The organism is Oceanobacillus timonensis, from assembly GCF_900166635.1.
GTDB classification, from domain to species: Bacteria; Bacillota; Bacilli; order Bacillales; family Amphibacillaceae; genus Oceanobacillus; species Oceanobacillus timonensis.
This window is the reverse complement of sequence record NZ_LT800497.1, coordinates 4,021,184-4,078,854: the sequence shown is the minus strand read 5'-3', so window position 1 is coordinate 4,078,854 and position 57,671 is coordinate 4,021,184. Positions and strand designations below refer to the sequence as shown.

Below are 57,671 nucleotides of genomic sequence, written 5' to 3'. Positions count from 1 at the left end.
GAAAGTGAATTTACGGAGTGTATGGAAGAAGATGAATTAGCAGTTTATGACATTATGAAAATGCCGGTGAAGCTGCGTAAATTTGAATTGAAGAAAAAGCTGGCATTTGTCTTGAAAAAAGAGAAGAAAAATATGCAGCGGTTAGAAAATCTCTTATTTGACATGTATCCCGACTTGACCGCAAGAAAAATTTTATTTATTGATGATGAAGCAGATTTCGCTTCCGTTGCCTATGACAATGTGAAGGATAAGAATATCATCGATTTAAAAGTCATCGCGGGGCAAATTGACCAGATTCGATCAAGGTTAGATGATGCCGCTTATCTGCAGGTAACCGCGACACCATATTCTTTATACCTCCAACCAGATGATATGACCATTCATGCGCATAAAGCTTTTCAGCCGAAGCGGCCTGCTTTTACAGAATTAGTGCCGATTCATGATCAATACGTCGGCGGGGAAATGTATTTTGAAAAGTCCAAAGAAGAGGGACACATGGCGAGTTATCTTTACCATGAAATCCAGGAGGAAGAGCTAGAAATTTTAAGAAAAAGTGATAAACGTAAGGTGAAAGTGGACCATCTACTTACAGGTGAGCGTTATGAAGGCATCCGTAGCGCACTGATTCATTTTATGGTGGGCAGTAAAATCCGCAATATCCAACAGCAAAAAGAGGGGCAGCGCCTTGAAAAGTATGCTTTTATCATGCATACCATCACCACGAAGTCTGCACACCAGTGGCAAGAAGAGGTCATGCTGCAGATAGAGGAACAACTACGTGTGGCAATGAAGAAAGAAGACCCTATCGTTGACCAGTTAATACGTACGGCTTATCAGGATTTTGTGCGTTCACAAAGGAAGGATATGTATTTTCCTGCGTTTGATGAAGTGCTTTCTAACGTACGTGATGCTTTGACAGAGGAAGAGCTGTTAATTGAAATTGTAAACTCCGAACAGGATGTCGATCATTTATTAGATAAATCAGGTGAACTGAAATTACGAACACCGCTGAATTTCTTTATAGGTGGACAAATCCTTGATCGCGGGATTACGATTAAAAATTTAATTGGTTTCTACTATGGAAGGAATCCGCAAAAATTTCAGCAGGATACCGTCTTACAGCATTCACGAATGTACGGAGCACGTCCACTTGCTGACATTGCGGTTACCCGTTTTTATACAACCAGACGAATCTATGATGTCATGGAGCAGATGCATGAATTTGATACAGAACTGCGTCAGGCATTTGAATCTGGAGCAAATAGTGGCGAAGTGACCTTTATTCAAAAGGACTATGATAATACGATTTTGCCATGCAATCCAAATAAAATATTATTATCCAGTGTGCAGATGCTAAAGCCGGGAAAACGGATGCTGCCGACAGGTTTTCAAACGATTGCGAAGAGCTATCTGGAGCGGGAAATGAAGAAAATAGATAAGTATGTAGAAATGATGAAGCAGACAGCAAAAGCAGTACATCCCAAAGATGCCCGCTGTTTCCTGGTTAAAAAGGAGAAAGTTCAAGAACTGCTGGCGATGATTTATCAAACCTATGCGTTTGAAGAGGGCTACGATTGGGATTTAGAAACGTATCGTGCTGTGATGCATTATTTATCGGAGGAAACAGACACGAATCGAAAGGGGCTTGTCTGGATCGTTTTACGTCAAAATCGTAACATGACCCGTATCCGTCAAAGCACTGGTCGTTTTGAGGATGCTCCGGACACGAAGCAGGATGAATTAAAAATAGCACGGAACCTAGCTCGAGTTGTTCCGTCGTTGATTTTGATACGACAGAATGGATCGGAAGAGCAAGGCTGGCGCGGTGGAGCTTTCTATTGGCCGGTGCTGGTTGCGCCTGAAGAGACGAAAACGACAGTGTTTGCCGGGAAAGGGATTAAGGAAAGATAGGGTTAATGTTTTTTAAACAATCGTTCATCATAAATTTGGCTTCTCACCGCTATTTTCAATCTTTTCTTTGATAGTGATAAATTTTTATATATATAAATTTACTATCATCAGGAAATCTCTATCAATTAATTTTCCAATATGGTCAAAGAATCCTTCAAATGGATGTCTAACCTATAAATCATTTGTGTATCGATTAGCTATATCAACAAAAGCTTAAAAAGATAATGAAAGAATATTCTTGGTCCAAGGGCATTGTGTATAGCAGAAGCTGTGTTTTAACGAATTAATTCATTAAAAATGTTTTTATAAAATTACTTAGAGTTTACTTCAAGTTAGATTGGTCTCTAAGTAATTTTACTTTATTATCAAAACTGAAAACACTAACCACTTTAAATTAATGATTTGGTAATTTTTAAATCAATGATATTTAAGCTCTTCTTTAAATCATCGATTTGCCGAGCGACTTCTTTACGATGGGCCTTCATCATTTCCTCTCTTGTATGAAAGGTTTCTTCGCCCTCTCTGTACAAATTAACATATTGTTTAATCTCTTTGATTGGCATACCCGTATTTTTTAAACAGCAAATCATTTTTACAAATTCCAAATCAGTTTCGGAGAATTGTCTATTTCCATTCTTATTTCTTGAAATAAAAGGGAGAAGACCTTCTTTATCATAAAAGCGTATCGTGTGTGTTGAAAGATCACAAATCTCTGCGACCTCGTTAATAGTATACATTGGTAAATGCTCCTTTAAAAATTTTTTCGGAATGTCTTGACTTCGATTTAACTCTAACTATTAGTATGAGTATAAACCATGGTTGACCAATTTCAAAGAGGGAGTGGATTTCCTGTCCTTTTTCTATTTATTGCAGCAATCTATTTTAAAAGCTTATATACAAATTATTATTGAAACATTTATTAATATTTAAGCTAATAAGGAGCTGTCGCAAGATATGCATTTTGCGGCAGCTCCTTTTAAAATCTATTTCTTTATTAACACGCTATCTTTATAAATGCGTGCTGCAAGTGTAGCAAAGAAAGTAATTCTAATATTTCCGTACGACCAAAAGATACTTGCTATTCACGATCAACAGTATCACTGCCATGAGAATAACGGAAAATACTTGAGAGCTTTCCAAGATTATCGAATATGCTGTAGATAGTGTGATGGCAAGAATAAGTGTTGCATTTAATAGTGTATGTGCTTGGAATAATCCCTTGAGAGCAACATGTTTTTCTCCATCATCATACAAATCTAGTAGTTCTTCTGTAGAAGCGGACTTAGAAGTTGTACTGAAATCACGATCTGGATTTAAGTATCTCACTAATTTTCGTGTTTTCGTGTTTGTTAAGTAGCTAGCAATTAATAAAATAATCGACAAAACTGTTAAAATAACATATTGCATGAGCATAAGGTTTAAACTTAATGCAAGAATGGAAAGAGCAAAACTGGCAAAAGTGAATAACGTGTAATCTGTAAACATTTTGGATTTTTTCTCTTCCATCACATCTTCCTCATTTCCACTAAAGTGTTGCTTGCTGAATGATTTAATCTTATGGAAGCGAATAAAGCTTATGCCAATAAAAATAATAGAAATAACCAATAAGCCAATAACGATGAATTCCCCAGCAAAAGACCAATCAGAAAAATGAAGCAATGAATACATGACAGTGAAACCAATAATCCCCGAAAAAATGGTAGATAAAATAGCTTTCATTTACAATTCCTCCTCCTCAAACTGAAATACATTTTCAACAGACTCATTAAAAATACGGGCAATACGAACAGCAATTAAAAGGGAAGGCATATATTCTCCACGTTCAATTAAGCTGATCGTTTGTCTGGAAATCTTTGCTTTTTTTGCAAGCTGTGTCTGGTTATAACCATCTCGTGCCCGCAGCTCTTTTAAGCGGCTTTTCATAGGTATCACCTTCAATTTCTTGTCTGAATAATGATATTGTAACTTATTATTTTCAAAATGACAATGATATTAGTCAAAAAATAATATTATTGTCATATAGATGCTCCTTTTTTTGCTTTAGCTGGAGTCATATCAATAAAACCATTTGTATCTCCATGATGATATATACAAAAAACCTGTGCTGTTCAATAGAGGAACAACACAGGTTTTATTTCTATCCTGCTACCTTTAGATCCGTTTCAATTTGATCTGCTTTATTTTGTTTTGCTTTCCAAAAGAACCATACGGTAAAGGCTGTGGTTAGAATAATTCCTCCAATATGAGATACATTCATTGGAAGCCTGAATCCAATTTGTGCATTTAGAATATAGACAAGCACCATATCGGTAATGAAAAGTGCCGGGATAAGAGAAATCCAGTATTGCTTGCCCTTAACAAGCAAATACATCGTTCCTATCCAAAGTGCTAAAGCTGCAGTTGTCTGGTTTGCCCAAGAGAAATAGCGCCACAAAATATTAAAATCAATTTGGGTTAAAATGATAGAAATAACAAACAAAGGAATGGCAATAGCTAAACGATTTGTCCATTTCTTCTGGCTGAAATGAATATAATCGGCAATGACGGAACGTGCTGCACGGAACGCTGTATCTCCAGATGTAATAGGTAAAACGATAACGGCTAATACCGCAATGGTCCCGCCGATTGCACCAAGCAGTCGTATCGATACATCATTGACAACAGCAGAAGGCGTACCTGCATTAATCATATTGTTCAGCGTATTCCCATCAAAGAGACTCATGGAAGCAGCAGCCCAAATCATGGCAATAACAGCCTCAGCTATCATCATTCCGTAAAAAATGTAACGGCCTTGTGATTCATTTTTCACGGTTCGAGAAATAATAGGTGATTGTGTTGCATGAAATCCGGATAAAGCACCACATGTAATCGTTAAAAATAATATAGGAAAGATAGCAACTTTATCTGGGTGCATATTTTTCAATGACAGTTCGGGTATAGACGAACCATAACCGGAAGTAAACATCATAATGCCAACACCTATAGTACCGACGATAAGAATAAAACCTAGGATAGGATATATTCTGCCAATAATCTTATCAATAGGAAGGATGGTAGATAAAAAGAAATAAAGAAAAATAATACCAATGATAATCCACAGTGCAATCTTGCCATCAACTAGAACGTGGAGTAATGACCCGGACGTCGTAGCAAAAACGGTTCCTACTAATAGAAGCAACAGCAATGCGAAAGCGTTTACAACATGTTTGGAAAATTTCCCTAGAAATCTGCCCGCGAGTTCTGGTATATGTGCTCCCTTGTTTCGAATAGAAATCATACCAGTTAAATAATCATGCACGCCACCTGCAAAAATAGCGCCTACAACAATCCAAATAAATGCAACCGGACCAAAAAGCGCGCCCATAATCGGTCCGAAAATAGGCCCGGTTCCAGCGATATTAAGCAGTTGAATCATTGCATTATTTTGCTTTTTCATTGGAACAAAATCCACACCATCCTGGTTGGCGTACGCCGGTGTTTGACGGGAATTATCTTTTCCGAATACTTTTTCGACAAATTTACCATAAGTGAAGTACCCAATAACTAATAGAATAATAGATATGAAAAAGGTAATCATGTTGTATTCCTCCTACGATGTAATTACATAATTTGAAAACGTTTCCAAAAGTATTTTATCATAAATTATAACATTTGTCACATTTTGTATATATTTTGTCGAAATAGCTAAGTACGTTATAATTAAAAAAGAGGTGGTACATATGAATTTTGTTTTTGACATAGATGGAACGATTTGTTTTGATGGAAAAACAATTGATTCATCCATTGTACAAGCATTGGAAGAAATAAAAAGGGAAGGTCACGAAGTAATTTTTGCATCCGCAAGACCCATTCGCGATTTATTGCCGGTTTTGCCGAAGCCTCTTCAACAAGAGAAATTGGTTGGGGGAAACGGGGCATATACGTCAAATTATGGAAAGATTGACGTCATCCATTTTCAAGATAGTTTGCTTACAAAACTTATAACGCTGGTAGAGGATAATCAGTTAACTTATTTGGCAGACAGTGATTGGGATTATGCGTTTACAGGAGAAATGACACATCCGATTTATAAGAATATTGATCAAACGTCAGCGCAAAATCGCGAGCTAAGAAGTCTGCATAAGCTATGTAAGCTTGTTCTATTTCAACCCCCGCAGCGTGTTATAGATGAACTTTCCACCCTGCCTGTAAATATAACCCATTACAAAGGGGAAAATGCGATCGATATCAGTCCGGTTGGAATTAATAAAGTAAGAGGATTGCATCATTTACAAATACAGGAATTTATTGCGTTTGGTAATGACAGTAATGATCAGTGTTTGTTTGAAAATGCCTTGCACAGCGTCTGCGTCGGTGAACATGAAGTGGAACAATACGCATCTACATCCGTAAGGAAAGAAAATGTTTCAACGATGATCAGCAGCTTATTGCGAAAATATGAAAATCAGGAAAATACATTTAACGTGTGAAGTAATGGGTAAGAATTAATCGATGGAGTAGAATATATTTTGAAGGGAGCGATAATGGGCTTCTTGCTCTTATATATTGCTGTCCCTTTCATAATTAATTCTTCTTGTACATATGCTGAAGCAAGGAGGATGATAGGGTGAGTAAAACAGATGAACCAATCAAAAGAATGGCTAATTTGCGATCACCACATGCGGGATTTGCTGCGTATTATAAGGGGTTATTAAGCAGAAACCATCATTTAATCAAGGAAAGCCGCAAAAATAAATCTTATAAGCATTTCTTTCAAAAGGTTCAGAAGGATAACTCTTACCACGCTACATAGAATGTGCTTTATGTAAAATAAAATCAATGCTTTGCTGTCCGTTTGGTATGCTTATATCAAGCGGTTTTTTCATTGATTCAGAAGCTATTTTACACCTTTATTAGAATCTGGATTCCATTTTTTGTGTGTTTCAAAGGAAAATATGTAGCAAGAAGGACGTATTCCCTTTTTAACCTGCTCTAAACAATGCTACAATAATAAAATGTAGTTTATTCTGGGAGAACAGAATGTAATCATAAATATAAAGAAACAGCAATGGGTATAAACGATGCGTCAAAGCTGTCTTTGGTAAAAAGATATAAAGATATAGATATGTTTCAGATAGAGAAGCAGGAGGAAGTTGGAATGGTACGGACAAAACAAGATGTGGAACGGTTGGAAGCAGAACTGAACCGGATTCACAGAAGTATTGATATGAACTCAGAGGAGTTATTTAATGATCGTATTAAAGGAATTTGGCAGAGGCTGAAAACAAGCTCAGGAAAGGCGCAATTAAAAAAGATGCCTTTAGATACCATCTTAACAGTGCAAAATGAGCTTCCTGTAAACAGCTTGATAGATAATGGTTTGAAAACGATGAATGATATAGCAGATCTAACAGCACAAGATCTGGTGCAGTTGGATGGAATAAATGGAGACACAGCGCAGCAAATTTATCAGGCAACCTCCAGGATAAAAGCATCTGTGTATGAACAGGCAATCCCTCGTGTGAATCCGGATGATATTTCAGATGAAGATTTTTATTTGTTGGAGTCTATCTATAAGAAATGGCATCTGTTGAAGATTCTTGAAGAAATGCAGGATAAGTTTCAGGAGTACTATAATGAAACGAAACCTGATATTGAAATGGCTAAGAAACAAAAAGGATTTTTCGCAAGCTTATTTCAAACGAAAGAAGAGAAGGAAAAAATCCGGTCCGCTTTTACCAATTTAAATAAAAATAAACACCAGAAGGAATTAGATACGATTAAGCAAAAATTAGACTATATGCTTGATTTTGAAGTAAGTAAAGAAGAACTCAAGCGACATTTCGAAACAGAAAATGCCTTTTATTATACAGAAATTGAAAAAGCAACCGATTTTGATACGGAGAATGTTTCAGAAAGTTTACCGTCAGAAGTTGTGGAAGCGGTCAATAACCATTCGCTTGATACGTCTGGACTGCATATTACATTGAGAAATTATCAAATTTTTGGTGCGAAGTATGCCTTGCTTTATAAAAAGACGCTGCTGGGCGATGAGATGGGCTTAGGAAAGACCGTTCAAGCGCTTGCTATACTCAATCATCTCAGGCAAAACCACCAGGGACATGCTGTTATTATTTGTCCACTCAGCGTGATTGCGCACTGGAAAAGAGAGATGGAACAGCGATCTGATTTACAGGCATTTATCTTTCATGGCAACAATCGGGAGGAACAGTTCCAAGCTTGGCAAGAAGATACTGGTATTTTAATAACTACTTTTGAATTGGCTGGAAGCCTGCCGTTGCAAGACAGTCATCATTTTGATGCATTGATTGTGGATGAGGCGCATTATGTGAAGAATCCGAATACAAAACGTTCGCAAAATGTTTATCATTTGGCAGACGAAGCGGAGTATGTCTTATTTATGAGTGGAACACCACTTGAGAATACAGTAGAAGAAATGATGCAGTTGGTTTCTGTCTTGCAGCCGGGAATTGCGGAGAATTTATCAGAAGAGATGCTGTTGCGTAAACCACAAGCATTCCGTGAAGCAATTGCTCCGGTTTATTTAAGACGAAATCGGAAGGACGTATTACATGAGCTTCCGGATTTGGAGATTATTCCAGAATGGGTTCAATTTGGCGAAGAAGAAGAGGAGTTTTACCAACAGGCAGTGAAAGAGGAGCAAGTGATGGCAATGCGTCGTGCAGGCTGGCAAGGCGGGACGCCGGATAAATCACCAAAGCTTAAGAAGTTGCTGGAAATCTGTCAGAATGCCAAGGAAAATGGGCATAAGGTGCTGGTATACTCTTATTTTAAAGATGTGATTCAGACGGTCAGTGAAAATTTAGAAGAGGGAACTTATCGAACGATGACAGGGGATGTTCCGCATCATAAAAGACAGGAGATGATTGATGCCTTTACAGCGGATGAAGCAGGTTCTGTTTTGGTCAGTCAGATTACAGCCGGCGGTGTCGGGGTAAATATCCAGGCAGCGAATGTTGTCATTTTATGTGAACCACAGTGGAAACCGACAATGGAGGAACAGGCTATCAGCCGTGCTTATCGAATGGGGCAGTCCCGGAATGTGGTTGTGTATCGTCTGCTGACAGAGGGCAGCATTGATGTGGCAATGCTGGAAATGTTAGGAGAGAAAGCGAATCTCTTTCATTTGTTTTCCAAAGAATCGGATACAGCCTCCCGTATCTTGGATGAGCAGGAGCAAGAAGAGGAAGAAGCGTCTATTCAGAAAAAAGTATTGGATTTGGAGAAAGAGCGGTTTATGGGTTCGGTTCGTTAAAAGAACTGTTGAGCTGTATGCATGAACGAATTGTTATGTCGTTTATAGTGATGTTTTACGGAGTATGATGTTTCAGCTGCAAGGATGCCGGGAAAACCTTTTGTAATTAGAAAGGGAGGCATTTCATGACGTCATTTAAAGAAAGAGCCAGATACGCCCGTTTTAAAAAGGTTCTGGGATCTATTCTAGTCATGCCTATTATTGCTGTACTTGGATTCTTAGATGTGATACCCGTGTCCAATGCGGTTTCATGGTTAGCGTTAGCGGCTTTTATTGTGAGTCTGATTGTTTTCTTTGTTTCCTTTAAAGGAAAGAAACCGCAAGTTTAGAGAAAAGTCAGGAAAAGTTTCGTGTAGTGGTTCTTGTGAGGGAAAGGAGAGCATGGTCTGGTCTGTGACGATGCTCTTTTTTTATGAGGAAGAGGTGAAAGTTTTTTACAATAGCTAAAAGTACTTGAACTTCTTGATTTCATTCATTTTTTGAAACAAAAGTGGAATCATTATACTGGTTTTATTTTAGAATAATTGCTAAAATATAAATAATTCAACGAAAGGAAGTGTTCTATTGTTTACAGCACCAGTTATATTAGAAGAAAAAGCTGACTACATGAAGCATGATCGGCTGACGAAAAAGCTGATACAAGAATTTTTCGAAGAGTTCATCGAAGGATTTTTCCCCGACCTTCACCCCTACATTGATTTCTCCAACGTCACATTCCTTGAACAGGAAGTCTACCTGGACTACATCGAAGGCTCCAAAAAGGAAATAGACGTGCTTGCCGAAGTGAAGCTGCATCACGAGGACAAAATCCTGCATATTCATACCGAAGCGCAATCTACTCATGAAGCTGATTTCCCCGAAAGAATGTTTCTCTACTTTTCTTACCTCTATGCCATACACCGCAAACCAATTCAACCCATCGCCGTTTTGAGTTATAATAGAACCCAAGAAGAACCGACCCAATTCAAAGTCGATACGCCCACCCAAGAAGTACTTCAATTTAACTTTTTACAATTACAATTAAGAAAGAAAAACTGGAAAGAATATATTCAATCAGACAATCCGGCCGCAGCAGCGTTGCTTAGTCAGATGGGCTATGAAGAACATGAGCGTGTCCAAGTAAAGTTGGAATTTCTGCGTATGATTACCCGTTTGAAAATCAATCCGGCGCAAATGGAGTTTCTTTATGGTTATTTTGAAACTTATTTAAAACTAAGCAAAGAGGAGGAGGAACAAATGATGGAGAAAATGGAAAACTTGCCAGAAGAGGAAAAAGAAATGGTCATGCAGCTGCCGAATTCTTATTTTGAAAGAGGAGTAGAGAGAGGGAAGCAAGAGGGGATAGAAGAGGGGATAGAAGAAGGGATAGAAAAAGGAATAGAAAAGGGGATAAAAAAGCGGAACCAGGAATTAGCTTTGAAACTGATAGCAAGAGGTATGTCAATCAGTGACATTGCAGAGATCACAGACTTAAGCGAAGCAGAAATTAAAAGGCTTGCTAGTGAGTAAACAAATAAAATAGGTTATTTGTTTCCATAAACAAACAAAGTGAGCTGGTTTCATTGTAAATTGGCTCACTTTGTTTATAGGAAGCAAAACACGTAGTATGAATAAATACAGGATATAGCCTCCTAAAAAGAATTTCCAATCATTTGTGATAAATGAAATGACTACGAAGACAATAAGTATACTAGTTGTAATATAAAGGGTTCGTTTTTGATATGCATTTATTTTCATCTCCCTATCCCTCCAAGTTCATCTACTATCCTCTGTTTACTGACTATACAAATAAGCGCAGCAAAAGGTTCATAAAAAATAAAAAAATCATAAAAGCATGTTACGCTAAGCGTATCAATCAAATTTTTCACAGAAAGGATTGTTAATAAAGATGAATAAAACGATTTATATTATCCGACATTGTAAGGCGACTGGCCAAGCTCCTGATGCCCCCTTAACGAAAAAGGGAAAAGAGCAGGCGAAAGAGCTAGCTGCATTCTTGTCTGACAAGAATGTTCATCGTATTATCTCCAGTCCATTTTTACGTGCTGTACAAACGATAGAACCGTTTGCTGCAGAGGCAAATTTGAAACTAGAGACAGATAATCGTTTGCAGGAGAGAGTGCTCAGCTCTGTTTCGATGCCGGATTGGTTAGAGAAATTAGAAGCGACTTATAAAGATTTCAACTTGAAATATGAAGGCGGCGAAAGCAGTAGCGAAGCAACGGAGCGAATTATTGATGCAGTGAATGATTTGTGCGCAAGTGATGCGGAGAATAGCATCATTGTTGGCCATGGAGGTATTATATCTTTGCTTTTACACCATTATAATCAAAATGCTGGAATCGATTCATGGAGGAAGCTTAGTAATCCAGATGTCTATGCGTTACAGATTTCAGGACATGATTATCAGCTTAGACGAATATGGGTAGAAGCGTAAAGTATAAAAACAGCAAGAGCTGATTAGCGTATAATCAGCTCCATGAACGTATTTCTTTTAAATTTTACTCATCCCACCAGCTTGTCTCCATATCAATCAGCCAATGATTCTTTAACATCAAAGCACGCTCAATCGCCGCAATCGTTGAGGCGACCAAGAGTGTTGTATTAAACCAGGCGGGTAGCATGAGCGGCGATTCGAAAGAGCCCCACCTTTCTTCTATAAAAGGAATATGCGAGATGAGAGAAGCAAGCTGCGGAAGTCCTAATATCACAGAAATCAACAGAATAATAATAGCAACTTTGCCAATGATGGAACTGATGGCCGGAAATTTGGCATCAAAGCGCATCCGTAAACCTTCCGCAGAACGGCGATCCGGAGACAGGACAAGCTCCTGTTCATCTTCTGTTACGTAATGAACGCGTTTCATTCCATATGTTGTTGTTGCTGCCTCAATAGCTCCTCCGGGAACCGGGAAAATAGCAGGGTTAGAAGCTTTGGCATGGTGTTTACCATCACGATACAAATGTATTTCCTCATTTTCATCAAAGTAATTTACATGAACCGTATAAACATGCATATCCCCATCCTCTTCCTGAAGCTTGATATAAAAAAGAGAACGGTGAACGATTTCGTAAAAGCGGAAAGGCTTCAATGCGTGGCCGTCGCCGTCTTTAATTTTTTTCATTGCTTTTTGTCTGCGCTTGCTTTTTAAAAACGAAACCATTCTATTCCACCTCCGAGTCATATTCTCTATTTGTTATACGGAATAAATCCAAAAAGGTTTCTGAAGATCAATCAAACAAAGTCGCCCTATTTCTGTATGAAAAAGTGCTTCCTGGCTCATAACTAAAAGATAGGAAAACGGAAAGGGTGCGGATAATGGATTTCATTAATCAGATTGAAGACTTGAAACAAAAAAATAAAGATTTGCAAATGAAGTCTATTGTCATCAATGATGTGCCTTATGATGTGATTGGTTTTGAGAGCTTAGTGGATTTTTCGGCAACATGGGAAGTCGTGGAGGCTGTCGTCGGTCATGAAGATACTAAATCGAAAGAGCCAACGGGGATTGACTCGCAAAATACAGCTTGGAAAAAGATGACGTTCAGCAAACAAATACAAGCATTATATGAAGGAAAAGTAGTTATCTGGAATCGTGCTGATGAAATTTCGTTAATCATGGACCCAGTCTCCCAGCCGCTTTACCGTAATATAGAGGTTCCTGTTAATGAATCGATTATTTACGGAGCCAAGGATGCATTTACGGAGAATAGTCAGCAAAATATAGGTCTCTTGCGGAGTAAGTATCAATCCAAAGATGTAGAAGTATCAACAACACAGCATGGAAAACGAAATCGCCGTTTTTCATTTCTTGTTTTAAAAGGGACGACAGATGAAAAAATGGTGGAAATGATTAAAAAGAAAATTGAGGATTATCCTAATGAAATTAAACAGGTGAAAGACGTTAACGTTGCCTTTGGTTTTTCTAAATTTTCATTGATAACCCGAATATCTTCCATAGAGCTCCCGGAAAGTGCCATGGAATATATCGAACAAGGGAAAATTGTCTTTTTTATGGATGGTTATCCCTTTGCGCTGGTATTGTTTAATACTGTTTTTGATGTATTCAAGCAGCCAAGCGATAGCAATTATTTGAGTGCCTTTGTCTATTCCTTATATATCTTGCGTATTATCGGTATTATGATTGCTATATTACTGCCAGGATTATACGTCGCACTAATTACAATCAATCCGGAAATGTTGAAAGTGCAGTTGGCCTTGTCTATCACAGAAAGTCGTCAATTTGTACCTTATCCCGCCTTTGTGGAAATAATCATTATGCTGCTTTTGATTGAATTAATTACGGAAGCTGCTGTCCGTCTGCCTTTATCCATATCCAATACGATTGGCATTGTGGGAGGTATTATTTTAGGTCAGGCGATTGTAGAAGCCAGTCTTGTGAGTGGTGTATTGATAATTATTATTTCTGCTACAACGATTGCAAATGGAATTGTCGTTAATTTTGAAAATGGGATTACGTTACGTCTTATGAAGTATATTATTGTTATTTTCTCCGCTCTGTTTGGCATTCTCGGGCATGTTATCGGCCTGTTGGTTTTATGTTCCTATATTGCCCGGATTACGAGCTTCGATGTTCCTTATGTCCGGTGGAAAAAGGAAGGGATTCAAAGTGAAGGTCAATAATTTATTGATTATCATCTTTTATTTAATTACAAATATAGGGGTGATGTTTCTCCTGTATCCCACCCTGATCCTGGATACAGTAGATAATGGACATTGGCTGATTGTTCTTTTACATGGATTTTCGCACATTGTTCTTTTAGGTATTTTATTGTTTGGGGTATCCAAATTGGAGGAGCCGAATATTTTACGAAGTTTACCAAAAAACCGGTGGATTGTTTCTCTGACTTTACTTGTTCCTTTGGGGCTTTTTATTATTGGAACAGTTATTGTATCTATTCGAACTTATGCAGAATTTACTACGGTATTATTTTTAAATCAGACACCAATGTTCTATGTCATGGTTATCTTCATTACAACGGCAACTTATATTGGCCTTGGTTCAATGGAAAGTATTTTCCGGACAACCTTTTTAATAGCAGTTGCTTCTTCTTATGTTATTGCCGTTATTTTTTTATTATCCTTTTTCAATGCAGAATGGTATAACTTCTTTCCCGCCAAGGTGGATAATATTGATTTTATATTCGAAATGCCGTTTATTACAGGGTTTTTAGTATTATCCCCGACCTTTTTGTTTTTTGCTTTTTTGCCCAAAAGAAAAAAATTAGATTATAAAACAGTTTTCTGGTTTTCATGGTTTATTATTCCACTCATATTTATGGCTGCCTATTCACCGATGCTGGTATTTGGAAATGAAATCGCACGGAATTTCACTTTTCCTTATATTGAAATGTTGGCTACTGTCGATATTGAGTGGTCTATCTTTGAAACACTGACCAGTTTGTTCGGATTAAGTCTACTTGTCTATGCAACGTTATTTTTGGGAATGCTACTGCATATTTTGCGAATGTTATATCAAAGTATGTTTCAGACAGGAAAGCTTCATGCATCGATTGCGCTGGTTATCATCGTTATTTTGATCACCATCGCAGCGGATATGATTTCTACTTGGGAACAAGTACAGACACATATCATTTGGATTATACCGTTTCGTTTTTACGCCTTTATCAGTCTGTTGATTTTCATTTTTTGGGTAGGAAGAGGGAAAAAACATGAAACGTAATTACTGGACAAAAATAATTATTTCTATCCTGTTGCTGGTTTTATTAAGTGGGTGCTGGGATTCCAGAGATATTAATTACCGTTCTACACCTGTTTTAATGGGGGTAACAAAAGAGGAAGACTTGTTTCAAGTATTTTTAGTCATTCCGGTTTCGGTCGTGTCTGAACAGAGGAATCTGGCTAAGGTGGAGGGCAAGGGAGCTACCATAGTAGATGCTATCGAACAACTCAAGAAAAAAATTGAAACCACTATTGATTTAGAACATATCGGTTTTGTCGTATTGGATGAAGAGCTGGGAGAAGAAGGAATTGAAGGAATCATTAATACCTTTATTAGGATGCGCGATATGCCGACAACACCGACAGTAGCTTTCACCAAAGAAGATATGAACGATTATATTGACCGGATGATCAGCACATTTCAAAAAGTGGGTGTACCAATATTTGGTTTTCTGGAAAAACAAACCGGATGGGAAATTTATGACCCAGAAGTCAGTCTATGGGAGGTATACAGAGGCATTCATTCGTATACCTCAGATATTGCTATACCTATTATCAGCGCAAACGATAATTTAGAAATGGATTATTTTGGAGCATCTGTGTTAAAGAATGGAAAGATTGTTGATACACTCAATTCGCTAGAAGTTTTGCTGATGAATTTGTTAAATAATGATGAAAATGTAATAAAAACGTTTATAACGATTGATGAGACAACGGATGTAGAGCTTGTTGAAAGAGATGTGGAATATGACTACGAACATCATGGTGATGAGATTGACTTAACCATTCAGTTAGAATTTGTGATGATTGTTGCTGAGGCGGAGGATCATTTAAACGATGAAGCTATTCAGAAGAAATTTGAAGAAAAAGTGGAAAAAGATACGATGAAGCTGGTGAAAAAACTGCAGGATAAACATGCAGATGTCCTCGGAATCAGCAACCGCATCCGAAAAAATTATACCCATGCAGAGTTAAAAAACTTTCTGAATGAGGTATATCCAAACATAAATGTGAATGTGAAAGTGGATGCAGTCATTGAGAATAATGGTAAACTTCGAAATTTAAATAATGATGATTTTGAAGACTGGGATAAGCAGGAACAGGAGTAGTTGATAAAGAAGACTTCAGGTATTGGAAATGGGATATATTGGATTTGCGAGAAAAGACAAAAGCATCCTGAAGAAGGGTGTCATGATTATTTTTCCAGCTCTCTAAAGTAATTATTTGTGACATATGATAAAATTAATGTATATTGAATTGATTTTGGAGGGATAGTCATGTTTGGAAAGCTTTTTAAAAAGAAAGAAAGTCAAGAAATAGAATTATTTGCGCCAGTTGATGGAGAAGTCATTCCTTTAGAAGAAGTGCCTGATCCGGTATTTTCCGAAAAAATGATGGGGGATGGCATTGCGATAAAACCATCAAATGGTAACATTGTATCTCCAGTTGATGGAGAGATTGTACAAGCATTTCCAACCAAGCATGCTGTAGGAGTTAAAGCTGAAAATGGAGCAGAAATTTTAATTCACATCGGTTTGGAAACCGTTGCATTGGACGGAGAAGGGTTCACAATGCATGTGAAAGAGGGAGATAAAGTGAAAAAAGGGGATGCGCTTGTTGACGTAGACTTGGCAGTTGTAGGAGAAAAAGCTGTAAGTACTGTCACCCCACTGCTTATCACAAATATGAATGATTTGGAAGCGCTGCATAAACAAGATGTACAGCAAGTCAGCGCGAATGAAGACGTTGTTATTACAGTGAAATAAATGACAAGTAAATAAATGGGAAGGGTTCCTGTCTTATAAGGCATGGAGCCCTTTTTAATTTGTTAAAAAAGTACGTATTTAGATGAGATAGATGCACATCTTTATTAAAGGAAACACTGCATACAGAAAATGTTCAATGATAAGCTTTTAAGCTGCTGGAGAAATTTCCGGCAGCTTATTTCAAGTATATAAGAGATATTATTTCTGTTTTAAACTGATACAAATGATTTTGAATGTGCTCAAATAAGCCGCTAATCTGTAGCAAGATTAGCGACTTATGAAATCGGCTTGGTGTTCTATCCAGCATATCAAATAATCGGATAATATTGCCTATAATCTGGGTTCATAAAATACGGCGGTCTTTCTCCTATTTTCGGCAACAGAAAGCGTTGATTCGTAGCTGTGTATAATACATTCACTTTTTCATTGGAATGGTTAATCAACAATAACGTTGCTTCTGGGTTGTAATCGTATTGCTGCATAACAATTCTCCTTTCCCATCTTCATTTTATTCATTGTTCTTCCGTAATGGAACTGGAAGAACAAATGCTTTTTCACTCTATTCGCCCATGTATCATAAAGTGAAGTTATATCCAGCGTGAGATTTTCAATCCTGCTGCATATTAGTTAAACAAATTAAACCGTAGCTGCTGGCTGCTGGTTTTTCAACTTATATCCAGTTATACTGCGATAAATTAGGTTTTCAAGGTAATTTCAAGGAGGATATTTTATGACACAAAATAAGTCAAATAAATCTACAGATCAAACCTATCCAATGTACCCAAACTATGGAAAAATAACACAATATGAAGAAGTTGCTATGACAGTGCCGGAACAGCGGCAATACCGTCAGCCGGGTCTTGAAAAATGGATGGTCCCGAGACCAATTATTGAAAATACAAATGAAAAAGGCAATAACAAGTTGATTGGGAAAGTTGCGTTAATTACTGGCGGGGACAGCGGGATGGGAGCAGCCGCTGCCATTGCTTTTGCTAAGGAAGGTGCAGATGTGGCGATTGCTTATCTTGACGAACATGAGGATGCTAATCGGACGAAAGATCGAATTGAAGAACTTGGACAGCGTTGTTTATTATTATCTGGTGATTTAAAGAAAAAGCAACAATGCTGTTATATTGTTGAAAAAACGATGGAAACTTTTGGACACCTCGATGTGCTCTGCAACCATGTAGGAATCCAATTTCAGCAATTAAGTTTATTGGATATTACCGATGAGCAATTCGATGATACCTTTAAAGTAAATGTATACTCCCATTTCTATACGACACGTGCTGCACTTCCTTATTTAAAAGCAGGCAGCTCCATTATTAATACGGCTTCTGTAGTAGCATATGAAGGGTACAAACAATTGATGGATTATACAGCAACAAAAGGAGCTATTGTCAGCTTTTCAAGGGCTTTGGCAAATAATTTGGTAGAGCAGGGAATCCGTGTCAATGCTATTGCTCCCGGCCGGATTTGGACACCGTTGATTCCATCCAGTTTCTCCGCAGATGACGTAACATTGGCAGGAAATCCAATGCAGCGGCAAGGGCAGCCTTTTGAAGTAGCACCTACATTTGTTTATCTTGCTTCTGATGATTCCCGTTTTGTGACAGGGCAGACATTGCATGTGAACGGCGGACAATGGACCACATCCTAAATAGGTAGAGAAGACATTTTATCTGGAAAATCAAAGGTCTTGGAAAAGGTTGTTCAAACATTGTTTGGTGCTTCATTCTTAGAAAAATGATTATCAGCCTATCTCTTATTTGCATATAGTATTAACGACTAATTTGAGGGAGGCTTTTTCATTGCCACAATATCTTGATTCAATAGAGCGATGGTGTGAAGAGATGGCACAAACATATCGTGAAGTGATGGGATCTCTTCGCACAGGTATCCATAGAGATGCATTAGACGAATGGAAGGAGGACTTGGTCCAATTTCAAAAGGAACTTGCAAATAACCAAGTGATAGATGAGCAGGAGGTTTATCAGCGAGCGGAAAGTTTATACACAAGATTTCATCACTATTTAGAACAGCCTATGGAGGGAGAACGAGCAGAAGGAAATCGTGAAAGAGTAGTTCCGATTGGCGGGCATACACTTCCGCCGCTTCCGTACAATTATGATGCTTTAGAGCCTTATATTGATCGACGAATTATGGAACTGCATCATGATAAACATCATCAGAGTTATGTAGACGGTTTAAATAAAGCAGAAATGGAAATGCAGCAGGCCCGCTGGGACAATAATTATGATTTAATCAAGCATTGGGAAAGGGAGGCTGCTTTTAATGGTGCAGGACATTATCTGCACACCATTTTTTGGAAGGTGATGAGTCCGGATGGAGGCGGTGAACCTACAGGGGATTTAATGCATGAAATTGAACAATCTTTTGGCAGTTACGATCAATTTAAAGCACACTTTACGGAAGCAGCAAACAACGTAGAAGGCGGTGGTTGGGCTATCTTAGTATGGGCGCCCCGAGCAAGGCGTCTGGAGATTCTGCAGGCGGAAAAGCATCAAAATTTAAGTCAGTGGGATGTAGTGCCTCTTCTTGTTCTTGATGTGTGGGAGCATGCTTACTATCTGCAATATGAGAATGTAAAAGAAGACTATGTAGACAATTGGTGGAATATTGTTAACTGGACGGAGGTGGAGAATCGTTATAATAAGGCAAGACAATTGAAGTGGCAGCCTTTCTAGTTCCAAAAATACCCAAGTGTTTTTGGAACTAGAAAAGACATACACACGGTGATTTTGTAGGATATGTTCTAACAATAATAGAAAAACAAAGGGCTGATACAAGTTATTTACTTGTATCAGCTTTTTCCAGGTAAGAGAGAGCTCGTTTCTTGTATGTTTCGACTCGTCTCTCTTTAAGACAATGGCTTTTTACAATATCGCTAGTTCGATTTAAAATAGAAGCAACAGGAACGAGAAGAGAAGAAGCCTTTCAAGTGTTTTTATCAGGAATGTAAATAGCAAGGGAGGTGGTAATCTTGATGAAAGCGATTGAATATTCGGTACAGGAATCAGATACACTTTATGCGATAAAAGCGTGGCTGCCAAAGAATGTGGAAGATATTGCTATCGGCAGACTGGGACAATTTCACTTTCCAAAAGGTTATTATGTTTATGTAGGAAGTGCCAAACGAAATCTGCGTGCGCGGGTGGACAGGCATCTTCAGATGGCTAAAAAGAAACGCTGGCATATTGATTATTTACGCCCTTATCTGCAAATTCAAGTTGTGCAAACGTATCCTAGTGCAGAAGGAGAATGTGCACTGTTTGAGAGACTGAAGCAGGAAAATGGCGGAACCATGCCGGTGAAAGGGTTCGGATCATCGGATTGCAGGTGTTATTCGCATTTGTTTTATTCAGAAGAGGAAGTGCGGTTAGATTAGCAATAGTAACGTACGAAAATACTCTGCCATCGGGAATCGTATTCGGCAGTGAGAATGAATGAAAAATATTATAATAGATTAAAAGAATTCGCAGGTTATAATCCAACTTCCAATATTATTCGTGTCGCTGATTACACGAAATCATCCGAAAAAGGGAAGATACGATGGGAAAAAGCAAAACAAAAGCAACGTGGGCGGAAGCGAAAAAACGCTGTCGTCTCAATCAGCAGGACATACAGATGGCAAAGGAACTCGGTATGACACCTAAAAGTTTAATCAAAAATATTCCAGCTCCTAAAGAGCAGTGGAAAGCACCGGTAAAGGTTTGGGTACGAGATTTATACGAAGATAAATTTGGGGAGGTGTTGAAGTAAAGTGGAAGCTAAAAGGTTGTCTGAGGCCGATATTTTAGCGATTTGACGGGGAACGGATGAACTGATTGCACAAGGCGGGCGCTCCTTGCTTGCGAAAATTTTAAAAGGATCGCGGGAGAAAAAAGTATTGGAGCTGGGATTGGGTGATTGTCCGGTGTATGGCTATTTTAAAGGTGTCAAACAGGAAGAAGTGATGGCGAAGATTGACTGGGTGATTGATCATGATTTGTCTGGGGAATTTTTTAATTCATGAAAGAAGGTCTACGTGTGTTTCCTTTACAGTTTTTTGATTTAAAAAACCTTATAAAACATGCCAATACAGAGAGGGTTATATCATCTGTACCGGCATGCTTTCACTGTTCTCGTCTGGCAAAATCTACGAAACGGAACTTATCCGGACGGTGCCTGGATTCCGTATATTGAAATAAGGTCGCATCATCTAAATAGACATAATTTTTAATCACGACGACATTATAAAAACCTTCTAAATCTAATAAAGCACGATCTTCCGCTGTCGGCTCTTCCACCACGATTTCTTTTTTGGCAAAGCTGATGATCAAACCTAATTCATTTTCAAGGTAGTTATAAATAGATGCTTCCGCAATGTCCTCCGAAATATACGGAACAGTTTTTGCGTTTAAATAATCCTTGTCCAAAATGATGCGCTGTCCGGAGAAGGAACGGGTCCGGAGAATTTCCCAGACCTCCCCGCTATCCTCCAGCTTTAATTGGTCACAGATAAAATCATTTGCGTTTATTTTGGCGCATTGATGAACAGTTGTGATTGGTTTTTCTCCCATTTTATCGGCTAACTCTTGAAAGCTGACCAAACCGGAAACGGGAAAATCGAATTTATTCCGTTCAATCACTGTAGACCCTTTTCCGCGGATTTTTTGAATGTAACCATTCTGAGCAAGCAGATTTAATGCTTTCCGAATCGTTTCTCGCGATGTCTGATACTGCTCCGCTAATTCATTTTCTGAGGGCAGAAACTCATTTGCTTTAACCATTTCTTTTTCTATTTTTTGAACCATTTCTTGATAAATAAGGACATATTTATTCTGCATCATAACGAACTCCAGTTATTTCTTTAGATAATAAACAATCGATTCATATGGCCGCAATGGAATCGTTTCAGAAGTGAAAGAGGGGGAATCGTCGTAATTAGATAGTAAAACCTCGCTATCCATAAATACACGGTGAATCGATTCCGGTAACTTCAAGTTTGCCTCTTTGCCGTAAAAATTGTTTACTACTAATAGTTTTGTATCCTCATTTTCTCTTATATACGCAAAAATTGCAAAGTCCTCTGGTAAAATCAGCTGATATTTTCCATCTGTGATTACTTGATAATCCTTTCGAAGCTGAATTAGTTTCTGATAATGATAAAAAATAGACGTGTGATCAGCAATTGCAGCTTCTGCATTGATTTCCTTGTAATTATCTGGAAGGCCCATCCAAGGTGTGCCTTCCGTAAATCCAGCGTTGGCTGCAGAATTCCATTGCATTGGTGTCCGTGCGTTATCACGGGATTTTTCCTGGAGAATTTCAATCATTTCCTGTTTGGACAGGCCTTCTTCTTTTTTACTGCGGTACATATTCAGTGATTCGACATCGCGATATTGGGAAATGTCATCAAAACCGGGATTGGTCATACCGATTTCTTCACCTTGATAAATATAAGGCGTCCCCTGCATCATGTGAATCGTTGTTGCCAGCATTTTTGCCGATTCTTTATGATAGGTTGTATCATCACCGAAGCGGGATACAATGCGCGGCTGGTCATGGTTACACCAGAACAGCGCGTTCCAGCCGCCGCCTGCTTGCATACCAGTCTGCCAATCAGATAACAGCTGCTTGAGATAAAGAAAATCAAATGACGCTTTTGTCCATTTCTCCCCGTTCGGATAGTCCACCTTTAAATGATGGAAGTTGAATGTCATATCTATTTCTTCGCGTTCTGGATTTGTATACTTGATACAATCTTCCATGGAAGTAGAGGACATTTCTCCGACAGTAAGGGTTTTACGCCCTTTAAATACTTCCTGATTCATTTCATGGAGAAATTCATGTACTCGCGGTCCATCGGTATAGAATTTACGTCCGTCACCTGGAGGAATGCTGCCGTCATCATCTGGGAAACGCTGGTCTTTGGAAATTAAATTGATCACATCTAAGCGAAAGCCATCTATCCCTTTATCCATCCAAAAGTTCATCATTTGATAAATGTCATCGCGGACTTTTTCATTTTCCCAATTGAGATCTGCTTGCGTGATATCAAAGAGATGCAGATAATAAGAGCCTGTCGTTTCATCGTATTCCCATGTATTGCCGCCGAATTTGGATTCCCAGTTTGTCGGCGGATTATCTGGCTCGCCATCTTTCCAGATATAATAGTTCCGGTAAGGATTAGCCGTTGCTTTTTTCGACTCCTGGAACCATGTATGTTCCGTGGATGTATGATTGACCGCAATATCCATAATGACTTTTAACCCTAATTGATGCGCTTTTGTAAGCATGGTTTCAAAGTCTTCCATCGTTCCATAATCCGGCTGAATAGCATAGTAATCAGCAATGTCATAACCATTATCTTTTTGGGGAGAAACATAAATAGGGGTAAGCCATATCACGTCGACTCCCAGTTCTTTTAAATAATCCAGTTTTTCGGTAATTCCGTTGATATCTCCCATGCCATTACCGGTCGTATCATTAAAACTTTTGGGATAGATTTGATAAACAACGGATTTTTGCCACCATTTTTCTTGCATAATCAACCTCCTACATATTGTTGTGAACAAAAGGAGGGGGGGAGCCCCTCCTTAAGTTATTTTTTACCTAGACGTTTATAGGCATCTACGCCCATTTTTGTTTTGGATAAAATGATTGTTAAGAAGAACGGAATAACAATCGCTGCTACCATGGCTACGGCGAACATCAGCATATGCGGTAATTGGATAGATAAAATCCCTGGTATACCACCGACGCCTATGGAGTTTGCCATAACGCCAGATCCGACAGATATCACTGCTGCAACCGCAGAGCCAGCCATGCCGGCAAAAAGCGGGAACAGGTATCGTAAGTTCACTCCGAACAGCGCCGGTTCCGTAACCCCCAGATAACAAGAGATGGCTGCAGGGATGGTTACTTGTTGCTCTTTCTTATCTTTTCGGTTCAGGTAAATCATCGCAACAACCGCCGAACCTTGGGCAATATTCGATAAGGCAATCATTGGCCAGAGGTTGGTTCCGTCAAATTCGCTCATTAATTGCAGGTCAATGGCATTCGTCATATGATGCAAGCCTGTAATAACGAGCGGTGCGTATGCAAATCCAAATACGGCTGCAAACAACCAGCCTAATGCAGATGTTAATCCGTCGTAAACGACATTGGAGATCCATGTACCGATTGTCCAGCCGATAGGGCCTAATACCACATGGGCAATGATGACGGTTGGCAGTAATGCAAAGAAAGGCACAAAAATCATCGATACGACTTGTGGAATAATTTTCCGCAAGCCAATTTCTAAATAGGCTAACACAAAACCTGCTAAAATGGCCGGAATAACTTGGGCCTGATAACCAATCATTTCAATTTGGAAGAATCCGAAGTCCCACACCGGTATGTCAGACGTTTCAACGACTTCATACGCGTTTAAAAGCTGTGGAGAAATTAATGTAAGACCTAAAATAATTCCGAGTACCTGAGTGGTTCCCATCTTCCTGGAGATAGACCAGGTAAGTGCAACAGGGAGAAAGTGAAAAATAGCTTCTGCAATCAACCATAGAAAATCATATAATCCAGTCCAAAATTGGGAGGAGTCTGCTAAAGTCATGGTTCCATTTTCCAGCATTTCAATATCCCCGATAACGTTTCGGAAACCGAGAATCAGCCCTCCGACAACCAATGCAGGAATAATTGGTGTGAATATATCAGCTAAATGAGAGACTAAACGCTGTAAAAGATTCATATTTTGTTTCGCTGCTTCTTTAGCATCTTCTTTAGATGTATCGCCAACGTCAGCTATACGTGTAAATTCATTATAAAAGGAAGCGACTTCATTTCCGATAATAACCTGGAATTGTCCGGCTTGTGTAAAGGTTCCTTTAACCATATCTATGTCTTCTATGGCCTCAACATCTGCTTGCTCCGGGTCATTTAAAACAAATCGCATTCTGGTAGCACAGTGTGTGACAACAGAGATATTTTCACTTCCGCCGACTTTTTCCAGTAACTTTTCTGCGTCTTTCGTAAATTTACTCAATGGCTTGCCTCCTTTTTTTATATCTTGTATATACAAGTGTTATCGTTTTCAGTTTAGCTTGTATATACAGGTTTGTCAATAAGATTTTTTACATGTTTGGAGGATGAATCATGATTATTTTCCAAGTCAAAAAAATCATTTAAAAAAACACCTTAATGGTGACGCATTAAGGTGTTTATAATCAGTAAAAGTTGCCAACTTATTTTAAATATGCTTTGTAAATCGCTTTATACGTATCAATCATTTCCAAGTAGTTTTCAATGGATACATATTCGTCTTTTTGATGTGGTAAATCGGAAACGCCAGGACCATAGATGACGAGATCGAACGAATTGTCAGCTTTCGTAAAGGCAGCAGCATCCGTTGTTGGTGAAATCCCTGTTACAGGCAATGCTTGATTGGATACAGTTTGGATGGTTTGAATCAGTTCGGAATCGGGTGCAGCTTCCACTGGGGAAATATTTTCATCAATCACTAATTCTAATTTAAAACCATCTTTTTGGTTCAAGTCGTCAACAATATGCTGCAACAATGCTTCCACTTTGCTGTTGTCAAATTCAGGGATGGTGCGAATGTTACCTTGTAATGTTGTGCTGGCAGGAATACTGTTAATCTGATCTCCGCCATGGATGATGGTAATAGCATGTGCAGTTTCACCTAATATCTCATTGCTGTATTTGTTCGTGATGGCTTGCATTTCCGCATTCGCACGTGTCACAAATGCATTGATATTCGAGATAGAGTTGATTCCTTCTTGAGGCATGGAACTGTGCGCTGATTTACCTCGAGATACAACGGTATAGTTCATGGAGCCTTTATGCGTGTGAATCAAGGCTGGTCCGGTTGGTTCGCCAATAATCAGACCGTCCAGATCATCAGCATACCCTTCCTTCGTTAATTGTTCCGAACCAAGTTCGCCAACTTCTTCACCAACTGTTGCCATGAATTTCAATGTACCGTTGATATCTGCGTTTTCTTCTTTCACTTCCACCATAGCGATTGCTAAAGCTGCCAGACCGGATTTCATATCCGTGGAGCCGCGGCCATATAATTTATCACCATCGATTTCACCCGAGAATGGCGGGAATGTCCACTCGCTTTCGTCGCCAGCTGCTACAACATCCTCGTGTCCACTGATTCCTAATACTTTACCGTCACCTTTTTTATAAGTGGCTACCAAGCTTTCCCGGCCTTCACTATATGTTACTTTTTCGGATTCAATTCCATATTTTTGGAATAGACCGCCTAGGTAATCAGCTACTTCAGATTCGTTATCATTAACGGATTTGATTTTTATGATATCTTGTAAAATGTTAATGCGTTCTTCTTTATTCAATGTATTTGTCCCCTTTCATACTGGTTGAACCGCAGTAAATAGCACTGTTACTCATAACATACCCTCATAAGAAACAATGTAATCGAAAATAGATGAAAATTTATCGCAGTAAATTGCTGCAGAATCAGTCGTTTCATTTAGTATTCCAAGATACTATCACTTCTCTAATCATGCTTTTTATTTGCAATAAAAGTTATGAGAGAAGAATCGATTCCTTGACCATAATCAATGTCATAATCAACAGAGCTGAACCCGACATTTTTTAATAAGAATGCTAGTTCCTTTATTCCATACCAGTAGAGAATAAAATGAGAGATTTCGGTTTTCTCGATAGCTCCTTGATGCAAAAGCTCATATTTATGGATATAAGACACTTTTTGCTCCAGCCAATCGATGTCTTTGCTTGTATTTGTCAATAATATTCCGGAATCTGCTGTCAACGGATAATGGTCGATGGCTATGTCTCCTGTTTTAAAGTCGGTTGGCAATAAGGCATCGAATATAAATTGTCCGTCTTCTTCCAGATGGTGATATACATTTTGAAGAAAAGCATCAATTTGATTTCTGGGGAGCAGACAAAAACTCCCTGTTGGCATAGTAACGGTATGATATTTCCGTTCTAAATGAAGCTGGGTTACATCTTGATTGAATAAATTAGTATATACCTGATGCGCTTGCATATTGACTTTGCATTGTTCCAGCATCTCAGATGAGATATCTACACCATCAATAGCTATTCCTTTTTTCAAAAAGGGGATCAGCATTCTTCCAGTGCCAACACCAGCTTCCAGCACGGGGCCCTCCCGATTTTTCAACTTCTCATCATAATATTCCATATCACCGTTCATGGAGTACCCAACTGGTTTCGTGATTTCATATAGTTTCGTACTTAATTCCCCGTATTCTTTAAACATGCCAATCCCTCTATTCTATTTGGATTTTAACTTGTGCTATACCTGATACAGTTGTGAATGATATATTTCTATTCTATAATAAAATAATGGAATAATCTAAAATAAAAGGAGAGTCAGAACAACTTGCATCCACCATGGTTCACTCGATATTAGATTGTTCTTTTTCTACTTATATACTTCAATAGTAGGGCGGTCATTCCTTTGGGGAATAGAAAGCAGGTGCTCCATTGCAGGAAAGCATAAAGAAAATACATATTATCGGCGGTTCCGGAAGCGGTAAAACGTATTTAGCAAAGATTTTATCAGATAGACTGGCTATTGCAGCAACAGATTTGGATAACTTATTTTGGAGCAAAAGCTATGGAGTGAAAAAAGATTCAGAGATCAGAAATAAAGAGCTGGAGGTTCTTCTTTCGGAGAATACCTGGATTATGGAAGGCGTTTACTATGCTTGGTTGGATAGTAGTTTTGAACAAGCGGATCAAATTATTGTATTGCATACAAATCTGTACGTAAGGCAAATGCGGATAATTATTCGTTTCTTAAAAAGAAAATTTGGTATTCTGCCAACTAAAAAAGAGAATTTGAAAGATTTGATACAGTTATTAAAATGGAATATGAAATATGATACAAATAATTTAGCAAAAGCATTAAGAAAAATAGAAACGTATGAAGAAAAAGTAATTCACATCTACAACAAAAGCGAGCTGAATCGATTTTTAAATAGTAGCCGAAAGAATTGAAAAAAGACCTGCCTCTATATCATAAAGGCAAGTCTTTTATCGCTAAGACGCGCTATCTACAGCGATTTGTAACGCATCTATTGGATCGTCTGTGTTCTCATCCATTTCATAAACAGTGTTTCCTTGTTGCCAGCGGATAACGGTTCCAGGGTGATCTTCAAAGTCGTTCACCTCAATGACGCCACGCTGATCAGGCGCAGGGAGATAATTTGATTCCAAATAATCTGCGACTGTTCGGGCAAGCGCTTCGCCATCTTCATCGTTTCCGGTTGCATTATCAGGATTCGTTGGAGCATCTATCCGAATCAGCCAGTTTCCTTCGTTCCATGAAATGTAATGGTGGCCGGCAGCTCCTTCTGAGAGAGCTTCAATCCCATGGCCGAGGTCTGTATTTGTTTGTTCCACTTCTTCATAGTTTTCAATAGCGTTAACGGCTTCCTGTTCGCTGGAGTATTCCGTTTCCTCTATATTCCTGTTGGAAGTTTCTTTGTTATCTGTGCTTTCTTTCTCAACAGCTGTATCTGTGTTATTTGAATCATCGGATTTTGCCTGCTGGTCTTCGTTATGGTTCCTTTCTGATTCCGTTGCGGCATCTTCTTGGTTCGTTTCTGTTGATTCTTCCTCCGTATCTTTTGAATCGTCTGTCTCAGAAACAATCTCCGCATCATCCGATTCTTGCTGTGAGGTGTCCGGTTGTGCTTGTGAAGCACCCTGACATGCCCCAAGGATGAGTAAGAGTGCTATACTTGGTGCTGTGAAATAAGATTTTTTCCATTTCATGATGTATCACTCCTCTTACTGTATATATTTCCCTTCTTTTTCTAAAATGAATCTTAAAATTTTTGAAATGAGAATCTCTAAAAAGCCGTCCCATATCCTATAACAGGTATGGGACGGCTTTCATATAATTAATCATTTTTCAAAAGCGAATACATATCCATATCAATAAATGCACCTTTCACCTTTTCATACTGCCGCAACGTTCCTTCAAAGGTAAACCCTATTTTTTGCAGTACTTTCACCGAATTTATATTTGCAGGCTCGACTTTCGCTTCTATCCGATTTACTCCTGAACGATAAAAAGCTTCATGAATCAGTGCCTGAATTGCTTCAGGAGCATATCCATTTCCCCAATGTGCTTTCGCAATATCATAGCCAATTTCAACTCGGGCATTTTCAGAGTCGATAGAGTTAAAGCCGCAGCTGCCGATAATTTCTTTTGAATCTAAGTCAATCACACTGTAGCGGATAGCCTGATTTGTTTCAGCTAATTCATTGAGCATGTTGATCATTTCCAATGCCTGTGATTCATGGGTGAAAGCAGTGATATTCATATACGCTGCAACTGCAGGGTCGGACCAGATAGCGAATAGTGCAGAAGTATCCGCTAGCCGCATTTTCCGCAAGCAGAGTCTATTCGTAAATAATTCTTCCTTCAATACTTTTACCTCCAATAGTTATAATGAATCTGTTGTAAAAAGTATTGTTATCTGTGCATGATTCAGTCCCTTCATTGCTTATTGAAATAAGTTACTTTTTCTTTTTTGGTTTTTCATCCAAAATCGATTTTAATTCCTCGATATCTTCCTCAGATAAAGAATCTTCTTCCATAAACTGAACAAGCATCGATTTTACGGTACCACCGTAGATTCGTTCGATGAAGGATTTTGCCTCTGCACGCTGGCACTTATCCTGTGAATACAGCGGATAAAATGTATAGACACGCTGTTCTTTATTTACACCAGCAACGCCTTTCTGAACTAATCGGTCTAATAGTGTACGTACGGTTTTCGCTTTCCAATCTTTTTGCCCTTGCAGAGAAGAAATCACATCATTGGCTGTTTGCGGTGATTTTTCCCAAAGGACATTCATTACTTCCCATTCTGCTTCAGAAATATTAGGCACTTTTTCCGCCATGTTTCTCACCCCGGTTTTATTCCTCAAAAATTTGTTTATCTTTTAAAATAGCTAAGGTTATTTCTGTTGCGATACTTCCTGAGGCATTATCCTCATCCTGTATATTCGTTGCAAAGAAATACGTGTTTGTATCTGTTTCAACAAATCCAACAAACCAGCCATTGATATCCTTGCCATTTACGTTCCCTGTTCCTGTTTTTCCATAGAGTGCAGCGCCATCCTTTTCTTCCATTTGCAATGCATTTTTGACTGTCTCAATATGGTCTTCCTGAAAGTGAAAGCGATTATGATAGAACGCCTGTAATAGCTCTACTTGTTCCACAGGCGAGATTTTCAAAGTAGATTCCAGCCAGTATTGATCAATTCCTTTAGAAACGTCCTGGTTTCCATAATGGATATGGTCTAGATAGGATTGAATGCTGTCTAAGCCCATTTCTTGATCAATCTGTTGGAAATACCAGTTAACAGAGTGATTTAAAGCCATTTCCAGATTTTGATCTTGATTCCATTGTTTATAAGGCTGTTCCGTTCCATCCCATTCGAAGGTGTTTTGCTCCGGTGTGATAATATTTTCCTCTAAACCGAATAAAGCACTATAGATTTTATACGTAGAATCTGGAGAAATCCTCTGTGTGCTCTGATCTTCATTATAAATTTGGTAAGTATCCTCCTGCATATCATACAGCACGAAACTGCCATCGTAATCTTGAAAATAGTCACTGAGTTCTTCATCGTCTACCTGTTCAGGCTTAAAAGACGTATATCGATCGTTGTCGTTGGCCATCGCCGATGCAAGCGGCACTTGTGTGGCGATAAATAGACCTGCCAACACAAAAATGCCGATGCTTTTGGCATGCTGTGCTTTAGAGACGGCTTGAAAAGAAGCAATTTCAATCATCCGTTTCTTTATTTGTTTTTTGGTTCCATTTAATTGATTTGCCAGTTTATTGTACTGCGGCCTGGGAGATTTATCGATAAAATGAATGATGGTATTTCCATACTTTTTATAGTTTTTATCATCTAAAGTTGTCAATACAGCGTGATCACATGCAATCTCTCGGTCCAGACGCATCTCTTTAAATGCCAGCCAAACCAAAGGATTGAACCAATAGATGATTTGAAAGAAAACCATCAGATAGTTCGTAGGTATATCTTTATATTTATAATGGTTTAATTCATGCAAAAAGATATGCTTGATATCTTCTTTGGATAACCATTCCTCAAAATTTGCAGGTAGGACGACAAAGGTTTTGCCTAATCCGAAGGTCAGCGGTGAACGTACTTTATCCGAAACGCCTAATGAAATATTTTTTGAGATATTTAACTGCTGTTTTGATTGTTTAAAAAGGTTGATAATGTCTTTATTTTCCACTTGGGAAATAGAATGTTTCATTTCTCTTAAGTGCCACCATGCACGTATCGAAAATACAGTCAACATGAGAGCCCCGGCAATCCAAATTCCAAAGACAATCCCATTTAATAGTTCTGTATTCGTCTGTGTAACAGTTACGGAAAAATCCTGCATCCAATTTGTGTTTGTTCCGCTGGTTTCAGTTGCTGCATCATTATTTATAGAAGCAGAGCCTCCATCGACAGAACTGCTGGCTGTAAATGTCTGAAATAAATTGCCTGCAGGAAGCAAATAAGCAGGAATAAATGGAATAACCAGTGCGGCAAGCAGTAAATACCATAGGTTATATTGCCATTTGGCTGACAATTGCTTTTGGAATAATTTTTTTATAAGCAAAATAAATCCGACTGTAATGGAAGAAATAATGAAACTTGTCAGAAGCGTTGTTACAAACATGCTATTCGTCTCCATTCTTTATTTACAGTAGTTATATATAAATACATTTGCCGAAGCGTATTTAAATTACATTTGTAATACGTTAAATTCTAGCATGCTAAGGTAAAGTTATCAAACACCAAACAAAAAAGAAAAATAGGAATTGACATACTTAGACTACGTATGTAGTATTGTATTACAGTTGTAGTCAAAAAGATGTTAGGAGGATTTTACATGATACATGTTCAAGATATTTTTAATAAAAAAGGCTTTATCTTATTTCTATTGATTGCTGTGATAGGGATAGCAGGTTGTGCTAAGGAGGAAGAGAGCAGTGAAGAACGTTCTGAATCTCCTGAACAGGCTTCTCAAAGTGAAGAAGCTTTTAAAGAGCTGGAGGATGAATTTGATACGAAACTTGGCGTATATGCGGTAGATACTGGGACGAATCAGACTGTTTCCCACCGGGCCGAAGAAAGGTTTGCCTATGCTTCTACGTTTAAAGGTTTAGCAGCAGGAGCCATTTTACAAAACACATCTATGGATGACTTAGAGAAGGACATGATGTATTCGGAAGATGATTTAGTTCCTTATTCTCCAGTGACGGAGAATCATGTAGAAGATGGGATGAAGTTGAAAGAAATCATGGAGGCAGCAATTCGCTACAGTGATAATACAGCAGGAAATCTGTTATTGGAAGAACTGGGAGGACCAGATGGACTGGAAGAACAATTACGAGAAATTGGTGATGAAACCATCGAAGCAGATCGGATGGAGCCGGATTTAAATGAAGCTGTACCGGGAGATACGAAAGATACGAGCACGCCGAAAGCATTTGCTGAAAGTCTGCAAAAATATACGCTGAGTGATTTACTTCCTGAAGAGAAAAGGGAGTTGTTGATTGATTGGATGACAGGGAATGAAGCAGGAGATACGCTGATTCGTGCTGGCGTACCTGAAGACTGGGAAGTTATCGATAAAAGCGGGGCAGGGGGGTATGGTTCCAGAAATGATATTGCTGTCGTATGGCCGTCTGATCAAGAAGCGCCAATGGTTATCAGCATCTTTTCCAGTCGTGATACAGAAGATGCAGATTTCGATGATGCCGTCGTTGAAAAAGCTGCCGGGCTTGTTGTGGAACAGCTGCAGAATGAGGAGTAATAGGAAGGTGGAAGCATGAAAAGTTGCCGAATGATTATCTTAATGGCATGGATGCTTATGATAGCAGCAGGTTGCACGATGCATGAGGAGCCTTCGGAAGTTTTAGATGATTATCTTTCCAACTGGGAGAATAAAGATTTTTCTGCGATGTATAAACAGCTTTCCGAAGAAGTAAAAAATAAAATAACCAAAGAAGCGTTTATGGAACGCTATGAAAATATATATGATGGGATAGAAGCGAGGAATTTACAAGTGACATCGCAAGCAGATTCAGAGGAACAGTTGGAGCCAGAAGGAGAACTCCTTACTGTTCCCTATCATGTAGAGATGGATACAGCCGCGGGTTCCATTGAATATGGGCATCAATTGACATTAGAGCAAAATGACGAGGGAGATTGGCTGGTTAAGTGGAATACCTCACAAATTTTTCCGCAGTTAGGTTCTGAAGATAAAGTGAAGGTAAACAAATTAGAAGCAGAAAGAGGAGAGTTGAAGGATAAGAATGGAACGGGAATGGCCATTAATGAAGAAGCAAATGTTATTGGCGTTATACCAGATATGCTTGAAGAAGAAGGAAGCCAAACAAAAGAGAAGCTGGCTGATCTGTTGGATATTTCTGTGGAAGAAATAGATCAGGCGCTAGATGCATCCTGGGTAACACCAGAAGTATTTGTGCCAATAAAAACATTGCCAATGGGAGAAAACGATATAGAAACTTATGTAGAACTTCCAGGAGTGAGTTCCCGTGTAGAAACAGTTCGTACCTATCCATTGGGAGCTTCTGCAGCGCATTTAACAGGCTATGTTCGGGAAATATCGGCAGAACAGCTGGAAGAACTGGATGGTTATGCTGCTGGAGACGTGATTGGCAACGCAGGACTAGAAAAAATATATGAAGATCAACTACGAGGAGAAGATGGCACCCATATTTATATTAGTAATGCGGACGGTGATTTGAAAGAAACGTTAGCGAAAAAAGAACCGGTGGATGGAGAGGACGTGCAATTAACCATCGACGCTGCATTGCAACAAAAAGTATATAACCAATTTGAAGGCGATGTAGGAACTTCTGTAGCCCTAGATCCGCATACAGGAGACGTTTTATCCCTAGTCAGCTCGCCTGCTTACGACCCGAATGCTTTTGTAAGAGGATTGTCAGACGAACAATGGAAAACATGGAATGAAGATCCGGAAGAGCCATTCTTAAACCGGTCTATAAGCCGGTATGCTCCGGGGTCTGTGTTCAAAACGATAACTGCATCGGTAGGACTGGAAACAGGCATTACCAATTCAGAAAAGGTCAGACAGATTGATGGACTGCATTGGACCAAGGATGATTCGTGGGGAGATTATTATGTCACACGTGTACATGATAAAGCGAACGTTAATCTGCGCGATGCCTTTGTTCATTCTGATAATATCTATTTTGCACAGGAAGCCCTGGAAATGGGGAAAGAAACCTTTTTAGAAGAGACAGCTGCTTTTGGATTTGGAGAAGACATTTCCTTTCCTTTTTCCATTCCAGCTTCTAATCTGACAAACAATGGCGAAATCAATCATGAAGTACAACTTGCCGATACGGCCTATGGACAAGGCCAGGTGCTGATGAGTCCGCTGCATCTTGCGTTGACATATACGCCATACCTGAATGGAGGAGATATGCTGTATCCTTCGCTCGTTGAAGCGGATGAACCAGAGATTTGGAAGGAAAATCTTATTAGTGAAGAAACTGCTGAATTGGTAAAAGAGAATCTGATTCAAGTCGTCGAAAGCCCGGAAGGTACTGCACACAGCACGTATATACCTGAAGCGGTCATTGGTGGGAAATCTGGCACAGCAGAAATCAAAGGAAGCAAAGAAGATGATAATGGAAATGAAAATGGCTGGTTTGTCGGCTTTGAAGAAGACGATGCTGACATATTATTGGTCATGATGGTGGAAGATGTGAAGGACCGCGGGGGCAGTGGTTATGTAATTTCGAAGGCGAAAAATATTTTTGAGTGTATACAGTAGAGAATAGAAAGAAGCTATATTCACCTGAAACTGGAAAACCAAAATTCAGGTGAATATGTGTTTGATAGATGTTACTCTCCGCCCTCGAATATATCTTCAACTTTGTCATCGTCCGATCCATCTTCATTCTCATTCTCTTCAGTATTTCCTGATTCTGGTTCATCTTCATTGCCACTTTCTTTTTCTTGCGTTGGCTCTTGATTATCCTGTTCTTCATGATCATCACTCTGACAAGCTCCGAGAATAAGCATCAATGAAACCCCTAAGGCTGCAAGGTAAGATTTTTTCAACCTCATGATGTATCACTCCTTCTAATGTATGCTCATACCCGATTTTATCAAAGAAAATCAGAAAAATGCGTTTTGTTATTAGATTGTAAAGTAGTGTAGATACAAGACGTTATTCTTTGATTTCAAACGTAGAAAAAGACTTCAATGTAGCTTTTTTATGGAGAATTCCCCGTAAAACTTCACCCTGAATGAAGTTTCGCTTTATAATATTTTTAGTTACGTATTCGGACAACTCAAAGGTGATTGGCACACTGCCCTTTGAACTGACGGAACGGGTAAGGTTTATAAAAAATATAATTTATGCAAAAAACATTATAGAATACTAATTGAAAGGTAAGTGATACGAATGTGATTTCTGAGTGTAAAAAAGAAATAATAAATAATGACAACGTAGGAGGTACTTTGGTTATGAAAGAAATTGTTACATTTGCTCCTGAAGAAAAGTATAGAGATAAAGCGGAAAAGGTTTTTCAAAAACATCGGAATCTAATAAAAAATTGTTTGCCTGAAGTAGAGGTTTATCACGTTGGAAGTACAGCAATCAAGGGTTCATTGACAAAAGGTGATGTTGACCTTCAGGTTAGAGTTAGTCAAGGAAATTTTAACAAAACCAAAGAAATTTTAATGAAACTTTATGATATCAATGAAGAAAGTGACCAAACATCATTTTTTTGTGCTTTTGAAAAGAAAGATGAAATACTCCCTTTAGGAGTACAGCTAACAGTTATTGGTTCATCGGTTGATAACTTTAGGAAATTGACTCAATTTTTTATTGAAAATCCAACTTTTATTGAATCATATAATCAATTGAAAAGGAAGTTCGAAGGTAAGGATATGAAACTGTATCGGGATGAAAAAGCAATCTTTATAGCCAAACTATTGTCATCTGATGGTTACAAAATAATATCTAATAGAATCGACCTCTATGAAGCAGAAAATATCTAATGGAGAGATGATTAAATGAGCACAGCACTTGTTACGAGAGTTATTAATCCAAGATATACCAAATGTAAATTCTTTAGTGGTGTAGATCATCTTTTTAGATAAAGGCTTTAAATGGCATAATGATTTTATAACGAATTGCCGAAATCTAAATGGATTGTTTCCTTTATTATTTCGTATAATTTTAATGTAATGATTTCCGTGAGAAGGTCTCTTCTGTAAATGTATGATGCCGTGCAAAGCGTACATTTTATGATAGAATACCTTCTCTTTTTTACTATCTGGCAGACCTTGAGCCTTCGAGTATAATTTTACATATATAGGGATTGTTTCATTTTTAAGATGGAAAGTGTACTTATATAATCAATGATAAGAATGATTATTATGATAAACAAACAATGCAGGGCTTAAAAAAGCTAAGGCCGCTTCTCCCAAGGCTCTACAGTCCCAATAATTTTTACTTCCCGATCATACGTAACAGCATCAATCACTCCATCGCTGATTTCTTGATGTGTTAACCACCTAGAGCTCTCTTTGTCTAAAATAAATCCAAGCTGAATTTGTCTGTACTGGCAGCCTGGATATTTCTTTACGGTAGCATCCTTCATTTGATTTAAGTTAGAGCTGCTTCCTAATACGTGATAGAGTTTCCAAGATGGACTTTCCTGTGCAACTTCATGACAGATAATATCTAACGCATGGTTCGCATCTGAATGAACCCATGCAATAATCAAATCGATAGGGCCGTTCTGGATGATGGCTGCTTGAATCTTTTCTTTCAGCACAGTACTATCTTTGTAGTTAACTAGCAACGGAGTAATAAAAGAACCTGCGTTAGCTTTGTTAAGCACTCTCTCCATCTTAGTCTGGTTGCGTGCGAGAATGGAGACTTTGTTTGAATTAGCGGCAAGCCATAAAGATGCAGCAGATAACATTCCTGTTCCACCGATAATTAAGGTATGGGTAGGGAGGCTTTTTGTTTTATCATCAATGATTTCCAGCCATGGATGTTTCCAATTAAATTGCTGACGTAATGAATGATACAACCACTTTATTTCACTCTTTTTCAGAACGGGAAGCAACCGCTCTAAATCCCTATAATCTTTCTCTCTGATAACAGAACTGCCACCCTTATATAATAATTGTATCTCTGGTTTTATATAAGGGACACCATCATCAGTTATTCCGCCAATCTCGTTGATATGCCGTCTAATCTGATTATCTCTTTTATAAATCCATTCATTATTTTCTGTATCTGTTAGCATGACTTCAAATAACCAGCTTGTGTTTTGCTTTTTTCTTACCCAAAGACTGCCTGATATGCTGTTTTGTGTATTGAAATCTGACAGCTTTGTCAATATGCCTTTATCAGCAAGGAATAATTCAAAACTTTCACTTAGATGCTGTTTTAGTGCAGGCAGATCTTTGCGTTTAATAAGAATATCCATGTCTTCATGTTTTCTTGTTTGTTTTCCATAATGCAAATCGAGTGCCTAGCCCGCAGCAATCCACCAAGAAATGGGGGTGTTATTCATTAAATGATTTATTTCATCAACAGATAGAGTGTTCCATGGATGATGCTGCAAAAAATCTCTCCTTTATAGATTTGTCTTTTATAAAATTGTAGAGCTTTTGTAGTTCGTTGTAAAAGCGTTTGCATTAATCAATACCAAAGTATATACGTATTTTTTCGAATTTAATTAACAGTCATTATCTGAAATAAATATCTGTGTGATGTTTAAATGGAAATAAAAGTATTAGAGGTTAGAAGAAGTATCAATAAAAGAAGAAGCGAAACTTTTATAGTTGAGTGTAAGCTCTATTGTTATTTTCTTATCTGCATCTTTGTTGGTGCTGGTTATTCGAGGTAATTATGTTCATGTAGAAAAAATATTTTTAGATACGATGTAGAAGAGATGGAAATAATTGAATAAAGAAAGTTCGGAATATATATTATAAAATATATTGACTTTGTATGCGCTTACGTGGTATTTTAATTTTACGTAAACGTTTACCAAAAAAACGGAACTGGAGGTTGACTATGAACCAGGAGAACCTAATTGAACAAGAACCTGTCCGTGAATCTAATATTAAGCGTCTTCCCTTCAAAGATTTGATGAAGAGAATCGGTCCGGGAATAATATTGGCGGGGATTGTTATGGGGCCCGGAGCAATCACGACCGCATCTATGGTGGGAGCAATGTATGGATATTCCTTACTTTGGATTATGATACCAATTGCTTTTATGGGTATATCTTTCTTGTTAACAACATATAGAGTATCTCTTTTGACTGGTATGCCAGCTTTGCATGCGATTAGGCATTATTTTGGTCCCTGGGCTGCCCAAATTGTAGGGATAACAACTTTTCTATCGTGCGTTTTTTTTACTATAGGAAATATTTCGGGTACGGGTGCAGGCATGAATCTGCTATTCGGTATTGATTGGAAATTAGGGGCGATGATTATGCTGGCATTTTTAGTATACTGTTATTTTTCCAAAGGTGTATATTCAAAAGTGGAAAAGATATCAATGTTGTGCGTGATTGGGCTAATATTGGCGTTTTATGCTACGATATTCCAAACTGGAGGACCGGATTTAGATGAATTAGCGTATGGTCTAAGTCATTGGACTTTTCCGGTGGGAAGTTTAGCTTTAGTATTAGGGTTTATTAGCACAAATGCTTCTATTACAACTGCATTATACGGAACTTATTTAAGTAAGGAGAAGAAGTGGAAAAAAGATGATCTATTTAATGGTGGTATGTTGGCGGATTCTATTGCGCATATAGTAGGAGTAATATTAGTGAGCGGCGCAATAGTTCTTGTTGGAGCTATTGTATTATTTCCTAATCAAGTAGTAATCAACTCTCCAGCACAGCTTGCAGATATGTTAGTCCCTTTTATGGGTAGAGCTGCTAGTATTGTTATGGGCCTTGCCTTAGTTGCGTGTGCGTTTTCATCACTTCTAGGAAATACCCATCGTTCTATTGTGTTGTTAAATGCAGGCTTTAATAAGCCTGCAGGTTTGGAAGAAAAAAGTGTTCGTTGGGGATCTCTTGTTGTTTTAATTATTTCTGCTATTGTGAGTTTTAGCTATGGGGGATCCCCCATACAGCTGATTTATTTGGCTAATATAGCGACGGCTGTTGCAGCACCGTTTGGAGGTCTTTTTATGTGCTTGCTTTTGTATAATAAAGAAGTAAATAAAGGCTTAAAAAAACCGAAATTATTGCAAGTCTGCATGACAATAAGTTACTTATTTTCGTTAGTATTGATTGCGTTTGTTGTTGTAGATATAATCCAAAAAATGTTCAGTTAATAAATAAATCGTTAACGAAAAATTAGCAATTTTCATTGACAATATAATGAAACCGTTTTATTATTATTACGTAAACGTTTACGTAATAAATCTAGGAGGAGATTATAATGAAAAATAAAGAAAAATGGAGCGGAGTATTTCCTGCAGTGTTAATTCCCTTTAAGGATGATTATTCAATTGACGAACCAGAATTTCGTAAATTAGTTAGATGGGTGGCAAGTCATGAAGGGGTAAGTGGAATAGTAGTTAATGGACATACAGGAGAAATCATGACTTTATTTCCGGAAGAACGTGCAGACGCGGTAAGAATAGCAGCGGATGAATTACAAGGACGTATCCCTGTCATTTCTGGGGTTTCTGCAGAAGGAACGATGGAAGCTATTCAACATAGTCAAGCAGTTGAGCAAGCTGGCGGGGAAGGGATATTATTAATGCCTCCACATTCATGGTTACGCTTTGGAATGCAGCCGGATTCCCCAGTTGAATTTTTTAAGGATGTAGCTGAATCGGTCAATATTGGAATTGTAGTCCATCAATATCCTACCTGGACTAAACCATCATATACGACGGATCAATTATTAGAAATGTCGGAAATACCTAATGTGGTGTCCTTTAAAATAGGTCAACGCGATATGGCCCAATATGAAGTAGATGTAAGAGCACTTAAGGAGCATGCACCAGATGTATCCCTGTTAACATGTCACGATGAATATCTGTTGCCAACGCTTGTCCAAGGTATTGACGGTGCATTGGTAGGATTTGGCTGCTTTGTTCCAGATTTGATTGCAGAACTCGTTAAGCAAGTTAACAACCAAAATCTAGCAGAAGCTAATAAAGTTTATGATCGTATTTATGAATTAAAACAAGCAATTTATAAGATGGATGAACCTTCATCGACGTCACATTTAAGAATGAAAGAAGCAATGTATCAACGTGGGTTAATTAGCAGCTCTCTAGCTCGTCGTCCAGTTTTGCCATTAACCGAGGAAGAAAGACAAGAAATATCTGAAGGTCTCAAAAAAGTGGGGCTGTCTGTAGAAGTATAAGTGTTATTAATGAAAAGTAATTATTACAAATAAAAAGCTAATATGTTTCTGAAATAAGAACCTATTAGCTTTTACATATATTCCTCTATTCTATGAAATGATGGAAGAATGTTTTATAATAAAAGCAACAATCATTAAATGGGGGAGAAAATAGTGACTGTCAGTATGAAGGATGTTGCGTTAAAGGCAGGCGTTTCAATTGCTTCTGTTTCACGAGTCATAAGTGGAAAACCAGGAGTGGGTAAGGAAACTGAAGAAAAAATACGCGAAGTCATGAATGAATTAGATTACCGCCCTAATATGGGTGCTCGTGGATTAGTTATGAAATCGACCGGAAATATAGCTATAGTAATACCAAGAGGTACATTTACTTTAAATAATCCATTTTTTTCTACCGTATTAGAAGGTATTGCAAAAGGGTTAGATAAAACAGATTATAATATGGTGATGTCGTTTACTTCTCTGCAGCAAAAAAGATTGCTGGAAACTCAATCAGTGGATGGTGTAATATTATTTGCTCCGAGATATAAAGAGTTGAAACTTGAATGGTTAGAAAGTATCGGACTGCCGATTGTAGTCATTGGCAGTTATTTAGAAGATTCACCATTTCCTTGTGTACGGCCAAATGATGAGTTAGGTACCAAAAAAGCAGTAGAAGAACTTTATAAATTAGGACACAAAAATATTGGCTTTATAAATGGCCCTATAGATTCTATGCATAGTGTGAAATGTTTAAGAGGGTATAAACAAGCAATAGAGTCTTTAAATATGGAATACAATAAAAATAATATATTTGAAGTGGGTGAATTCGAAATACAAGCTGGAAATCAGGATTTGGAGAATTTTTTAATTGAGAACGCAGGGATAACAGGATTTGTTTGTTCATCTGATTATTTAGCAATTGGATTAATCAAAGCTGCGGAAAAAGTTGGCTTAAAGATACCTGAGGATTTATCTGTGGTTGGATTAAACGATGTTCCATTAGCAAGTTATATTACTCCTGCTTTATCGACTGTACAAGTTGATTTGATTGGAATAGGGAAGAGAGCCTCATCTATATTAACGAATATGTTAAAGGGTAAACAAATCCGCAAAAAAGAGGTCGTTTTTGAAATGGATTTTATTTCAAGAGATACAACAAGAATTGCGAGGGATTGGTTAGAATATAATAATTAAGCAGGAACGAACTTATTTTGGAGGCTATTGCCATTCTGCAAAAATTTTCTGGAATGCATTGTCTAGCTTTATAAAAGAAGGTGTATGAAGATGACCGTTATAATAGAACGAGCAAATAATCTTGAATTATTAACTGACTTTCTTGCGGATATGAATCATCAAAAGACTAATCATATTGGTTTCTGCGGAACAGATAAAGCGGATATTTTACAAGTGTTTCAAGAGGATTTCGTGGATGGAGAGGGAGATATTTCCTTTCTAATAGCTAAACGCGATACTGGAGAAATTATGGCTGCATGACAGCATTTTTTCAAATACATATCATAATGCTGTACACGAGTAAAAACCACGATTTCTTGCATTTTAACAAACAATTTAAGATAAAAATTACTTGTTCCATCGAAGAGCTTTTATTTTTATCTGCCCGAACGAAATTTTTAGTAACGTATTATTTTAAATATGCATTTTAAAAGATGTTCTTGTTTGTGTACAGCATAACATGATAGTGAAATACAAGAATATCCTCCCCTCCACCTTCAATGTTCCATCCCCATCAATTCCTTCAGTTCTTCTTCATTCTGTATTAAATCCTCCAGCGTATATTCTTCCAGCACTTTAAAAAATTGAAACAACGCTTTATTCAACACGTGCTTCAAAGAACAGCCCGGCGAAATCACACAATGGTTGGTCCCTTTATCAAAGCATTCCAACAGATTAAAATCACTCTCCAGGGAGCGGATTAATAATCCAATATTAATATCTGAAGCAGGCTTCGCAAGACGAAAACCGCCGTTTCTTCCTCTTACAGATGTCAGTAATCCTCTTTTCGTTAAATCATGGACAACTTTTCGCAGATGCTCTGGTGAAATGGAATAGACATCCGATACTTCTTTAATGGTCGAAAGCTCTTCCTCTGACTTTAATCCTGCAAAAATCAAGACACGCAAAGAAAAATCTGTATATTTTTTTAAGTTCATGGTATCGCTCCATTTGTTAATTATTTCACATAATTGTAACATAAATTTGCTTATGACACATTGAATTCACATTATAACAGGAATAAAATAAAACATGTAAACAAAATACATCTTTTATTTATTGAAATGACTTTTATAAACAAAGGAGCGTTTTATAATGGGAGCTACAACAACAGAATTAGATCAAAAAACAATTGAAACGGTAAAGGCAACGGTTCCTGTTTTGCAGGAGCATGGGGAAGCAATTACAAGTCACTTTTATAAAATTATGTTAGAAAATCATCCAGAATTGAAAAATGTTTTTAACCAGACAAACCAACGGAAGGGCGGACAGCCAAAAGCATTGGCAAATACGGTGTATGCAGCCGCAGCAAATATCGAGCATTTAGAAGATATCTTGCCTCATGTAAAACAAATAGCACATAAACACACAAGCTTAAATATCAAGCCGGAACAATATCCTATCGTAGGAAAATATTTATTAATTGCGATTAAGGATGTGCTTGGAGAAGCTGCCACGGATGACATTATTAATGCATGGGAAAAAGCTTACGGTGTCATTGCTAATGTTTTTATCAGTGTTGAAAAAGAAATGTATGAAGAAAAGCAAAATGCGCCGGGAGACTGGGTTGGATTTCGTGATTTTACAGTCGTGAAGAAAATCCCTGAAAGTGAAGTCATTACTTCCTTTTATTTAAAACCTGCAGATAATGGCAAACTCCCAGCTTATCAACCCGGACAATATATCACAGTGAAAGCACAAATTGACGGAGAAACTTATGATCATTTACGTCAGTATAGTTTATCCACTGCGCCGGGACAGGATTTCTTGCGAATCAGTGTGAAACGGGAAGATGAGCATAATCCGGAAGGTATTGTATCTAATTACCTTCATAACCAAGTGGAAGAAGGAGCGATTCTTCCAATCACTTCACCGTCTGGGGATTTCGTATTAAATGAAACAGAACAAAAACCGTTAGTGTTGATTAGCGGAGGAGTCGGCTTAACCCCATTAATGAGTATGCTAGAAACTGCAATAGAAGAGCAGCCGGAGAGAGAAGTGATCTTTATTCATGCAGCAAGATCCCGGGCTTACCATGCGATGAAGGATAAAGTGGCATCTATTGCTGAGGCGAATAAACAAGTAACCTATTATACTGTTTATGCGGATAGCACTGGTGCAGACGCGTGTGATAAAGAAGGAAGAATCGACTTTGATTGGTTGAAAACCGTAATTCCAACAGTAGATGCATCTTTCTATCTCTGTGGACCAAAAGGTTTTATGGGTGCAATGGACGGCCATTTAAGAAACATGAATGTTGCCGATAATGATATTCACTTTGAATTATTTGCACCAATGGATGAGATAGCGAATTAAAATAAAGAGGCTGACCTCAAAAGTGTCAGCCTCTTTATATTAAAAACCTAAAAATAACGGAAAAGAGGTACAATTGATTACTTAAAAATGATTTAGCTTATATCTTGAAGAAGGATGATAATTTAATATTTTAATTAATTGATCTGTCATATCTTCCACTGGTATCTGGAAGTCACTTTTTATCCAGTTTATAATTAGCCCCCAAACACCATAGGCCCGATAAGTAATAAATAATTCATCATCCATATCCATATCAGGATTTGCATAGTTAGAAATATCATTTTTGTGTAGTTGAATAAGTGTATTGATAAATTGTGTCTGGAATCCAGGAATGCCTTCTGAATCCTTCCATAGTCGATAGAAATTAACATTATCCAGAATATGATAAAAAATAATTACATTGGAAGAGGATAAACTATCGACGGAAAGCCATTTTTTATTTTTATAGGGATAACGGAAAGATTTGATTAAATCCTCTAAGATAATATTAATTAAATCTTGAACCAATGATTCTTTATCTTGATAATGCCGATAAAACGTTGCCCGGTTATAGTCTGCCTGTGTTACGATATCTGTTACTGTAATACGGTAGTAATCCTTCTCATTCAGAAGCAGAATAAACGCACTCTGCAGGTTCCTTTTCGTTCTTCTAATCCGCCGGTCTATTCCTCCTTTGTCTGTAATCATAAATACAACCTCCCTTTTAATAGACTGATAATGCAACAGTATTTCTTTATATGTTGATTAACGATACAGATTGCTTATTTTTAATGATTGAATATATAGAATGAGTATTTATACTTAAATTAAGATCAACTTTGTAAGCGTTTACTTAATTTTATTTTACATGTATTCATGAAGTTACTCAATTAACTTATAAGGGAGGTAATTACGCATGGGCAGATTAAACGGAAAAGTGATTGTTGTGACAGGCGGCGCAAGAGGAATGGGGGCTCAACACGTAAGAAGAATGGTGGAAGAGGGAGCGAAAGTCGCAGCTACAGATATATTGGAAGATGACGGCAAAGAATTAGAAAAAGAGCTAGGTAATAATGTTCACTTCATAAAACATGATGTTACAAAGGCAGAAGATTGGGAAATGGTCATCCAAGAAACAGAAAAAATATTTGGGCCAATTAATGTATTGGTTAATAATGCAGGTATTGATATTTCTGAAATTGATTTAGAAGATTATCCGGAAGAAACGTATCGAAAAGTGATCGACGTGAATCAGGTTTCTGTATTTTTAGGAATGAAGCATGTTGCTCCGTCTATGAAAAAAGCTGAAGAAGGGTCCATTGTCAATATATCTTCACTTGCTGGCATTATTGGAGCATATAAAAAAGGAGCATACACCGCATCAAAATTTGCTGTAAGAGGGATGACAAAAGCAGCAGCACTTGAATTAGGTGAATTTGGTGTACGTGTGAATTCTGTTCATCCAGGATTTATAAGAACGCCAATGACAGAACATTTAATTAATGATGAATTAGTGAGTGCATTTCCTTTGAAGAGAGCAGGGGAGCCAGAAGAGGTTACCAACGTAGTCCTTTTTTTAGCATCTGATGAGTCCAGCTATGTAACGGGGATTGAGTTAGTAATTGATGGTGGATTAAGCGCACAATAAACGGAGATGGAGATGAATCGGATGAATAGATTAGCAGGAAAAGTAGCTATTATCACAGGTGCTGCAAGCGGAATGGGATTGGCCGGAGCACAATTATTTGCTAAAGAAGGTGCAAAGGTAGTTATCACAGATATTGAAGTGGACATGTTAGATGAAAAGAAAAATGAGATTGTTACAGACGGCGGAGACGCTATTGCTTTAAAACTGGATGTATCCGATCCAGAATCATGGAGTAAAGTAATTGATAAAACACTGGAACAATACGGGAAAATAGATATATTAATAAATAATGCCGGCATTCATATGGCAAAAGGGATTTTAGATGCTGAATTAGATGACTGGAATAAAGTAATGGCGATAAATACTACGGGTGTATGGTTAGGAATGAAAGCAGTGATTCCACATTTACAGAACCAAGGTGGAGGATCTATTGTGAATACTTCATCTATTGCTGCAATTGTTGGCGGGATTGGTGATGCAGAGGGAGCGGCATATAGTGCTTCCAAAGGGGCTGTACGATCTTTGACAAAGCATGCGGCACAGTGGTTTGGTAAAGATAACATCCGGGTAAATTCTGTTCACCCGGGCGCTATTTATACGGGAATGGCTGAAAAGACAGGAATTAAATCCCGTGAACAGATGGGAGAAACGTTTAAAGGGAGAACACCTTTGAAGCCTTATGCAGGAGAGTCCTCAGATATTGCAAATGCATATCTATATTTAGCATCGGATGAATCAAAATACGTCACAGGATTAGAATTAGTTGTTGACGGCGGATGGACAACCAGCTCTTAATTTAGAAGCTAAAAATAGGAATTTAACGTTTAGTTATTAATAAAGATGACATGAATCCTTTTTACTTTATATCATCATTCCCCTATAGGAATTTTTATAAAGTACTATGCTCCAGTTATAGTATTAAAGATTTGGCTATAATGGAGCCTAGTACCATAAAAAGTTATTCTCTTTAGCGCTATTATACAGACGAAGCAGATTAGCAGTAAATATATCTACAACAGATATAATGCACTAAGTTTCTTTCCACAGTTAAGCTCTTCATTTATTATTCGAATCTAGCCCTTTCCTGTACAAAAACATTCCTCCACAAGTTTTCCACTCCACACTAATTTGCATACAGATAAATAATCTCTTCTGTGATATAGTCAGTAACAACAGTAATTTTCCATGAGAAAACGTCAGATTCATCATGGATATCATTTCACAAAAAAACATACAATTTATTGAGCAGGTATGGGAGGTACTCCATGGTTTCTTCAAGACATGATGGTACAACGATACATTATCTTAATAAGGCATAAGAAGTATTACAACACGAATGTCGAAATCCTTATAAAGGGTGATAAAACATGTATATCTTAGGAGTGGATGGCGGAGGAACAAAAACCAAAGCGCTATTGTTTCATAAAACAGAGGGATTTGTATGGGAAACAGAAGCAGAAGCTGCAAATCCCCACAGTACCAGTTTCACACATTCTGCAAAAGTCGTCAGCCAAATAATAAGTAAAGCATGTGAACACAATTATTTATCCGAAAATACTGATTTATCGGTAGGTTTAGGAGTAGCGGGGTTAGGGAGAGAAGCGGATCAGAAAAAATGGTTGGAATACTTTCGGAAGACATCACCGCATAGGTTCTCCGGTAATGAAATCGTTGTGGAACATGATGGAACCATTGCGCTTTATTCAGAAACGTTTGGCGCAGATGGTATTGTGTCTATCTGCGGAACAGGAGCCATCACGCTTGGAATCCATCAATCTAAGACAGCCCGCGTTGGCGGGTGGGGGCATGTAATTGGAGGAGACCCGGGCAGCGGCTATGATGTAGGGTCACAAGCCTTGATAGCTGTATTCAATGAATTAGACGGGCTGGGACCGGAAACTGCGCTGACAGACCTTATTTTGAATGGAGAAGAAATTGACCGTATCGAAGAATTAGTTCCTATTATCTATCAACATTTTGAAAAACAGCGCGTGGCTGCATTTGCAAACTATGTCTTTCAAGCTGCTGAAATGAAAGATGAAATCGCAATAAAAATTATTCAAGAAACAGCTGAACAAATAGCGAATCGCGGTCAGGTATTGTTTGAAAGGCTGTTTCAAAGGACGGATGGGGCTGTTTCATTTGTATTGGCAGGAGGCATTTTTCAGAATGACTTCATCGTCGAAAAGGTGAAAGCGGAACTCGCTGCGATTCCTTCTTTGAACGTTTTAACATCGCAGAATTCACCTGTGATTGGAAGTATTGTTCTTGTTTTAAAACAGCAGGGTTATTTGCCGGAACAAATCAAAAAAATGCTGTCAGATACAGGGAGAAGAGGTGCTATAAATGAAGGCTTGTGAACAGTATTTAGAGGGATTAGTTACAAAAGATGAAATTCCCGCAGCTGTTTATCTTGTTAAGCATCATCAGCAACAGAAAACGTTACGAAGTGCAGGTTCCTTCTTAAACAATAAGGGAGAGAGAATCCCTGTTACGACAGACACTTACTTTGACCTGGCTTCTTTAACAAAAATGATGTGTACGCTGCCGAGTATTCTACTTTTACATCAACGAAAAGAGCTACATATAGACGATGCGGTAAATAAATATATACCTGCGTTTCCGCAAAAGCAGATCAGCATTCGCCATTTTTTACAGCATACCTCCGGTGTTTCCGCAGATTTATCTGTGAAAAACCGGTACCAGCAAAGAGACGTATGGAAAGAAATTTTAAACTGTACAGCAGATCACCCGCCAGAGACGCAGGTTTTATATAGTGATATCGGGATGATTGTGTTAGGAAAAGTTGTAGAAGCCATCACAAACCAACGGCTGGATGTCTTTGCGGATAAGGAATTATATCAGCCTTGGGGGATGAAAGACACTGGCTTTCTTCCTGAGAAAATAGAGAAAAATAAAATCGCTGCTACAGAAAAAGTTTGCGGGAAATATGTTCATGGTGAGGTACATGATGAAAAAGTCTATCATTTAGGCGGTGTTGGCGGTTCCGCGGGTTTATTTTCTAACATTTCCGATGTAGCGGCCTATGCCGATTATTGGCTGTATCCAGAAAAGCAGTCGATATTAAGACCGGAGACAATGGCCTTAATCAAAGAAAATGTAATCCAAAACCGAGGTTTAGGCTTTGAAGTATTATGCGATAAAACACTTGGAACTACTTGCGGACCAGCTTGGTCTATCGGTTCATTTGGACATACAGGATTTACAGGAACAAGTTTGTGGATTGACCCGAAAGAAGAAATTGTTACGGTGCTGCTTACCAATATGGTTCACTATGGGCGGCAGCATCGATTGTCTGAAATCAGGAAAAAGTTTCACACGATGGTTTATGAAACGCTGACTGCCGAGTAAACATATACCTAAAAAAAGAGTTGAACGATATGTTCATAGAGGAGGAATTTTCTTAACTTGGAACCATTTGATAAAATATTGATATGAGAATGACATAGAGTAAAAGATGAAAAAACTTTTAGAAACAATAAGCGAGGAGAGAACGGAATGCAGTTAAATAAAAATAATCCGGAATTAGATTTGCATTTAAGCAGAATAGAGTTAAGAGTAACCTCCATATATAAACTGCTTTATCAAATAAATGATTTAGTTCTCGGCCTGATTTTCCTTATTGGAAGCTTTTTATTTTTCAATGAAAATACAACCTTTGCCGGCACTGTTTTATTTGTTATTGGAAGTATACAAATGCTGATTCGCCCGGTTATTTCCATTGTTCACGATTTTCATTTGTCAAAGGTGCAGAAGCGTAGTACGCATCACAGAGAATCATCTAATAGGTAATCATCCAGGCATTTTGGTGCTGGATGATTACAGCATGTTAAAACCATTTTTTTACTTTAAAATAAATAATTAATCCAATGCTGATAAGCAGCATAACAACAAGTACCGCAAAGTAACCATCATCCCATTCTAATTCCGGCATATTCCCAAAGTTCATTCCATAAATTCCGGTAATTAATGTTAAGGGAAGAAAAATAACGGAAACCAGTGTCAGGATTTTCATGATATTGTTTAGACGGTAAGAATTGAAAGAATCGTAATTATCGCGGATGTCTCCAGTCATCTCTTCTGCAGATTTAATGGTATGCATCTGTTTAATGATATGGTCTTCAATATGGTGTATATACATTTTTTGTTTCTTTGTTTTTGTAAAACTGGTGTCTTCTTTCAAGTGTTGGATGAGTTCCTGCATTGGCATGGTGACACGTTTTAACTTAATAATCAAAGAACGTATCTGAAAAACATCCTCCATCAGTTTATTATCTGCAGTATCATTGACGTGTCTGTCTTCAAAAGAAAAGACTTCATCCTCGATATGATCGACATATTCAAAATAGCTATCAACGATAAAATCTAAAATAATAAAAGCTACATCTTCAGGCGTCACAGATTGAGAAGGATAACGTTTCTGAATTGCCGCTTCTACATCGCCCAGTTTTCCCAAACTACCCTTATGATAGGTTACAAGAATAGGCCCTTTCATAAAAAGATTAATTGCCTGTGCGCGATAATCTTCTGGATTGATTAAATGACAAACTAAAAATTGATACTCCGGATATTTTTTCAATTTTGGCCGTGACACCGTTTTAATGGTATCCTCAATAGCCAGCGGGTCGAAATGAAATTGGGAAGCCAGCAATTTGCTTTCCTCTGCACTTGCATTGACAAAATCGTACCATATAAAACTCGCATCATTTGGAACAGCAGTATCGTTTTCAGCTCGTTTCCATTCTTTTGCATTTGTCTGGTAGTAGATAGATATTGGCATGATGCAACCCCTTCTTATTACCTTTATTCACATGCATTATTTTTTATCATATCAATTTTTTTCATGGCTTGCGAGAAATTATATGGTTTCATCCTACTTTACGGATGATAAATAAATCCTAAAATAAAAAAGAATCCTTCTATTTTTAAATGAAATTATGTTACATTTAGATTAGGGAAATTTTCATGAAGAGGAGAGAGGATTTTGGATTTAGGACAAAAACTTAAATATTTACGAAATAAGCAGCATTCTACCCAGCATGAGATTGTTGAAGGTATTTGCTCTGTATCTTATTACAGCAAGATTGAAACTGGTAATGTCGTTCCTAATGAAGAGATTCTACAGTTGCTGGCTGAAAGGTTTGGTATATCGTTTGAGGATTTAGTACAAATAGATGATGTGGTAAATGATAAGGTTATTCAAAGAGTAGAATATATATATCAATTGATTAAGGAAAACATGCCCGCAGCCGAAGAAGCTTATCAATCATTTTTAAAAGAATTTGAAAAATCTTCAGATCCTGGAATGAGGCTGCTCATCAGCTTAATAGAATTACGATTTGCATTAAGAGCTTCAACAATCGAAGAGGTTGAAAGAAAATTTCAAGAAGCAGAATCTTTGCAAGATTATAGTAATATGAAAATAATGCCTTTATTTAATAGAGTTTGCGGCCTATATTATTATAAAACCGGGAATTATGATGCCGCATTAGAGTTATATTTAGGGCTGGCGAATGCATTGAACTTTCCGTATAAAGCAGATATTCATTATGAAATATCTCTAACATATAACCGTAAAGATAATATATATAAGTCCATTCAACATCTAGAAATAGCTTTAGATAAGTATTTACAGGAAATGAACTATGATCAATGTACTGTTTGTTATTTTCTGTTGGGCATTAATTATTTTAAGATGGGAAATTATGATGAAGCCATTGACTATTATTTCCGGGTGGAGAAAGTCATTAACAATAATAGAGACCTGCAACGAAAAGTGTATCATAATTTAGGACTTGCCTATGAAAAAAAGAAAGATTTGAACAAGGCTATTTATTATTATCAAGAGAGCCTTTCTGCATCAATGGAAGAGCAACATGGTCTGAAAACAATTCTCACGTTGGCAGAGTTATATTTGCGTATAGAAAATAAAGAAGAAGCAAGCCAGCATATTACAAAAGGTGCAGCCTTAGCTGACAAATATAGTATGGAAGAATATAAGATTAAATTTTATGTTCTTCAATTACAGTTAAATGGAGATTGTGTAGCAACATACTTGGAAACGGTTGCGATTCCTTTTTGTGAAGAAAATAACGATAGGGAATTCCTGATTCACTATAATGTGATGTTATCTGATTATTATTCTCAAAATAAGCAATATAAACAAGCTTATTTTAAGATAAAAAATGTTTTGGATATGAAAGGAGGGATCGGATGAAGAAATTAGTTATTGCTGGACTGGTAGTATTCGCACTTTTCGGTGTAACGATGAATGTCAGCGCTGCTGTTGGAATCGAATATCCTGATTCGACACTCAGCATTGAACCAGAGGATGCTTAAGTGACATGTCTTTATAATGTATGTTTAAAAAGTTATCTGATGCCATTGAGTTGGTGGAAGGTAGCTTTTTAATTTGGCAGGAACAGTTATGGATGGATTAGTCCTTTTAGAAGAATGATGTTGTTTTTATGTCATCTTCATGGTAAAGTAAATATATTTCCGTTATAAATCGTAACGATTACGTTTGAAGAGAATTATCAGGAGGTGTTTGATTTGGATAGTTACTTAGGGAAAAAGCTTCAGGAAAAAATGATAGATCGCTTTCTTACCAAGGAAGAACGATTGTTATTTAGAAAAGTGATAAGTATGGAAGATATGATTTCTGAAAAAGCATTGACTCCTGAACACTTTATGGATTTGCTTCGAACGGAATCTCCTCATAGGCATATCGCTGAAGCGTTTGATTTATCCTTACCTGAACTTTTAGAAGTATTAAAGGAAATAGAAGCAAAAATAGATTTAAATACAGAAAAGGTAATAACAGAAACACGTTGGCTTGATTGTACAAATGTTGTTTCCGCTGATTTTGAGGTTCAAAAAAACAGGAGATATTTTTATACAGAGGGATTGGAATAAATGATATTGGGTAGAAAAATAAAACTTCAGATAATGGCTCAGATGAATAAACAAAAATTTTTGTTATTCAACCGTAACAATTACGGTTTAAAATCTATAAAGAAAGAGGGATATGGATGTATAAATGGATTGTGATTGGAGGAGGAATTCAAGGGAGTTGCGTAGCTTTACTCTTGCTTGAAGAGGAGAAAGTAGAGACAGAGGATTTATTGATAATCGATCCGCATCAACAGCCGCTGGAGAGGTGGCGCACGATTACGGATAAGATAGAAATGTCGTATTTACGCTCTCCCCTCGTTCATCACCTAGATGCTGATCCATACAGTTTAAAAAAGTATTCTTCTAAACACAACTATGCCTCCGGATTTAAAGGACAATATCAGCGGCCGCGTTTAGACATGTTTAATCAGCATAGCATGGATTTACTGGAGAAAATAGGTGTTATGGCGTGTTGGCTGCAAGGAGAGGTATCCGGACTTTCTTGGACGGAATCTGGCTGGAAGGTTTGTGTTGCAGATGGCCGTTGTTTTGTTAGTGAGCGTGTCGTACTTGCGATGGGAGTAAACCATACTCCCCATTATCCATCATGGGCTGAAACTTGTAGAGATCATGCGTCCGTGAAACATGTATTTGAAATGGATAATGAACTTCCTGAGACAGGGGATGTCATTGTTATTGGCGGCGGAATGACTGCAGCGCATCTTGCTTATGCACTCACACAAAAAGAATCGATTGATTCTGTCACAATGGTGAAGCGGCACCCATTACGGATTCATCATTTTGATAGTGACCCGGGGTGGCTTGGACCTAAATATTTAAATAAATATGATAAGCTGACAAGCTATAAAGAAAGACGGGAAGTCATCCAACATGCAAGGAATCGAGGGTCTGTCACCAGAGACTTATATTTGAAGCTGCTGCAACAAGAGAGAACCGGAAGATTAGATATGTATACTGGTTGTATTCAAGAATGGATAGAAAATGCTGATGGAACAATGCAGCTGGTTATGGAAGATCAAGAAAAGTTGAAAGGAAGTACTATTATGCTGGCGACTGGTTCATCTGTTGCCATGCCGGGGAAAGAATGGCTGGATCCGGTCATAAAGCATATGCATTTGCCGTGTGCGCCTTGCGGGTTTCCGATTGTTACCAAAGAACTTGAATGGAAAAACGGGCTTTTTGTAGCGGGGGCGTTAGCGGAATTGGAGATTGGTCCGGTTTCCAGAAATATTGCCGGTGCGAGAAAGGCTGCAGAACGGATTTTGCAGTATGCTTAAGGGAAAGGGATAGAGAGTTGGAACCGTCTCATGGTCTATGGACTATTGTGTGAGGCGAATTTTTTGTTTTGAATGAAGGCAGGCATGTTATTTAAATTTTGTTTAAAAATAAAAGAATTTCGCACTTTTCTTCTCTGTAATTGGTATGATTGAGTACAGAGAAGTAATTGTGTTTTAGGAATAGTTACTGGTTAGAAAGTGAAAAATTGGCTAATAAAGAGGTGGGACAATTGGCACATATCCTATATATTGAGGACGAAAAAGAAATCGGACAATGGGTAACAGAAGATTTAACAGGACGGGGTCATCAAGTAACTTGGCTAATATCCGGGAGTGAATTAGAAACATATATAAACGATATAGATCTGGCTATTTTGGATATTATGCTGCCGGGGCTTGACGGTTTCTCCATTGGAAAACGAATCAAAAAAGCGAATCAGGAAACGCCGATTGTGATGTTATCCGCGCGTTCCGCGGTGGAGGACAAGATAGAAGGGTTGAGCTTTGCGGACGATTATGTGACAAAACCATTCCATCCAGATGAGTTAGCTGCACGTGTGGATGTCTTGCTTCGCCGTTTTCAAAAGAAAGAAGATACGCTGGAAATTGGCCATCTGCATATAGATATGAAATCCTTGGTGATTATAAATAAAAATACAGATGCGGAAATACTGCTGACAGGAAAGCAATTTCAACTGTTTCAATACTTCCTGCGCCACTTGAATCAAATCCTGACAAAAGAACAGCTTTATGAAGGCGTATGGGGAGAACAGTATATGGAAGGGGATAAAACATTGATGGTGCATATCCGTTATCTGCGTGAAAAAATGGAAGAAAATCCGGCGAAACCGACGATTATTGAGACGATTCGCGGGATTGGGTATCGGGTGAAAAAATGAAACGATTTTTAAAATCTTTATTAGCGAAATATATATTGATTATACTTATTGCTATTTTTTTAATACAAGCAGCCTATTTTGCCTTCATTTTTGTTTTTTTTAATTTAGTTGATGATTCCAATACTCCGGAAGTAGGACAGAATACATATGATGAGATAGAAGAAAAATGGCATCAGGAAGCTGGTCAAGTTGTATCCGAAGACGATGCGGCCGCTTTATTTGCGGAGTGGCAGGAGATTTACCCGACCGCTTCCATGTTCCGGGTAGATGGAGACGGTGTTTTGGATGTGCAAAGGAATTTGCAGGAAAATTTACCAGATAGATGGGATATTACCTATACCGTGCAATTTTTAAAAAATCATTATGAGAATGACCCATTTACAGTCGTTGCTTTTACAGGGGAAAATGAAGACGATGGTTTTGTCGTTTTTCAGCTGCCTCGAGAAGTGATGCAGACTAATGCACAACGCCTTTTCAATCAGTATAGTTGGGCTGCTATTATTTTGACAATGGTCGTCGTATTTTTATTTATTTTCCTTTCCTTATGGTTCTTCAAAAGAATTCGTAAACGCCTGGTGCATCTTCAGGAAGCAATGGAAATTCGGGATACGGATGGTTTGCCGATCCTTATTGAAGAAAAGAAACAGGACGAGATTGGGGATTTAGAGAAGTCCTTTAACCGTATGGTACAGGAAATAAGAGACAGCAGAGAACGTGAACAGGAAGAGGAGCAGTTGCGAAAAGAATTGATTGCTAATTTATCCCATGATTTACGGACGCCCTTAACTAAAATAAATGCACAAGCTTATACATTACAGAAAATGGATTTGCCAGAAGAGGCGAAGCGGTCTCTAAAATTGACATCCGCATCGATTGAAGACGTGGATAAATTAATTGAAAATCTTCTATCGTATACACTGCTGATGGCGAGCAAATATAGGAAAGAATTAAAAGAAGTCGATATGCCGCGATTCCTTCGTCAATATTTAGCAGCCTGGTACCCTGTTTTTGAGAAAGAAGGATTTGAAATAGACGTTGATATGGAAGGTTTTGAAGAGAACACATGGGAAATCGATGCCTTATGGTTCAGCCGGATTTTGGATAATCTCCTGCAAAATGTGCTGCGCCATGCGGCAGACGGCAAATATATTGCTGTGCGGACAGAGGAAACGGAGCAGCATGATGCGATTGTTATTTCAGATAAAGGAAAAGGTATGCAGACAGGAACCAAGCAAAAAGGGGAAGGAATCGGTCTTTCGATTGTTGATATGATGGTGAAAGGGATGGATCTGGATTGGGAGATGAATTCTACGGAACAGGGAACCGAGATAAGGATTATGAGAGTGAAAAGAGACGGGTGACATAAACTGTCTCTTTTTTTGTGCGCTTTATCAAATGGCGTTTTCTAATCTTTTTAACCAAATTTTAAACAAAGCCTATACCTCGTTTTAACCTCACACCTTTATCCTTAAAAATAGAGGTGATAAACATGGAATATATCGTAGAAACGAAGCATTTAACCAAATCATTTGGAAAAGAAAAAGCAGTATCTAATTTGGAAATGAAGATACCAAAAGGGGAGATATACGGCTTTTTAGGTCCAAACGGAGCTGGAAAAACAACAACGATTCGTATGCTGTTGGGATTAATGCGGCCGACTTCCGGATCTGTTCAATTATTCGGCAAGGATATGAAAAACAACCGGATAGACATTTTGAAGCATGTTGGTTCGCTGGTAGAAAATCCTTCTTATTATCCGCATTTAACGGCCAGAGAAAACTTGGAAGCAAACAGAAAAATCCTGCATGTACCAAAGAAAAGAATCGATGAAGTGCTGAAGCTGGTACGTCTAGACGGGGTTGGTAATAAAAAAGTAAAAGGATTTTCACTTGGGATGAAGCAGCGCCTCGGGATTGCTGCGGCAATGCTGCATCAGCCGGAGCTGTTGATTTTGGATGAACCTACGAATGGGCTCGATCCATCCGGCATCATTGAAATGCGTGAGCTGATTCAAAGGCTGCCGAGAGAATATGGCATGACGGTAGTGATATCCAGCCATTTATTATCTGAAATTGATCAGATGGCTACGAGAGTCGGGGTTGTGTCGAAAGGGAAAATGATTTTTCAAGATTCGATTGAATCCATGCGTAAAATTGCGCAGGCTTCTATCCAGGTGAGGGTAGATGATAATGAAGCGGCGTGGCGTTCCCTGCTTGCTAATGGTCAAAAGGCAGATTTAGGGGAAGAGAGTGTTCTTCTGCAGGCGGAAGATGATGAGCAGGTGGCAGCTTCTATCCACTACCTCGTCCAGCAAGGTTTCTCTATTTATCGCGTGCAAGAGGAAAAACGGTCTTTAGAGAATATCTTTCTGGAGATGACGAAGGAGGAGCAGGCAGGATGATTCTTCCACTGATACAATCGGATTTTTTAAAGATAAAACGTAAAGGGATGTGGCTGCTTTGCCTAATTGGCCCTTTTGGTGTAGTAGCCCTGCAGATGGTCAATTATGGTGTGCGAAAGGATTACTTATTTGAGCAGATGGATGACCGCTGGCTTTACTATTTGATGAATATTAATACCTTTACCCCGCTGGCGGTCGTTTTAGGAATTGTGATTTTGACGTCTTTTATGGCGAGTATTGAGGATGAAACCAATGCCTGGAAGCAGTTAGTAGCGTTGCCTGTGTCTAAGCGGGCGGTCTATCTATCGAAGTTTGCAGTCATCAGCTGTATCTTATTCTTATCGTCTGTCCTTTTATTCCTGTTTATGTTTGGTTATGGAGTGGTACTGGGGTTAGGCGCAGATATACCGTACTTACGGTTAATAGAATACAGTTTTTTCCCTTTCTTTGCGGCGCTGCCTGTATTAGGGCTGCATCTCTGGGTGGCTACGATAAGCAAGAATCAGGCTATCCCGGTGACCTTAGGCGTGATTGGTGTTATTTTGGCCTATTCTGCGCCGCTTTTACCGGATTGGGTAATTTGGAAATGGCCGGACCTATCGAATGAATGGGGGCATTCCTATATCAATGCGTTATTAGGAATCGGCTTCGGATTGGTGTTGTATTTGTTGGGAATGATTGATTTTAAAAGAAGGGACGTTAAATAAATGTTTTCCGTGATAAGTTCTGAGTGGTATAAGCTGCGAAAGTCAAAGGTATTATTACTTCTATTGGTGGCGCCACTGGTTGGATTATTAATAGGATTGTCCAGTTCATTAGGCGATATAGGAGC

The 57,671-nt window shown here is 38.1% G+C and carries 59 protein-coding genes (2 of these 59 running past the window's edge); 39 read left to right on the top strand and 20 right to left on the bottom strand.

Annotated features, from left to right (window positions below):
- A protein-coding gene (locus tag B7E05_RS20000; RefSeq protein WP_080875859.1) for a Z1 domain-containing protein crosses the window boundary here: on the top strand, window positions 1-1,911 show its 3' portion. The gene continues 291 nt to the left of window position 1, outside the view; 1,911 of the gene's 2,202 nt are visible here — the last part of the coding sequence; its start codon lies beyond the left edge, outside the window; the stop codon is at window positions 1,909-1,911.
- Between the two features lie 389 nt (window positions 1,912-2,300).
- On the opposite strand, the gene B7E05_RS19995 is transcribed toward B7E05_RS20000, so the two are convergent.
- The 4 genes from B7E05_RS19995 to B7E05_RS19980 all read right to left on the bottom strand — a co-directional run bounded on the left by B7E05_RS19995 (window position 2,301) and on the right by B7E05_RS19980 (window position 5,488).
- Window positions 2,301-2,648, bottom strand: a complete 348-nt coding sequence (locus B7E05_RS19995; RefSeq protein WP_080875858.1) for a MerR family transcriptional regulator — start codon at window positions 2,646-2,648, stop codon at window positions 2,301-2,303.
- A 310-nt stretch (window positions 2,649-2,958) separates the two neighbouring features.
- Entirely contained in the window at window positions 2,959-3,630 is a 672-nt protein-coding gene (locus tag B7E05_RS19990) for a DUF3169 family protein (protein WP_080875857.1), read from the bottom strand.
- Window positions 3,631-3,834 carry a helix-turn-helix transcriptional regulator gene (locus B7E05_RS19985; protein ID WP_080875856.1) on the bottom strand — a complete coding sequence of 68 codons (204 nt, stop codon included), beginning with the start codon at window positions 3,832-3,834 and terminating at the stop codon, window positions 3,631-3,633.
- Window positions 3,835-4,048: 214 nt separating this feature from the next.
- Window positions 4,049-5,488, bottom strand: a complete 1,440-nt coding sequence (locus B7E05_RS19980) for a carbon starvation CstA family protein (RefSeq protein WP_080875855.1) — start codon at window positions 5,486-5,488, stop codon at window positions 4,049-4,051.
- A gap of 142 nt (window positions 5,489-5,630) precedes the next feature.
- Between B7E05_RS19980 and B7E05_RS19975 the strand changes: the two genes are divergently transcribed.
- The 6 genes from B7E05_RS19975 to B7E05_RS19950 all read left to right on the top strand — a co-directional run bounded on the left by B7E05_RS19975 (window position 5,631) and on the right by B7E05_RS19950 (window position 11,624).
- The gene (locus B7E05_RS19975) at window positions 5,631-6,380 is read left to right on the top strand and encodes an HAD-IIB family hydrolase (RefSeq protein ID WP_080875854.1); all 750 of its coding nucleotides are present in this window, start codon (window positions 5,631-5,633) and stop codon (window positions 6,378-6,380) included.
- A gap of 137 nt (window positions 6,381-6,517) precedes the next feature.
- Window positions 6,518-6,703, top strand: a complete 186-nt coding sequence (locus tag B7E05_RS19970) for a hypothetical protein (RefSeq protein WP_080875853.1) — start codon at window positions 6,518-6,520, stop codon at window positions 6,701-6,703.
- Between the two features lie 345 nt (window positions 6,704-7,048).
- Window positions 7,049-9,187, top strand: coding sequence for a DEAD/DEAH box helicase (locus B7E05_RS19965; RefSeq protein WP_179134597.1), 2,139 nt, complete (start codon window positions 7,049-7,051; stop codon window positions 9,185-9,187).
- A gap of 125 nt (window positions 9,188-9,312) precedes the next feature.
- A complete protein-coding gene (locus tag B7E05_RS19960; protein WP_080875851.1) occupies window positions 9,313-9,516 on the top strand; it encodes a hypothetical protein in 204 nt (67 codons plus the stop codon).
- Window positions 9,517-9,751: 235 nt separating this feature from the next.
- Window positions 9,752-10,696: an Rpn family recombination-promoting nuclease/putative transposase gene (locus B7E05_RS19955; RefSeq protein WP_080875850.1), complete on the top strand. Its 945-nt coding sequence runs from the start codon at window positions 9,752-9,754 to the stop codon at window positions 10,694-10,696.
- A 379-nt stretch (window positions 10,697-11,075) separates the two neighbouring features.
- Complete coding sequence (locus B7E05_RS19950) at window positions 11,076-11,624, top strand: histidine phosphatase family protein (protein ID WP_080875849.1); 549 nt, start codon at window positions 11,076-11,078, stop codon at window positions 11,622-11,624.
- Window positions 11,625-11,688: 64 nt separating this feature from the next.
- On the opposite strand, the gene B7E05_RS19945 is transcribed toward B7E05_RS19950, so the two are convergent.
- Complete coding sequence (locus B7E05_RS19945) at window positions 11,689-12,351, bottom strand: hypothetical protein (RefSeq protein WP_080875848.1); 663 nt, start codon at window positions 12,349-12,351, stop codon at window positions 11,689-11,691.
- A 155-nt stretch (window positions 12,352-12,506) separates the two neighbouring features.
- On the opposite strand from B7E05_RS19945, the gene B7E05_RS19940 reads away from it, so the two are divergent.
- The 4 genes from B7E05_RS19940 (at window position 12,507) to B7E05_RS19925 (ending at window position 16,657) form a co-directional block, all read left to right on the top strand.
- Window positions 12,507-13,832 carry a spore germination protein gene (locus B7E05_RS19940; protein ID WP_080875847.1) on the top strand — a complete coding sequence of 442 codons (1,326 nt, stop codon included), beginning with the start codon at window positions 12,507-12,509 and terminating at the stop codon, window positions 13,830-13,832.
- The gene (locus tag B7E05_RS19935; protein WP_080875846.1) at window positions 13,819-14,892 is read left to right on the top strand and encodes a GerAB/ArcD/ProY family transporter; all 1,074 of its coding nucleotides are present in this window, start codon (window positions 13,819-13,821) and stop codon (window positions 14,890-14,892) included. Before B7E05_RS19940 ends, B7E05_RS19935 begins: the two co-directional genes overlap by 14 nt.
- Window positions 14,882-16,000, top strand: a complete 1,119-nt coding sequence (locus tag B7E05_RS19930; RefSeq protein WP_080875845.1) for a Ger(x)C family spore germination protein — start codon at window positions 14,882-14,884, stop codon at window positions 15,998-16,000. Before B7E05_RS19935 ends, B7E05_RS19930 begins: the two co-directional genes overlap by 11 nt.
- 168 nt (window positions 16,001-16,168) lie before the next feature.
- Window positions 16,169-16,657: a PTS sugar transporter subunit IIA gene (locus tag B7E05_RS19925; RefSeq protein ID WP_080875844.1), complete on the top strand. Its 489-nt coding sequence runs from the start codon at window positions 16,169-16,171 to the stop codon at window positions 16,655-16,657.
- A 308-nt stretch (window positions 16,658-16,965) separates the two neighbouring features.
- Here B7E05_RS19925 and B7E05_RS22265 read toward each other — a convergent pair whose 3' ends face one another.
- Window positions 16,966-17,139, bottom strand: a complete 174-nt coding sequence (locus tag B7E05_RS22265; RefSeq protein WP_179134596.1) for a hypothetical protein — start codon at window positions 17,137-17,139, stop codon at window positions 16,966-16,968.
- A 248-nt stretch (window positions 17,140-17,387) separates the two neighbouring features.
- On the opposite strand from B7E05_RS22265, the gene B7E05_RS19920 reads away from it, so the two are divergent.
- From B7E05_RS19920 to B7E05_RS19900, 5 genes are all read left to right on the top strand, one after another.
- Window positions 17,388-18,317 (top strand): SDR family oxidoreductase, encoded by a 930-nt coding sequence (locus B7E05_RS19920; RefSeq protein ID WP_080875843.1) that lies wholly within the window; start codon window positions 17,388-17,390, stop codon window positions 18,315-18,317.
- 193 nt (window positions 18,318-18,510) lie between these two features.
- Window positions 18,511-19,365 (top strand): superoxide dismutase, encoded by an 855-nt coding sequence (locus B7E05_RS19915; protein ID WP_080876385.1) that lies wholly within the window; start codon window positions 18,511-18,513, stop codon window positions 19,363-19,365.
- Window positions 19,366-19,664: 299 nt separating this feature from the next.
- On the top strand, window positions 19,665-20,066 hold the full coding sequence (locus B7E05_RS19910; protein WP_080875842.1) for a GIY-YIG nuclease family protein: 402 nt from the start codon (window positions 19,665-19,667) through the stop codon (window positions 20,064-20,066).
- Between the two features lie 164 nt (window positions 20,067-20,230).
- Entirely contained in the window at window positions 20,231-20,440 is a 210-nt protein-coding gene (locus tag B7E05_RS19905; RefSeq protein WP_080875841.1) for a hypothetical protein, read from the top strand.
- An 85-nt stretch (window positions 20,441-20,525) separates the two neighbouring features.
- Window positions 20,526-20,693 carry an RQC domain-containing protein gene (locus B7E05_RS19900; protein WP_245833196.1) on the top strand — a complete coding sequence of 56 codons (168 nt, stop codon included), beginning with the start codon at window positions 20,526-20,528 and terminating at the stop codon, window positions 20,691-20,693.
- 100 nt (window positions 20,694-20,793) lie between these two features.
- Here the strand turns inward: B7E05_RS19900 and treR are convergent, their stop codons facing one another.
- The 5 genes from treR to B7E05_RS19875 form a co-directional block, all read right to left on the bottom strand.
- Window positions 20,794-21,507, bottom strand: a complete 714-nt coding sequence (treR, locus tag B7E05_RS19895) for a trehalose operon repressor (RefSeq protein WP_080875840.1) — start codon at window positions 21,505-21,507, stop codon at window positions 20,794-20,796.
- A gap of 15 nt (window positions 21,508-21,522) precedes the next feature.
- A complete protein-coding gene (treC, locus tag B7E05_RS19890; RefSeq protein ID WP_080875839.1) occupies window positions 21,523-23,208 on the bottom strand; it encodes an alpha,alpha-phosphotrehalase in 1,686 nt (561 codons plus the stop codon).
- A 56-nt stretch (window positions 23,209-23,264) separates the two neighbouring features.
- Window positions 23,265-24,701, bottom strand: coding sequence for a PTS system trehalose-specific EIIBC component (treP, locus tag B7E05_RS19885; RefSeq protein WP_080875838.1), 1,437 nt, complete (start codon window positions 24,699-24,701; stop codon window positions 23,265-23,267).
- Window positions 24,702-24,900: 199 nt separating this feature from the next.
- Window positions 24,901-26,037, bottom strand: coding sequence for an ArgE/DapE family deacylase (locus B7E05_RS19880; RefSeq protein WP_080875837.1), 1,137 nt, complete (start codon window positions 26,035-26,037; stop codon window positions 24,901-24,903).
- Window positions 26,038-26,201: 164 nt separating this feature from the next.
- Window positions 26,202-26,951, bottom strand: coding sequence for a class I SAM-dependent DNA methyltransferase (locus B7E05_RS19875; RefSeq protein ID WP_080875836.1), 750 nt, complete (start codon window positions 26,949-26,951; stop codon window positions 26,202-26,204).
- A gap of 227 nt (window positions 26,952-27,178) precedes the next feature.
- Here B7E05_RS19875 and B7E05_RS19870 point away from each other — a divergent pair, with 227 nt between their 5' ends.
- Window positions 27,179-27,694 (top strand): P-loop NTPase family protein, encoded by a 516-nt coding sequence (locus tag B7E05_RS19870; protein ID WP_218672708.1) that lies wholly within the window; start codon window positions 27,179-27,181, stop codon window positions 27,692-27,694.
- 42 nt (window positions 27,695-27,736) lie between these two features.
- Here the strand turns inward: B7E05_RS19870 and B7E05_RS19865 are convergent, their stop codons facing one another.
- From B7E05_RS19865 to B7E05_RS19850, 4 genes are all read right to left on the bottom strand, one after another.
- Window positions 27,737-28,474, bottom strand: a complete 738-nt coding sequence (locus tag B7E05_RS19865) for a hypothetical protein (RefSeq protein ID WP_080875835.1) — start codon at window positions 28,472-28,474, stop codon at window positions 27,737-27,739.
- A gap of 128 nt (window positions 28,475-28,602) precedes the next feature.
- On the bottom strand, window positions 28,603-29,133 hold the full coding sequence (locus B7E05_RS19860; RefSeq protein WP_080875834.1) for a GNAT family N-acetyltransferase: 531 nt from the start codon (window positions 29,131-29,133) through the stop codon (window positions 28,603-28,605).
- Window positions 29,134-29,224: 91 nt separating this feature from the next.
- Window positions 29,225-29,611: a penicillinase repressor BlaI gene (blaI, locus tag B7E05_RS19855; RefSeq protein ID WP_080875833.1), complete on the bottom strand. Its 387-nt coding sequence runs from the start codon at window positions 29,609-29,611 to the stop codon at window positions 29,225-29,227.
- A 16-nt stretch (window positions 29,612-29,627) separates the two neighbouring features.
- Window positions 29,628-31,418 (bottom strand): BlaR1 family beta-lactam sensor/signal transducer, encoded by a 1,791-nt coding sequence (locus tag B7E05_RS19850; protein ID WP_179134595.1) that lies wholly within the window; start codon window positions 31,416-31,418, stop codon window positions 29,628-29,630.
- A 213-nt stretch (window positions 31,419-31,631) separates the two neighbouring features.
- Between B7E05_RS19850 and bla the strand changes: the two genes are divergently transcribed.
- Window positions 31,632-32,558 (top strand): class A beta-lactamase, encoded by a 927-nt coding sequence (gene bla / locus B7E05_RS19845; protein ID WP_080875831.1) that lies wholly within the window; start codon window positions 31,632-31,634, stop codon window positions 32,556-32,558.
- 15 nt (window positions 32,559-32,573) lie between these two features.
- Window positions 32,574-34,571 (top strand): penicillin-binding transpeptidase domain-containing protein, encoded by a 1,998-nt coding sequence (locus B7E05_RS19840; RefSeq protein WP_080875830.1) that lies wholly within the window; start codon window positions 32,574-32,576, stop codon window positions 34,569-34,571.
- Between the two features lie 71 nt (window positions 34,572-34,642).
- Here B7E05_RS19840 and B7E05_RS19835 read toward each other — a convergent pair whose 3' ends face one another.
- Window positions 34,643-34,867: a hypothetical protein gene (locus tag B7E05_RS19835; RefSeq protein ID WP_080875829.1), complete on the bottom strand. Its 225-nt coding sequence runs from the start codon at window positions 34,865-34,867 to the stop codon at window positions 34,643-34,645.
- Window positions 34,868-35,269: 402 nt separating this feature from the next.
- On the opposite strand from B7E05_RS19835, the gene B7E05_RS19830 reads away from it, so the two are divergent.
- Window positions 35,270-35,806, top strand: a complete 537-nt coding sequence (locus tag B7E05_RS19830; protein ID WP_080875828.1) for a GrpB family protein — start codon at window positions 35,270-35,272, stop codon at window positions 35,804-35,806.
- Window positions 35,807-36,219: 413 nt separating this feature from the next.
- On the opposite strand, the gene B7E05_RS19825 is transcribed toward B7E05_RS19830, so the two are convergent.
- Entirely contained in the window at window positions 36,220-37,251 is a 1,032-nt protein-coding gene (locus B7E05_RS19825) for a short-chain dehydrogenase (RefSeq protein ID WP_143833267.1), read from the bottom strand.
- A gap of 593 nt (window positions 37,252-37,844) precedes the next feature.
- Here B7E05_RS19825 and B7E05_RS19820 point away from each other — a divergent pair.
- The 4 genes from B7E05_RS19820 (at window position 37,845) to B7E05_RS19805 (ending at window position 41,644) form a co-directional block, all read left to right on the top strand.
- Window positions 37,845-39,122: an Nramp family divalent metal transporter gene (locus B7E05_RS19820; protein WP_080875826.1), complete on the top strand. Its 1,278-nt coding sequence runs from the start codon at window positions 37,845-37,847 to the stop codon at window positions 39,120-39,122.
- Between the two features lie 107 nt (window positions 39,123-39,229).
- Complete coding sequence (locus tag B7E05_RS19815; protein WP_080875825.1) at window positions 39,230-40,168, top strand: dihydrodipicolinate synthase family protein; 939 nt, start codon at window positions 39,230-39,232, stop codon at window positions 40,166-40,168.
- Between the two features lie 153 nt (window positions 40,169-40,321).
- Window positions 40,322-41,344: a LacI family DNA-binding transcriptional regulator gene (locus B7E05_RS19810; protein WP_080875824.1), complete on the top strand. Its 1,023-nt coding sequence runs from the start codon at window positions 40,322-40,324 to the stop codon at window positions 41,342-41,344.
- 90 nt (window positions 41,345-41,434) lie between these two features.
- Complete coding sequence (locus B7E05_RS19805; RefSeq protein WP_080875823.1) at window positions 41,435-41,644, top strand: hypothetical protein; 210 nt, start codon at window positions 41,435-41,437, stop codon at window positions 41,642-41,644.
- Between the two features lie 236 nt (window positions 41,645-41,880).
- Here B7E05_RS19805 and B7E05_RS19800 read toward each other — a convergent pair whose 3' ends face one another.
- On the bottom strand, window positions 41,881-42,321 hold the full coding sequence (locus B7E05_RS19800; RefSeq protein WP_080875822.1) for an RrF2 family transcriptional regulator: 441 nt from the start codon (window positions 42,319-42,321) through the stop codon (window positions 41,881-41,883).
- Between the two features lie 157 nt (window positions 42,322-42,478).
- On the opposite strand from B7E05_RS19800, the gene hmpA reads away from it, so the two are divergent.
- Complete coding sequence (hmpA, locus tag B7E05_RS19795; protein ID WP_080875821.1) at window positions 42,479-43,699, top strand: NO-inducible flavohemoprotein; 1,221 nt, start codon at window positions 42,479-42,481, stop codon at window positions 43,697-43,699.
- 81 nt (window positions 43,700-43,780) lie between these two features.
- On the opposite strand, the gene B7E05_RS19790 is transcribed toward hmpA, so the two are convergent.
- Window positions 43,781-44,386, bottom strand: a complete 606-nt coding sequence (locus B7E05_RS19790) for a TetR/AcrR family transcriptional regulator (protein WP_080875820.1) — start codon at window positions 44,384-44,386, stop codon at window positions 43,781-43,783.
- A 208-nt stretch (window positions 44,387-44,594) separates the two neighbouring features.
- Here B7E05_RS19790 and B7E05_RS19785 point away from each other — a divergent pair, with 208 nt between their 5' ends.
- The 5 genes from B7E05_RS19785 (at window position 44,595) to B7E05_RS19765 (ending at window position 49,139) form a co-directional block, all read left to right on the top strand.
- A complete protein-coding gene (locus B7E05_RS19785; RefSeq protein ID WP_080875819.1) occupies window positions 44,595-45,326 on the top strand; it encodes a glucose 1-dehydrogenase in 732 nt (243 codons plus the stop codon).
- A gap of 21 nt (window positions 45,327-45,347) precedes the next feature.
- Window positions 45,348-46,121 (top strand): SDR family NAD(P)-dependent oxidoreductase, encoded by a 774-nt coding sequence (locus tag B7E05_RS19780; protein ID WP_080875818.1) that lies wholly within the window; start codon window positions 45,348-45,350, stop codon window positions 46,119-46,121.
- 572 nt (window positions 46,122-46,693) lie between these two features.
- On the top strand, window positions 46,694-47,686 hold the full coding sequence (locus B7E05_RS19775) for an N-acetylglucosamine kinase (RefSeq protein ID WP_080875817.1): 993 nt from the start codon (window positions 46,694-46,696) through the stop codon (window positions 47,684-47,686).
- Window positions 47,673-48,698, top strand: a complete 1,026-nt coding sequence (locus B7E05_RS19770; protein WP_080875816.1) for a serine hydrolase domain-containing protein — start codon at window positions 47,673-47,675, stop codon at window positions 48,696-48,698. Before B7E05_RS19775 ends, B7E05_RS19770 begins: the two co-directional genes overlap by 14 nt.
- Window positions 48,699-48,845: 147 nt before the next feature.
- Window positions 48,846-49,139, top strand: a complete 294-nt coding sequence (locus tag B7E05_RS19765) for a YrhK family protein (RefSeq protein WP_080875815.1) — start codon at window positions 48,846-48,848, stop codon at window positions 49,137-49,139.
- Window positions 49,140-49,176: 37 nt separating this feature from the next.
- Here the strand turns inward: B7E05_RS19765 and corA are convergent, their stop codons facing one another.
- Complete coding sequence (corA, locus tag B7E05_RS19760) at window positions 49,177-50,127, bottom strand: magnesium/cobalt transporter CorA (RefSeq protein ID WP_080875814.1); 951 nt, start codon at window positions 50,125-50,127, stop codon at window positions 49,177-49,179.
- 204 nt (window positions 50,128-50,331) lie between these two features.
- Between corA and B7E05_RS19755 the strand changes: the two genes are divergently transcribed.
- The 9 genes from B7E05_RS19755 to B7E05_RS19720 all read left to right on the top strand — a co-directional run.
- Window positions 50,332-51,564 carry a helix-turn-helix domain-containing protein gene (locus B7E05_RS19755; RefSeq protein WP_080875813.1) on the top strand — a complete coding sequence of 411 codons (1,233 nt, stop codon included), beginning with the start codon at window positions 50,332-50,334 and terminating at the stop codon, window positions 51,562-51,564.
- Window positions 51,561-51,686 (top strand): hypothetical protein, encoded by a 126-nt coding sequence (locus B7E05_RS22580; RefSeq protein WP_281252490.1) that lies wholly within the window; start codon window positions 51,561-51,563, stop codon window positions 51,684-51,686. The genes B7E05_RS19755 and B7E05_RS22580 overlap by 4 nt, the downstream gene beginning before the upstream one ends.
- A 213-nt stretch (window positions 51,687-51,899) precedes the next feature.
- Window positions 51,900-52,262 carry a hypothetical protein gene (locus B7E05_RS19750; protein WP_080875812.1) on the top strand — a complete coding sequence of 121 codons (363 nt, stop codon included), beginning with the start codon at window positions 51,900-51,902 and terminating at the stop codon, window positions 52,260-52,262.
- 116 nt (window positions 52,263-52,378) lie between these two features.
- Entirely contained in the window at window positions 52,379-53,539 is a 1,161-nt protein-coding gene (locus B7E05_RS19745; protein WP_080875811.1) for an FAD/NAD(P)-binding protein, read from the top strand.
- A gap of 230 nt (window positions 53,540-53,769) precedes the next feature.
- On the top strand, window positions 53,770-54,438 hold the full coding sequence (locus B7E05_RS19740) for a response regulator transcription factor (protein WP_080875810.1): 669 nt from the start codon (window positions 53,770-53,772) through the stop codon (window positions 54,436-54,438).
- The gene (locus B7E05_RS19735) at window positions 54,435-55,799 is read left to right on the top strand and encodes a HAMP domain-containing sensor histidine kinase (RefSeq protein ID WP_080875809.1); all 1,365 of its coding nucleotides are present in this window, start codon (window positions 54,435-54,437) and stop codon (window positions 55,797-55,799) included. The genes B7E05_RS19740 and B7E05_RS19735 overlap by 4 nt, the downstream gene beginning before the upstream one ends.
- A 128-nt stretch (window positions 55,800-55,927) precedes the next feature.
- The gene (locus tag B7E05_RS19730) at window positions 55,928-56,839 is read left to right on the top strand and encodes an ABC transporter ATP-binding protein (protein ID WP_080875808.1); all 912 of its coding nucleotides are present in this window, start codon (window positions 55,928-55,930) and stop codon (window positions 56,837-56,839) included.
- Window positions 56,836-57,546 (top strand): ABC transporter permease, encoded by a 711-nt coding sequence (locus B7E05_RS19725; RefSeq protein ID WP_080875807.1) that lies wholly within the window; start codon window positions 56,836-56,838, stop codon window positions 57,544-57,546. The genes B7E05_RS19730 and B7E05_RS19725 overlap by 4 nt, the downstream gene beginning before the upstream one ends.
- Window positions 57,547-57,671, top strand: the 5' end (the start) of a protein-coding gene (locus B7E05_RS19720) for an ABC transporter permease (protein ID WP_080875806.1). 604 nt of this gene lie beyond the right edge of the window; 125 of the gene's 729 nt are visible here — the first part of the coding sequence; its start codon is at window positions 57,547-57,549; the stop codon falls past the right edge of the window.

Coding starts and splice junctions, on each gene's coding strand:
- B7E05_RS19995 (WP_080875858.1), bottom strand. CDS start 2,648: ATGTATACTATTAACGAGGTCGCAGAGATTTGTGATCTTTCAACACAC.
- B7E05_RS19990 (WP_080875857.1), bottom strand. CDS start 3,630: ATGAAAGCTATTTTATCTACCATTTTTTCGGGGATTATTGGTTTCACT.
- B7E05_RS19985 (WP_080875856.1), bottom strand. CDS start 3,834: ATGAAAAGCCGCTTAAAAGAGCTGCGGGCACGAGATGGTTATAACCAG.
- B7E05_RS19980 (WP_080875855.1), bottom strand. CDS start 5,488: ATGATTACCTTTTTCATATCTATTATTCTATTAGTTATTGGGTACTTC.
- B7E05_RS19975 (WP_080875854.1), top strand. CDS start 5,631: ATGAATTTTGTTTTTGACATAGATGGAACGATTTGTTTTGATGGAAAA.
- B7E05_RS19965 (WP_179134597.1), top strand. CDS start 7,049: ATGGTACGGACAAAACAAGATGTGGAACGGTTGGAAGCAGAACTGAAC.
- B7E05_RS19960 (WP_080875851.1), top strand. CDS start 9,313: ATGACGTCATTTAAAGAAAGAGCCAGATACGCCCGTTTTAAAAAGGTT.
- B7E05_RS19950 (WP_080875849.1), top strand. CDS start 11,076: ATGAATAAAACGATTTATATTATCCGACATTGTAAGGCGACTGGCCAA.
- B7E05_RS19945 (WP_080875848.1), bottom strand. CDS start 12,351: ATGGTTTCGTTTTTAAAAAGCAAGCGCAGACAAAAAGCAATGAAAAAA.
- B7E05_RS19940 (WP_080875847.1), top strand. CDS start 12,507: ATGGATTTCATTAATCAGATTGAAGACTTGAAACAAAAAAATAAAGAT.
- B7E05_RS19930 (WP_080875845.1), top strand. CDS start 14,882: ATGAAACGTAATTACTGGACAAAAATAATTATTTCTATCCTGTTGCTG.
- B7E05_RS19925 (WP_080875844.1), top strand. CDS start 16,169: ATGTTTGGAAAGCTTTTTAAAAAGAAAGAAAGTCAAGAAATAGAATTA.
- B7E05_RS22265 (WP_179134596.1), bottom strand. CDS start 17,139: ATGCAGCAATACGATTACAACCCAGAAGCAACGTTATTGTTGATTAAC.
- B7E05_RS19920 (WP_080875843.1), top strand. CDS start 17,388: ATGACACAAAATAAGTCAAATAAATCTACAGATCAAACCTATCCAATG.
- B7E05_RS19915 (WP_080876385.1), top strand. CDS start 18,511: ATGGCACAAACATATCGTGAAGTGATGGGATCTCTTCGCACAGGTATC.
- B7E05_RS19910 (WP_080875842.1), top strand. CDS start 19,665: ATGAAAGCGATTGAATATTCGGTACAGGAATCAGATACACTTTATGCG.
- B7E05_RS19905 (WP_080875841.1), top strand. CDS start 20,231: ATGGGAAAAAGCAAAACAAAAGCAACGTGGGCGGAAGCGAAAAAACGC.
- treR (WP_080875840.1), bottom strand. CDS start 21,507: ATGCAGAATAAATATGTCCTTATTTATCAAGAAATGGTTCAAAAAATA.
- treC (WP_080875839.1), bottom strand. CDS start 23,208: ATGCAAGAAAAATGGTGGCAAAAATCCGTTGTTTATCAAATCTATCCC.
- B7E05_RS19875 (WP_080875836.1), bottom strand. CDS start 26,951: ATGTTTAAAGAATACGGGGAATTAAGTACGAAACTATATGAAATCACG.
- B7E05_RS19865 (WP_080875835.1), bottom strand. CDS start 28,474: ATGAAATGGAAAAAATCTTATTTCACAGCACCAAGTATAGCACTCTTA.
- blaI (WP_080875833.1), bottom strand. CDS start 29,611: ATGGCGGAAAAAGTGCCTAATATTTCTGAAGCAGAATGGGAAGTAATG.
- B7E05_RS19850 (WP_179134595.1), bottom strand. CDS start 31,418: ATGTTTGTAACAACGCTTCTGACAAGTTTCATTATTTCTTCCATTACA.
- bla (WP_080875831.1), top strand. CDS start 31,632: ATGATACATGTTCAAGATATTTTTAATAAAAAAGGCTTTATCTTATTT.
- B7E05_RS19840 (WP_080875830.1), top strand. CDS start 32,574: ATGAAAAGTTGCCGAATGATTATCTTAATGGCATGGATGCTTATGATA.
- B7E05_RS19835 (WP_080875829.1), bottom strand. CDS start 34,867: ATGAGGTTGAAAAAATCTTACCTTGCAGCCTTAGGGGTTTCATTGATG.
- B7E05_RS19830 (WP_080875828.1), top strand. CDS start 35,270: ATGAAAGAAATTGTTACATTTGCTCCTGAAGAAAAGTATAGAGATAAA.
- B7E05_RS19825 (WP_143833267.1), bottom strand. CDS start 37,251: ATGGATATTCTTATTAAACGCAAAGATCTGCCTGCACTAAAACAGCAT.
- B7E05_RS19820 (WP_080875826.1), top strand. CDS start 37,845: ATGAACCAGGAGAACCTAATTGAACAAGAACCTGTCCGTGAATCTAAT.
- B7E05_RS19815 (WP_080875825.1), top strand. CDS start 39,230: ATGAAAAATAAAGAAAAATGGAGCGGAGTATTTCCTGCAGTGTTAATT.
- B7E05_RS19805 (WP_080875823.1), top strand. CDS start 41,435: ATGACCGTTATAATAGAACGAGCAAATAATCTTGAATTATTAACTGAC.
- B7E05_RS19800 (WP_080875822.1), bottom strand. CDS start 42,321: ATGAACTTAAAAAAATATACAGATTTTTCTTTGCGTGTCTTGATTTTT.
- hmpA (WP_080875821.1), top strand. CDS start 42,479: ATGGGAGCTACAACAACAGAATTAGATCAAAAAACAATTGAAACGGTA.
- B7E05_RS19790 (WP_080875820.1), bottom strand. CDS start 44,386: ATGATTACAGACAAAGGAGGAATAGACCGGCGGATTAGAAGAACGAAA.
- B7E05_RS19785 (WP_080875819.1), top strand. CDS start 44,595: ATGGGCAGATTAAACGGAAAAGTGATTGTTGTGACAGGCGGCGCAAGA.
- B7E05_RS19780 (WP_080875818.1), top strand. CDS start 45,348: ATGAATAGATTAGCAGGAAAAGTAGCTATTATCACAGGTGCTGCAAGC.
- B7E05_RS19775 (WP_080875817.1), top strand. CDS start 46,694: ATGTATATCTTAGGAGTGGATGGCGGAGGAACAAAAACCAAAGCGCTA.
- B7E05_RS19770 (WP_080875816.1), top strand. CDS start 47,673: ATGAAGGCTTGTGAACAGTATTTAGAGGGATTAGTTACAAAAGATGAA.
- B7E05_RS19765 (WP_080875815.1), top strand. CDS start 48,846: ATGCAGTTAAATAAAAATAATCCGGAATTAGATTTGCATTTAAGCAGA.
- corA (WP_080875814.1), bottom strand. CDS start 50,127: ATGCCAATATCTATCTACTACCAGACAAATGCAAAAGAATGGAAACGA.
- B7E05_RS22580 (WP_281252490.1), top strand. CDS start 51,561: ATGAAGAAATTAGTTATTGCTGGACTGGTAGTATTCGCACTTTTCGGT.
- B7E05_RS19745 (WP_080875811.1), top strand. CDS start 52,379: ATGTATAAATGGATTGTGATTGGAGGAGGAATTCAAGGGAGTTGCGTA.
- B7E05_RS19735 (WP_080875809.1), top strand. CDS start 54,435: ATGAAACGATTTTTAAAATCTTTATTAGCGAAATATATATTGATTATA.
- B7E05_RS19730 (WP_080875808.1), top strand. CDS start 55,928: ATGGAATATATCGTAGAAACGAAGCATTTAACCAAATCATTTGGAAAA.
- B7E05_RS19725 (WP_080875807.1), top strand. CDS start 56,836: ATGATTCTTCCACTGATACAATCGGATTTTTTAAAGATAAAACGTAAA.